The organism is Gilliamella sp. B3023 (assembly GCF_026536845.1).
In the GTDB taxonomy this organism is placed as follows: domain Bacteria; phylum Pseudomonadota; class Gammaproteobacteria; order Enterobacterales; family Orbaceae; genus Gilliamella; species Gilliamella apicola_E.
In genome coordinates this window covers 1-57671 of record NZ_JAFNNH010000017.1, presented here as the reverse complement: position 1 = coordinate 57671, position 57671 = coordinate 1, and the positions used below count along the sequence as shown (strand labels likewise).

General features: G+C 33.8%; 49 protein-coding genes, 2 tRNA genes and 1 pseudogene (1 of these 52 running past the window's edge). 39 read left to right on the top strand and 13 right to left on the bottom strand.

Features of this window, described 5'->3' with window-relative positions; translation table 11 throughout:
* A protein-coding gene (gene znuC / locus J3U16_RS09855) for a zinc ABC transporter ATP-binding protein ZnuC (protein WP_267329983.1) crosses the window boundary here: on the bottom strand, positions 1-212 show its 5' end (the start). It extends 559 nt beyond the left edge of the window; 212 of the gene's 771 nt are visible here — the first part of the coding sequence; the start codon lies at positions 210-212; its stop codon lies off the left edge, out of view.
* 94 nt (positions 213-306) lie between these two features.
* On the opposite strand from znuC, the gene znuA reads away from it, so the two are divergent.
* The 9 genes from znuA to J3U16_RS09810 all read left to right on the top strand — a co-directional run bounded on the left by znuA (position 307) and on the right by J3U16_RS09810 (position 11669).
* Positions 307-1239, top strand: a complete 933-nt coding sequence (gene znuA / locus J3U16_RS09850) for a zinc ABC transporter substrate-binding protein ZnuA (protein ID WP_267329984.1) — start codon at positions 307-309, stop codon at positions 1237-1239.
* Positions 1240-1268: 29 nt separating this feature from the next.
* Positions 1269-2630, top strand: coding sequence for a murein DD-endopeptidase MepM (gene mepM / locus J3U16_RS09845; RefSeq protein ID WP_267329985.1), 1362 nt, complete (start codon positions 1269-1271; stop codon positions 2628-2630).
* Between the two features lie 124 nt (positions 2631-2754).
* Complete coding sequence (mrcB, locus tag J3U16_RS09840; RefSeq protein WP_267329986.1) at positions 2755-5079, top strand: bifunctional glycosyl transferase/transpeptidase; 2325 nt, start codon at positions 2755-2757, stop codon at positions 5077-5079.
* Between the two features lie 13 nt (positions 5080-5092).
* Positions 5093-5902, top strand: coding sequence for a bifunctional DNA-formamidopyrimidine glycosylase/DNA-(apurinic or apyrimidinic site) lyase (gene mutM / locus J3U16_RS09835; protein WP_267329987.1), 810 nt, complete (start codon positions 5093-5095; stop codon positions 5900-5902).
* A 374-nt stretch (positions 5903-6276) separates the two neighbouring features.
* Complete coding sequence (tolB, locus tag J3U16_RS09830; RefSeq protein ID WP_065735188.1) at positions 6277-7572, top strand: Tol-Pal system beta propeller repeat protein TolB; 1296 nt, start codon at positions 6277-6279, stop codon at positions 7570-7572.
* 171 nt (positions 7573-7743) lie between these two features.
* Positions 7744-8217: a peptidoglycan-associated lipoprotein Pal gene (gene pal, locus J3U16_RS09825; RefSeq protein WP_065562447.1), complete on the top strand. Its 474-nt coding sequence runs from the start codon at positions 7744-7746 to the stop codon at positions 8215-8217.
* 67 nt (positions 8218-8284) lie between these two features.
* Complete coding sequence (gene ybgF, locus J3U16_RS09820) at positions 8285-9028, top strand: tol-pal system protein YbgF (protein WP_065735159.1); 744 nt, start codon at positions 8285-8287, stop codon at positions 9026-9028.
* A gap of 136 nt (positions 9029-9164) precedes the next feature.
* Positions 9165-9240 (top strand) — tRNA-Lys (locus tag J3U16_RS09815).
* A 323-nt stretch (positions 9241-9563) separates the two neighbouring features.
* Positions 9564-11669 (top strand): TonB-dependent receptor, encoded by a 2106-nt coding sequence (locus J3U16_RS09810; protein ID WP_267329988.1) that lies wholly within the window; start codon positions 9564-9566, stop codon positions 11667-11669.
* 52 nt (positions 11670-11721) lie between these two features.
* Here J3U16_RS09810 and pepT read toward each other — a convergent pair whose 3' ends face one another.
* Positions 11722-12951, bottom strand: a complete 1230-nt coding sequence (gene pepT / locus J3U16_RS09805; RefSeq protein WP_267342974.1) for a peptidase T — start codon at positions 12949-12951, stop codon at positions 11722-11724.
* A 21-nt stretch (positions 12952-12972) separates the two neighbouring features.
* Positions 12973-14532 carry an AbgT family transporter gene (locus tag J3U16_RS09800; RefSeq protein WP_065735161.1) on the bottom strand — a complete coding sequence of 520 codons (1560 nt, stop codon included), beginning with the start codon at positions 14530-14532 and terminating at the stop codon, positions 12973-12975.
* A 392-nt stretch (positions 14533-14924) separates the two neighbouring features.
* Here J3U16_RS09800 and J3U16_RS09795 point away from each other — a divergent pair, with 392 nt between their 5' ends.
* The 5 genes from J3U16_RS09795 (at position 14925) to J3U16_RS09775 (ending at position 22479) form a co-directional block, all read left to right on the top strand.
* Positions 14925-17189, top strand: coding sequence for an aconitate hydratase (locus tag J3U16_RS09795; RefSeq protein WP_065735162.1), 2265 nt, complete (start codon positions 14925-14927; stop codon positions 17187-17189).
* A gap of 19 nt (positions 17190-17208) precedes the next feature.
* On the top strand, positions 17209-18471 hold the full coding sequence (gene icd, locus J3U16_RS09790; protein ID WP_267342973.1) for an NADP-dependent isocitrate dehydrogenase: 1263 nt from the start codon (positions 17209-17211) through the stop codon (positions 18469-18471).
* Positions 18472-18488: 17 nt separating this feature from the next.
* Positions 18489-19844 (top strand): citrate/2-methylcitrate synthase, encoded by a 1356-nt coding sequence (locus J3U16_RS09785; RefSeq protein WP_065562440.1) that lies wholly within the window; start codon positions 18489-18491, stop codon positions 19842-19844.
* A gap of 138 nt (positions 19845-19982) precedes the next feature.
* Positions 19983-21521, top strand: coding sequence for a murein biosynthesis integral membrane protein MurJ (gene murJ, locus J3U16_RS09780; protein WP_267342972.1), 1539 nt, complete (start codon positions 19983-19985; stop codon positions 21519-21521).
* A gap of 28 nt (positions 21522-21549) precedes the next feature.
* Entirely contained in the window at positions 21550-22479 is a 930-nt protein-coding gene (locus tag J3U16_RS09775; RefSeq protein WP_267342971.1) for a hypothetical protein, read from the top strand.
* Position 22480: 1 nt separating this feature from the next.
* On the opposite strand, the gene dusC is transcribed toward J3U16_RS09775, so the two are convergent.
* From dusC to J3U16_RS09745, 6 genes are all read right to left on the bottom strand, one after another.
* On the bottom strand, positions 22481-23464 hold the full coding sequence (gene dusC / locus J3U16_RS09770) for a tRNA dihydrouridine(16) synthase DusC (protein WP_267342970.1): 984 nt from the start codon (positions 23462-23464) through the stop codon (positions 22481-22483).
* Positions 23422-24201 carry a molybdopterin-synthase adenylyltransferase MoeB gene (locus J3U16_RS09765; RefSeq protein WP_065735168.1) on the bottom strand — a complete coding sequence of 260 codons (780 nt, stop codon included), beginning with the start codon at positions 24199-24201 and terminating at the stop codon, positions 23422-23424. Before J3U16_RS09765 ends, dusC begins: the two co-directional genes overlap by 43 nt.
* 76 nt (positions 24202-24277) lie before the next feature.
* Entirely contained in the window at positions 24278-25597 is a 1320-nt protein-coding gene (locus J3U16_RS09760) for an amidohydrolase (RefSeq protein WP_065562435.1), read from the bottom strand.
* Positions 25598-25617: 20 nt separating this feature from the next.
* Positions 25618-26067 (bottom strand): hypothetical protein, encoded by a 450-nt coding sequence (locus J3U16_RS09755; protein WP_065562434.1) that lies wholly within the window; start codon positions 26065-26067, stop codon positions 25618-25620.
* Positions 26068-26077: 10 nt separating this feature from the next.
* Positions 26078-26854: a DUF3100 domain-containing protein gene (locus J3U16_RS09750; RefSeq protein WP_065562433.1), complete on the bottom strand. Its 777-nt coding sequence runs from the start codon at positions 26852-26854 to the stop codon at positions 26078-26080.
* A gap of 32 nt (positions 26855-26886) precedes the next feature.
* Positions 26887-27432 (bottom strand): cysteine hydrolase family protein, encoded by a 546-nt coding sequence (locus tag J3U16_RS09745; RefSeq protein WP_267329996.1) that lies wholly within the window; start codon positions 27430-27432, stop codon positions 26887-26889.
* A 285-nt stretch (positions 27433-27717) separates the two neighbouring features.
* On the opposite strand from J3U16_RS09745, the gene aspS reads away from it, so the two are divergent.
* The 5 genes from aspS (at position 27718) to J3U16_RS09720 (ending at position 33147) form a co-directional block, all read left to right on the top strand.
* Positions 27718-29475, top strand: a complete 1758-nt coding sequence (gene aspS / locus J3U16_RS09740; RefSeq protein ID WP_065735170.1) for an aspartate--tRNA ligase — start codon at positions 27718-27720, stop codon at positions 29473-29475.
* A gap of 10 nt (positions 29476-29485) precedes the next feature.
* A complete protein-coding gene (gene nudB / locus J3U16_RS09735) occupies positions 29486-29935 on the top strand; it encodes a dihydroneopterin triphosphate diphosphatase (protein ID WP_267329998.1) in 450 nt (149 codons plus the stop codon).
* A 15-nt stretch (positions 29936-29950) separates the two neighbouring features.
* The gene (locus J3U16_RS09730; RefSeq protein WP_267329999.1) at positions 29951-30367 is read left to right on the top strand and encodes a hypothetical protein; all 417 of its coding nucleotides are present in this window, start codon (positions 29951-29953) and stop codon (positions 30365-30367) included.
* A gap of 50 nt (positions 30368-30417) precedes the next feature.
* Positions 30418-31881 carry a 4-hydroxy-3-polyprenylbenzoate decarboxylase gene (gene ubiD / locus J3U16_RS09725; protein WP_065735173.1) on the top strand — a complete coding sequence of 488 codons (1464 nt, stop codon included), beginning with the start codon at positions 30418-30420 and terminating at the stop codon, positions 31879-31881.
* Positions 31882-32073: 192 nt separating this feature from the next.
* Entirely contained in the window at positions 32074-33147 is a 1074-nt protein-coding gene (locus J3U16_RS09720; protein ID WP_267330000.1) for a tetratricopeptide repeat protein, read from the top strand.
* A gap of 11 nt (positions 33148-33158) precedes the next feature.
* On the opposite strand, the gene ppc is transcribed toward J3U16_RS09720, so the two are convergent.
* Positions 33159-35801 (bottom strand): phosphoenolpyruvate carboxylase, encoded by a 2643-nt coding sequence (gene ppc / locus J3U16_RS09715; RefSeq protein WP_065562426.1) that lies wholly within the window; start codon positions 35799-35801, stop codon positions 33159-33161.
* 324 nt (positions 35802-36125) lie between these two features.
* Between ppc and J3U16_RS09710 the strand changes: the two genes are divergently transcribed.
* The 15 genes and pseudogenes from J3U16_RS09710 (at position 36126) to J3U16_RS09640 (ending at position 48911) form a co-directional block, all read left to right on the top strand.
* Entirely contained in the window at positions 36126-36617 is a 492-nt protein-coding gene (locus J3U16_RS09710) for an NADH-quinone oxidoreductase subunit J (protein ID WP_065562425.1), read from the top strand.
* A 1-nt stretch (position 36618) separates the two neighbouring features.
* Positions 36619-36921 carry an NADH-quinone oxidoreductase subunit NuoK gene (nuoK, locus tag J3U16_RS09705; protein WP_065562424.1) on the top strand — a complete coding sequence of 101 codons (303 nt, stop codon included), beginning with the start codon at positions 36619-36621 and terminating at the stop codon, positions 36919-36921.
* On the top strand, positions 36918-38765 hold the full coding sequence (locus J3U16_RS09700; protein ID WP_267342968.1) for an NADH-quinone oxidoreductase subunit L: 1848 nt from the start codon (positions 36918-36920) through the stop codon (positions 38763-38765). The genes nuoK and J3U16_RS09700 overlap by 4 nt, the downstream gene beginning before the upstream one ends.
* A 17-nt stretch (positions 38766-38782) precedes the next feature.
* The gene (locus J3U16_RS09695) at positions 38783-40321 is read left to right on the top strand and encodes a complex I subunit 4 family protein (protein ID WP_065735177.1); all 1539 of its coding nucleotides are present in this window, start codon (positions 38783-38785) and stop codon (positions 40319-40321) included.
* A 207-nt stretch (positions 40322-40528) separates the two neighbouring features.
* The gene (locus J3U16_RS09690; RefSeq protein WP_176713976.1) at positions 40529-42031 is read left to right on the top strand and encodes an NADH-quinone oxidoreductase subunit N; all 1503 of its coding nucleotides are present in this window, start codon (positions 40529-40531) and stop codon (positions 42029-42031) included.
* A gap of 123 nt (positions 42032-42154) precedes the next feature.
* Positions 42155-42484, top strand: a complete 330-nt coding sequence (gene yajC / locus J3U16_RS09685; RefSeq protein WP_065562420.1) for a preprotein translocase subunit YajC — start codon at positions 42155-42157, stop codon at positions 42482-42484.
* A gap of 45 nt (positions 42485-42529) precedes the next feature.
* Entirely contained in the window at positions 42530-44386 is a 1857-nt protein-coding gene (gene secD / locus J3U16_RS09680) for a protein translocase subunit SecD (protein ID WP_081303426.1), read from the top strand.
* A 12-nt stretch (positions 44387-44398) separates the two neighbouring features.
* A complete protein-coding gene (gene secF / locus J3U16_RS09675; protein ID WP_416380083.1) occupies positions 44399-45397 on the top strand; it encodes a protein translocase subunit SecF in 999 nt (332 codons plus the stop codon).
* Positions 45398-45517: 120 nt separating this feature from the next.
* Positions 45518-45593: transfer RNA gene (locus tag J3U16_RS09670), tRNA-Ala, on the top strand.
* Positions 45594-45780: 187 nt separating this feature from the next.
* A complete protein-coding gene (locus J3U16_RS09665) occupies positions 45781-45939 on the top strand; it encodes an integrase arm-type DNA-binding domain-containing protein (protein WP_267342967.1) in 159 nt (52 codons plus the stop codon).
* A pseudogene (locus tag J3U16_RS09660) lies at positions 45936-46178 on the top strand (integrase); the annotation flags it as partial. The gene J3U16_RS09665 and the pseudogene J3U16_RS09660, both read left to right, overlap by 4 nt.
* Positions 46179-46539: 361 nt before the next feature.
* Positions 46540-47307: a hypothetical protein gene (locus tag J3U16_RS09655; RefSeq protein WP_267330004.1), complete on the top strand. Its 768-nt coding sequence runs from the start codon at positions 46540-46542 to the stop codon at positions 47305-47307.
* Between the two features lie 498 nt (positions 47308-47805).
* Positions 47806-48123 carry a chorismate mutase gene (locus J3U16_RS09650; RefSeq protein ID WP_065735181.1) on the top strand — a complete coding sequence of 106 codons (318 nt, stop codon included), beginning with the start codon at positions 47806-47808 and terminating at the stop codon, positions 48121-48123.
* 1 nt (position 48124) lies between these two features.
* Complete coding sequence (locus J3U16_RS09645; protein WP_267336674.1) at positions 48125-48640, top strand: ClbS/DfsB family four-helix bundle protein; 516 nt, start codon at positions 48125-48127, stop codon at positions 48638-48640.
* A gap of 37 nt (positions 48641-48677) precedes the next feature.
* On the top strand, positions 48678-48911 hold the full coding sequence (locus tag J3U16_RS09640; protein ID WP_267330006.1) for a hypothetical protein: 234 nt from the start codon (positions 48678-48680) through the stop codon (positions 48909-48911).
* A 33-nt stretch (positions 48912-48944) separates the two neighbouring features.
* Here J3U16_RS09640 and J3U16_RS09635 read toward each other — a convergent pair whose 3' ends face one another.
* Complete coding sequence (locus J3U16_RS09635) at positions 48945-49103, bottom strand: HD domain-containing protein (RefSeq protein WP_267330007.1); 159 nt, start codon at positions 49101-49103, stop codon at positions 48945-48947.
* Positions 49104-49503: 400 nt separating this feature from the next.
* On the opposite strand from J3U16_RS09635, the gene J3U16_RS09630 reads away from it, so the two are divergent.
* The 5 genes from J3U16_RS09630 to J3U16_RS09610 all read left to right on the top strand — a co-directional run bounded on the left by J3U16_RS09630 (position 49504) and on the right by J3U16_RS09610 (position 56243).
* Complete coding sequence (locus tag J3U16_RS09630) at positions 49504-51450, top strand: extracellular solute-binding protein (protein WP_267342966.1); 1947 nt, start codon at positions 49504-49506, stop codon at positions 51448-51450.
* A gap of 1 nt (position 51451) precedes the next feature.
* Positions 51452-52540 (top strand): microcin C ABC transporter permease YejB, encoded by a 1089-nt coding sequence (locus J3U16_RS09625; RefSeq protein ID WP_065562415.1) that lies wholly within the window; start codon positions 51452-51454, stop codon positions 52538-52540.
* Complete coding sequence (locus J3U16_RS09620) at positions 52540-53571, top strand: microcin C ABC transporter permease (RefSeq protein ID WP_267330009.1); 1032 nt, start codon at positions 52540-52542, stop codon at positions 53569-53571. Before J3U16_RS09625 ends, J3U16_RS09620 begins: the two co-directional genes overlap by 1 nt.
* Positions 53568-55313, top strand: a complete 1746-nt coding sequence (yejF, locus tag J3U16_RS09615; protein ID WP_267342965.1) for a microcin C ABC transporter ATP-binding protein YejF — start codon at positions 53568-53570, stop codon at positions 55311-55313. Before J3U16_RS09620 ends, yejF begins: the two co-directional genes overlap by 4 nt.
* A gap of 69 nt (positions 55314-55382) precedes the next feature.
* On the top strand, positions 55383-56243 hold the full coding sequence (locus J3U16_RS09610; protein WP_267342963.1) for a hypothetical protein: 861 nt from the start codon (positions 55383-55385) through the stop codon (positions 56241-56243).
* 63 nt (positions 56244-56306) lie between these two features.
* Here J3U16_RS09610 and frdD read toward each other — a convergent pair whose 3' ends face one another.
* On the bottom strand, positions 56307-56663 hold the full coding sequence (gene frdD, locus J3U16_RS09605; RefSeq protein ID WP_220225200.1) for a fumarate reductase subunit FrdD: 357 nt from the start codon (positions 56661-56663) through the stop codon (positions 56307-56309).
* A gap of 14 nt (positions 56664-56677) precedes the next feature.
* Positions 56678-57109 carry a hypothetical protein gene (locus J3U16_RS09600; RefSeq protein WP_267342962.1) on the bottom strand — a complete coding sequence of 144 codons (432 nt, stop codon included), beginning with the start codon at positions 57107-57109 and terminating at the stop codon, positions 56678-56680.
* Positions 57110-57671 lie beyond the last annotated feature (562 nt).

Sequence of the window (57671 nt, the reverse complement as noted above, 5' to 3'; positions counted from 1 at the left end):
TAACCGATAGTCAAATCAGAAGCACGTTCAATGGTGCCTGTTGTAGGTGAAATTAATCCTAAAATAACTTTGACGAGTGTTGATTTTCCTGCACCATTTGGACCTAGAATCGTAATAATTTGGCTTAAGTTAATCGTCAATGAAACATCATATAATATTTTTTGTTGATTTATTTTAACCGAAATATTATTTAGAGCCATTAATTGTGTCATGATATCGATAGTCCTTGCCGATCAATATGTTATGTTATATTATAACAATAATATGGTTTTATTCCATCATATTTTATAAATATTGGATGACAAAGTGAAAAATTCAACTAAAAACATCAGACGAGTTCTACGTTTTCTTGCTCAACTTACGCTAATCGTTATTGGATTAACAAATAATGTTAATGCCACTGTAATTTCCTCAGTAAGGCCGATAGGTTTTATTACTGAAGCAATTGCATCAGGTGTAACAAATACAGATATACTATTGCCGGATGGCGCATCTCCTCATACTTATTCATTGAAACCCTCCGATTTGGCTAAAATTAAGAATGCTGATTTAATAATTTGGGTTGGTGAAGATATGGAAGTTTTTATGCCAACTGTTTTAAAAAATGTTGATGAACACAAGCAGATAGAATTAATGGATGTTCCCGAAATTAAGAGTTTGCTTAGAACCAATCATCACGATGAAGAAATACCTCATGATGATAATGACCATCATCATGGTGAATATGATGAACATATATGGCTTTCGCCAAAAATTGCTAAAATTATTGCAAAATCAATCCATGATAAGCTTATAGAACTGTATCCTAATAAAGTGCAGTTGCTTGATGCAAATCTGAACGAATTCATTACAAATCTATCAGAAACAGAACAAAACATTGCAAAAAAACTAATTAGCGTACAAAATAGAGGGTATTTTGTGTTTCATGATGCATATGGGTACTTTGAATCACAGTTCGGATTAAAAAATCTAGGAAGTTTTACCATAAACCCAGCAGTACAGCCTGGCGTTCAAACTGTCTATGCAATTCAAAAAAAGCTAGCGGAACATCAAGCAGTCTGTGTTTTTAGAGAGCCACAGTTTAGCCCTGCAGTTATAAAGAAGTTAGTAAATGGTACAAATGTTAAAATTGGTGAATTAAATCCATTAGGGACAGGTATCATTGTCGAAAAAGGTGCCTATTCACACTTTTTATTAACATTAACTCAGGAGCTGTTGGATTGTTTAGATAAAAAATAGTTTAGATTATAAGATAGTTAAGGTTAATTTTGGCACAGCAGATTAAATCCCCTAATATTGCAAAAAATAAATTCAAAATTCCCTATTTTTCAGTATTAGGAGCCCTTGTTGTTGTTATTTTTGTAACTATATTGTGGCGACCTTTAAATTTAGATCGCACAGTGTACGTCCCTCTAAATTCTCAAGCTCAAACTACAGTTACAGATACGCCTTCGTCTTCAGTTGTTATTGGCGATGGGCGAATTGATATGCTTAGTGATAAGTCTAAAACTGACAATGTTACAGAGTCGTCTGATGTTCCTGAAGATGATATAGCTAAAGACGAATTAGATGATCTTGCTGAAGAAAAAGATAACACAGTGCAATATACCATATCACGTGGTGATACATTACACGATATTTTGAATCGTTATAATGTAAATAAAAATGATATTGCACAGTTAACAGGTAAGTATAAACAACTAGCCAATTTGAGAATTGGTCAGCAGGTTAGTTGGACGACCGATGATAATCATAATTTGCTGACTTTTAACTGGACAATATCAACTAATAATGTTCGAATTTTTGAAAAGTCAGGTAATCAATTTATAGAAAGTACTGAAACAGTAGAAGGTGTCTCACAAAATAATGTTATTAAAGGTGAGCTGAAATCCAGTTTTGTAGCTGATGCGCGTAAAGCTGGTTTAACGAGTAATGAGATTGGAATTATTACACGTGCATTGCAGTGGCGTTTGGATTTTCGACGTTTAAAAGTAGGCGATAAATTCGTGGTATACTTATCTCGTGAAATGCATGGAAATCGTTTATCAAATAGTAAATTACTTGGTGTTCGCATTAAAAATGGGTCTAAAGATTATTATGCGATTCTAGCTGATGATGGTAAATACTATGATATTAATGCAGGTAGTTTATCTCAAAGTTTTTTCCGATATCCTTTAGCTAAAAAAGCTCGCGTATCATCAGGTTTTAATCCGCGTCGGTTACATCCAGTTACAGGAGTTGTTACACCACATAATGGTGTTGATTTTGCAGTATCTAGAGGAACGCCAGTATTATCTGTAGGAAATGGAGAAGTTGTTATTGCGAAATACAGTGGCTCAGCAGGTAACTATGTCGCTATACGCCATGGTAGGCAATATATGACGGCATACATGCATTTAGACAAAATTTTAGTGAAACCAGGCCAACAAGTTAAACAGGGTGACAAAATTGGTTTATCTGGTAATACAGGGCGTTCTACTGGACCACATTTGCATTTTGAATTACATATCAATAATAAACCTGTTAATCCATTAACAGCAAGTTTACCGATTAATGAAGGTTTAACCGGTAAGTCTAAAAAAGCATTTATAGAAAAAGTTAAAAATATTCAGCCACAACTTAGTTTTTAATTGATTTTCTATATTTAACTATATTATTTAAACTAAAATATCTTATTGATAAGAAGCTCAATGCTTCATTAAAAAGTTATGTTATTATAAGTTAATTTTATTTAATCTTAATATTGGGTGCAGTTTGAACAGACCAACTAAAAAGAAATCGACTAAAAAAGCTTCAAAAAAAAATAAGAAATCATTGTGGCGTCGACTTTGGTCGTTGCTTTTCAAATTATGTCTTATCTTTGTTGCTGTAACTGTCGTTTATGGGATTTATTTAGATCAACAAATTAAAGAACGTATAGATGGTAATGTTTGGGAATTACCTGCGGCTGTCTATGGACAGATAGTCGACCTTGAACCAGATAGTGATTATAGTCTTAGTGATGTTGTTACTTTGCTAAAAGGTGCACAATATCGTCAGCAAGATAGTAAAGCAACTCGACCAGGCGAATTTATTGTTCAAAATGGTGCTGTTGAAATTTACCGTCGTCCATTTACATTTCCTGATGGTGAAGAAAAAGCTTTTCGTGTCAAAATTACTTTCTTTGAAAACAGGATAGATCGCATATCTAATTTAGACACAGGTCGTGATTTTGGCTTACTTAAGATTGATCCTAAATTAATAACGATGATGCATTCCCCAAATGGTGAACAACGGCTTTTTGTGCCTTTAAGAGAATTTTCTGACTCGTTAATAAAAACCTTAGTTGCAACTGAAGATAAACGTTTTTATGACCACCATGGTGTAAGTTTATATTCTATTGGTCGAGCTATATATGTTAATTTAACAACAGGTCGTACTGAAGGTGGAAGCACACTAACACAACAAACGGTTAAAAACCTCTTTTTAACGAATGAGAGAAGTCTCAGTCGTAAAATACGTGAAGCCTATATGGCTATCATTTTAGATGCTCGATATAGTAAAGAACGTATTTTAGAACTTTACTTAAATGAAGTTTATTTAGGTCAAGCTGGTAGTGAAGAAATTCATGGCTTCCCATTAGCAAGCCTTTACTATTTTGGTCGACCAGTTAATGAATTGACATTAGATCAGCAAGCTGTATTAGTAGGTATGGTAAAAGGTGCTTCGTACTATAATCCTTGGACTCAACCACAACAAGTGATTGAACGTCGTAATGTTGTATTAAAACTTGCTGAGCAACAAGGAATTATTGATGAGGAATTATATAATTTACTCAGCCAACGCCCACTTTCAGTCTTACCAAAAGGTGGTGTGATATCACCGCAACCAGCATTTATGCAAGTTGTCCGTAGTGAGCTGAGAAAACAGTTGGGTGATAAAGCAGACCACCTGTCAGGAATGAAAATTTTCACCACATTCGACCCAGTTGCTCAGGCTGCAGCAGAACAATCGGTTACGGATGAAATAGAAACATTACGTAAATCGACTAATAAAGAATTACAAACAGCAATGGTTATTGTTAGCCGTGAGACAGGTGAAATCCGTTCTATTATTGGTAGCGCTGAGCCACGTTACCCTGGTTATAACAGAGCGTGGTTAACTAGACGAGCAATTGGTTCACTGGCAAAACCGTCAACCTACTTAACTGCATTAGGTCAGCCAGAACGTTATCAGCTTAATACTTGGTTAAACGACAACCCACTATCAATCAAACTTGATAACGGCGGTTATTGGCAACCGAAGAATTTTGATCGGAAATTTCGCGATAAAGTGATGTTAATTGATGCATTAGCTCTTTCACTTAACGTACCTACAGTTAACTTAGGTATGTCATTAGGTTTAGACGCAACTAAAACGACTTTACAAGCATTGGGGGTACCTGAAGATCGTATCCCTAATTTGCCTTCTCGCTTATTAGGTGCTCTAGAGTTAACACCATTAGAAACAGCACAAATGTTCCAAACTATTTCCAATAATGGCCAACGTGCACCGCTCACAATACTACGGTATGTATTAACTGATAAAGGTGAACTTGTTTATCAAAATTACCCGCAACAAATTCAAGCGGTTTCTCAGCAATCGGCTTATTTAACCACTTACGCTATGCAACAAGTCGTTGAATCAGGAACATCACGTTCATTGAAAGCTAAATATGGATCTTTCAATTTAGCTGCCAAGACTGGAACAAGTAATGATTCGCGTGATAGTTGGTTTACTGGTATTGATGGAAAAAATGTTGCAGTCATTTGGATAGGGCTTGATGATCATTCACCTATGAAATTAACAGGCGCTACAGGTGCATTAAAAATATATAGTGAATACTTACAAAATAATCCACCGAAAAAATTACAGCTTTCAGTACCACAAAATATCTTTATGGTACCTATTGATAGTAGTGGCCAATGGCAGTGCGATGGAGGAGGAGTAAGGACTTTACCTGCATGGACGGTCAATCCGCAAAGTTTATGTGCTGTTAGTTCTCAAACTGAGACAAATCAATCGGCTCCTAGCTGGGTTACTGACATGTTCAATAATTAAATGAGATTATTAAATGCCTGAATTACCAGAAGTAGAAACTAGTCGGCGTGGTATTTTACCTTATTTAAAAGGCCAAATTATCAAACAAGTTGTTGTTCGACAACCCAAGCTTCGTTGGCCTATTGATGTGGCTATCTCCGATGCTCAAGGTCAAATAATAATAGATATTACAAGACGTGCTAAATATTTATTATTACAGTTGACGCAAAATTGGATTGTAATTCATTTAGGTATGTCTGGTAGCTTACGCATAGTAAAATCAAACCAAAAACCAGATAAACATGATCATGTTGATTTGGTATTAGAAAATGGTGTGACATTACGTTATACCGACCCAAGGCGTTTTGGGTCGTGGCTTTGGACTAATTCTATTGATGATCTTAAACAATTGAAGCATTTAGGATTAGAACCTCTAAGCGAGGAGTTTTCAGCAAACTATCTTTTCGAAAAAGCGACTAATCGAAATATTCCTATAAAAAGCTGGATTATGGACAACCATATTGTGGTTGGTGTTGGTAATATTTATGCTTCAGAATCATTGTTTATGGCAAAAATTAATCCGCACCGGAAAGTAAATAGTTTAACTTTAGAAGAATTTGAACGATTAGTCACAGCAATTAAACAAGTGCTCACCAAATCTATAGAACAAGGTGGTACTACACTTAAAGACTTTGTTCAATCTGATGGTAAACCGGGTTATTTTGTACAAAAGCTCCAAGTATATGGTAGAGAAGGCGAAAAGTGTTTAATTTGTAAATCTGACATAAAGTCTCATCGAATAGGCCAACGCAATACATTCTATTGTGAAAAATGCCAAAAATAGCAAATTTGGAAATATATTCTTATTGATCATTCTTTAATATCTTTAGCTTGATTATATTTAATTTAAATAAAAATTTTTTGGCGACTACTTTTAACTCCACCCAAATCAGAATAGTATAGTAAATAAGCGACAGTAATTGCGAATATAAGAATAATAAATAATTTATATAGAAAAATCTTTTTTACTCAAATAGCTATGGACTTGTTACGCAATTTCGGCTATCTTTCACGCTGATATTTATATTTAGTAAAGAGTGATACCATTTAATAACATTTTATTAATTGTTAAAAGGTTTTATCTTTTTGTATTTAAATACGGTTGTTATACTTATTTTAACTTAAATATATTTCTTTTTGATTAAGGAATTTAAGATGATCAAATTTGCTTCTCGCTTTTTGATAGCTTGTTTTGTTTTTTTATATACAATGATAGCTACTGCTGAAGTTAGAATTATAATCACTGATGGCGTAAGTTCTGCTAAACCAATTGCGGTCATACCATTTAAATGGACAGGTAGTGGTGAACCTCCACAAGTTGTGGATAATATTATTGCTTCTGATTTACGCAATAGTGGTAAATTTAATCCAATTGATGTGGCAGCAATGCCGCAAAAACCAACTACCGCTTCTGAAGTCAATCCTAGTGTTTGGAGCAATATTGGTATTTCTGCCGTTGTAGTCGGAACAATCCAACCTGATGCATCAGGAAAATATCTTATCACCTATCAATTAGTTGATACAGTTGAACGTCCTGGTGCTGTCTTAGTTGAAAATCAGTTTCCTATTGAACAACGTTGGTTACGTTATGCAGCCCATACTGCAAGTGATGAAATCTTTGAAGCGTTAACTGGTATCAAGGGTGCTTTTAGAACACGTATTGCCTACGTCGTTAAAAATAGTAAGGGTCCTTACACACATGAATTACGTGTATCTGACTATGACGGATTTGATCAAGTCACCGTACACCGTTCAAAAGAACCATTAATGTCACCAACATGGTCACCTGATGGCAAAAAAATAGCCTATGTAACTTTTGAAAGTGGTCGTTCTGCATTAGTGTTAAAAACATTAGAAAGTGGTGCAGTTGAAACTATTGCATCTTTTCCACAGCATAATGGTGCACCAGCATTTTCACCAGATGGTAGCAAATTAGCTTTTGCCTTATCAAAAGGTGGTAGCTTAAATTTATATATGATGAATTTAAGAACTAAGAAAATTACTCAAATTACCTCTAGCCGCAGTAATGACACTGAACCTTCATGGATGCCTGATAATGAAACTATTGTTTATACATCTGATCAGGCGGGACGTCCTCAACTTTATTCAATTAACATTAACAGTGGGGCATCACAACGTATAACTTGGGATAATACTCAGAATCAAAATGCTCGCGTATCTCCAGATGGTAAGTTTATTGCTGTAATTTCAACTAATAATGGTGAGCAACATATTACTCGATATGATCTAGAAACGAATACTTATCAACGATTAACTGATACGTTTTTAGATGAAACACCGAGTATTGCTCCAAATGGCACTATGATTATCTACAGTTCATCGCAAGGTTTAGGTACAATTTTAAATCTTGTTTCAACTGATGGTAATTTTAAAGCAAGGTTACCAGCGACTGATGGACAAGTAAAATTCCCATCGTGGTCACCTTATTTATGAGGAACGACTAAATTTTAAGCAATAATATAATTATTAAAATTGTGTAAATGTGAAGGTCGTTATAATATATACTTCTAATCTTTCTAGTTGGTAACAGGTGTTACTTTGAAGTTGGTTAGAAGTATACAAAATATAAATAATAATTTATTTAAACACAAAGGAGTTAATTCAATGCAATTTTCTAAATTTCTTAAGGTAGCTGCAGTTGCTTTACCATTAATTGCTGTGACAGCATGTTCTTCAAACAGCAGCAGCAAAGCAGGTAACGGTTCTTTATCTAAAGAAGCTCTAGCTCAATTACAAAAATTACAACAAATCAATACAGTTTATTTTGATTATGATAAATACAATGTTAAATCAGAATATTCAACATTATTAAATGCACATTCAATCTTTATGCGTGCAAATTCATTCTTAAATGTTGTTATTGAAGGTCATGCCGATGAACGTGGTACTCCAGAATACAATATCGCGTTAGGTGAACGTCGTGCAGCAGCAGTTAAATCTTACTTACAAAGTAACGGTGTTTCTGGTGAACAACTTTCAATCGTTTCTTATGGTAAAGAAAAACCAGCAGTATTAGGTCACAACGAAGCAGCTTATGCTAAAAACCGTCGTGCAGTAATTACTTACGCTGGATATTAATCCCATCTTATGACGGCTGATTTATCAGCCGTTTTTTATGTTTAAGTTCACGTCGAGTTTATATAATATGTATAAAAAAATACTCACATTGTCCTTATTTTTATTATTTGCTGGATATGGTTGTGCTGCTGGTAGTTCTGATGTGGATAGAACAATACAAGCACAAGGACAGTTGATAATCCAGAATCAACAAAAAATTAATGATCTACAATCTGATGTAGATACACTTCGTGGTCAATTGGAAGAAACTAAGCATCAACTTAACCAAACAATTGAACGTCAAAAAATGATATTACAGCAAATGACTAATGGGACAGGATTCTCATCAAATCCAAATGATGAAACCCAAGGTGACAGTTCTGATTCAACATCAAGCACTGATGCTGGGGCATCGCCATCATCATCTTCAGGTTTATCTGGATGGTCTACTTCAGGTGATGATAAAGCGGATTATAATTACGTCATGCAATATATTAATGATGACAAACAGAGTGATGACGTAATTATAGCCTTTCAAAATTATCTAAAAGCCTACCCAAAGACAAGTTACCGTGCAAATGTAAATTATTGGCTTGGTCAACTTTGTTATAAAAAAGGTAAAAAAGATAATGCATCATTTTATTACGCAACAGTAGTAAAAGATTTTCCATCTTCTCCAAAAGCAGCAGATAGCCTTTACAAAGTGGGTTTAATTTTACTTGATAAAGGTGATAAAAAGAATGCCAAAACTGTTTTTCAACAAGTCGTAAATAAATACCCTAAAGATAAAAAGACAGTTGATCTAGCAAATAAAAAAATAGCATCGTTATAATAAAGTGTATAAATAACCAGCTATTGAATAAAAATAGCAATAAAAGGGTTGCACCGCCTTATAATTATAAGTATTATAGCAACCCGAAATTGCTTGAAGCGTTAAGTAATAAAGCAGAAAGTAATTCTATCAAAATGGGTTGTTAGCTCAGTCGGTAGAGCAGCGGACTTTTAATCCGTTTGTCGAGCGTTCGAATCGCTCACGACCCACCACTTCCTCTTACATAATGAATTTATCTTCCAAACAAACTAGACATACTAAACTTGTCGGTTTGGTGATCTGATTAAAAATCTATTTTAATAAAATCCACTGTTAGTTATTAGAAGATAATTCAAAAAAAATCAAATAATCAAAATATTACCATATCATCCACTAACTAACTTAGAGACTTTCAAATCAAATTTATATTTTTATAAAAATATGATTTAAGGTTTATATTGAAAGCCGCCAAGATAGAAAAAAGTTGTAATCGCAAATAACAATCATTATCATTAAAAACTGTTGTTTTAAAATTAATCAAACAATAGGAAAAATAATGAAATTAGTTAATCAATTAGTCTTCCCATGTACTCTGGGCTTATTTACTTTTATAGTTTACGCTCAAGATAAAGTTAATGATGATATTGAAACTATGAAGGTAGTCGCTAAGGATAATAATGATCAGCGCATAAAACTATCATCAACTGCAACTAAACAAACCTTTGAAATAAAGGATATTCCTCAAACCATTAATTCGATTAACCTTGAACAACAAAAAATTTATGGACAAAATGATCTCAGTGTCATTGTCAATAAATTACCCGGAGTCGATGCAACTTATGATATGCGAGATGAAGGTATCAAAATTAGAGGGTTTTCTGCTAGTTCCGGCGATATTTACCGAGATGGTGTCCGTGCTAGCGGACAAGTTAGACAAAGTACAGCTAATATAGAGCGAATTGAAATTTTAAAGGGACCTGCTTCGGTACTTTATGGTCGAGGTTCAGGTGGTGGAATCATAAATATGATCAGTAAGCAGGCAAATTTTGATTCACCGTCTACCTTGAGTTTACGAGGTGGATCTTGGGATAAATATGGTGGAATGATAGATGTTAACCATGTTTTAAGTGATGAACTTGCCGTACGAATGACTATAGATCACCAATCAGATAAAGGTTTTCGTAAAGGCATTAAACAACGAGATACAATGGTTTCGCCAAGCGTTTTGTATGATAATCTAAACGGATTTAATTGGTTAGTACAATATACAAATGATAAATTATGGCGTAAACCAGATAGGGCGCCGGCTTATTATGATTTACCAAGAGGTGTTTCAATCAAAACGGCCTATGCTCACCCAGATGATTATGTAAAAGATAATTTTAATTCGTTACGTTCGGTGATGGGATATGAATTTGATCATCATTGGTCTATTAAATTAACAAATATGTATCGTAAAGCTGAGCAAAATTTCGATCATCTTTATGCTGGTAATTATTGTGATTGGAATGGGAAATTAAACAATGGTAAGCCGTGTAATTACAAAGGTAAATTAAAATTCCGTCGAGCTTGGCAAGAAACTTCGAACAAAACCTACAGTAATACCCTTGATTTAGCCGGTAAATTTAATACTGCAAGTATTGCCCATGATATGTTAATCGGAGTTGAATATAACATTGAAAAAAGGGAACCACGATTAGCTTTAGCTAGCCAATATCCTGAAGCTGTGGATCCTTATCATCCTCATTGGCGCTCTAAAAAGCCTCACTTCACAACATTGAATACCAAAACTAATCATAAAGCTACTTCTAGAGGGTTATATTGGCAGGATCTCATCAGCTTTACAGAACAATGGAAATTACTTGCAGGATTACGTTATGATAATTATGAATTTGCTTCAGATAACAAATTGAATCATCAAAATCGGTCATATGATGGTCACACTTTAAGTCCACGTATTGGTTTAATTTGGCAACCGATTGCGTCTCAAAGTTTTTATGCTTCGTATAGTAAAAACTTTGCACCTTATGGTGGTAGAGGTTTAATAACCATAGCTACAGATTCTAAAACTGTTTATGATGATAAGCCTCAGTATTCACGTCAGTATGAAATCGGTGTCAAAAGTGATTGGTTTAATGATAAGCTCTCTACTCAAATCGCACTCTATGATCTTGAACTTTATAATGTTAGGTATCAACCTGACTCGGTCAATGATCCTTATAATTGGCAAGTTAGAGGCAGTGATCGCAGTCAGGGAATAGAGTTGAATGCTATTGGACAACTAAGTAAAAATTGGTATATCAATAGCGGTATTGGTTATCAACAAGCTAAAGTGCATAAAGATAAAAAAACACCAGCTAACCAAGGAAAATACCTATCTAATACAGCTAAACATAGTGGCTATCTTAGTGTTCGCTACCTTCCACATGAAGATTGGTTCACGGAAGTGGGATTTGATTATAAAGGTTCAATGTATAATGATGATAAAAACCTCGTTAAACGCCCTGGATATGGAACATGGAATGCCGCAATCGGTTATCAAACACGATCTGTTGATCTAACCTTAGCATTAACCAATTTATTGGGTAAAAAATATTGGCGCTCAAGTAGTATGCCAGGCACTCCTCGCGCATTTTTATTAACTGCAAGTTATAAATTATAATATTCGATAAGTATTTTTAAGAGGGAATGGTATTCCCTCTTGTTGATTATTTTTAAACTTTCGCCGCTAATTCAATAATTTTCATCGTGACTTCGAATGATTTCAAGAATGATGATAATGGTAAAAACTCAAAACAAGAATGGAAGTTATGTGCGCCAGTAAAATAGTTTGGCGTGGTGAGTCCTCTTGCTGATAGTGCTGAACCATCTGTTCCTCCACGCATGGCGATAGTATTTGGTTTAATACCCAATAATTCAAATGATTGGTAAATCAAATCAATACAACGACGATCATCACCTAAATAATTAGCAATATTGCTATAGATATCAGTAATTTGACATTCAATTTTTGCTTTAGGGTATTTACGACTGATAAAACTAACCACATCTTGAATGTAAGTTTTACGAGCTTCATATCGAGTTAAATCAAAATCACGAATGCTCATTTTTAATGTAGTTGTGCTTTGGTTACCAATAATATCATTAAACCAAAAATATCCTTCTTTACCTTCGGTATGTTCAGGTGTTTCAAAGCTATCAAAACAGTTAATAATATCATTCGCTATGCGAATTGGATTGATTAAGACATTTTTTGCTGACATAGGATGAGCAGATACACCCTCAATTTCAAACGTAACCGAGCCAGCATTGAATGTTTCATAAACGATTTCACCCAATTCACAGCAGTCAATGGTATAAGCAAAATCAGGTTTAAAACGTTGCAGATCCAGTTTTTTGGCGCCATTTAACCCAACTTCTTCATCTGGCACGAAAGCAACATAAATATCACCATGTGGGCAATTTTGCTGTTGCAACTGATCTAACATGGTCATGACAACTGCAATTGCTGCTTTATTATCAGCGCCTAGAACACTGGTACCATCTGTAACGAGCAGCTCTTCATTGAGATACTTCTTCAACTCTGGATGTTCTGCCACCTTAAACCAAATATCTTTGCCTTTATTTAATAAGATATCTTCACCAGTAAAAGTCACCCTTTGTGGATTAATCTTCTCTGACAGTGCGACATCTACAGTATCAAGATGCGCAACAAAGCCAATTTTTGGCGCATTAGGTTGGTTACCGGTTAATTTGGCTGTCACAATACTATGTTCATCAAGGTGAACATCTTGTAACTTCAAATCAATTAACTCTTGTTCAAGTTGTTTTGCTAAATTAGTTTGTCCTGGAGTAGAGGGCACAACTGCCGAGCCAGCTTTGCTTTGGCTTGGAATACTTACATAACGTAAAAATCGTTTAACTAATTGTTCGGTAATATTCATGATTAAAATCCTTATCTGCGATTAACTAGTTATTGGAGGATAGACATAACCACTATCAAAACCGATAGGAAGACCTAAAAACCAAAACAGTAATAAATTTATTGTCAAAGCAATTAAGAGAGCAGCCGTATATGGGATCATCATCGAACTCAAAGTACCCACACCAGTGTTTTTACAATACTGCTGACAATAAGCAATGATCAAAGGATAAAAAGCAAACATAGGCGTGCTAACATTAACTGCTGAACTGATACGATAAGCTGCTTGGGTTAATTCTGGCGAGATCCCCACAGACATAAGCATCGGAACAAAAATCGGCGCTAAAATAGCCCATTTGGAAGAGGCTGAAGTGATTAACACATTAAGCAGACTAGTTAGAATTATTACGCCAAAAATAGTAACAACTGATGGCAAATGTAATGCTTTTAAAAACTCAGCTCCACCAATAGCAATTAAGGTACCAATTTGTGAGTTTGAAAATACATATAAAAATTGCGCACAAAAGAAAGCAAAAACAATAAATGGAATAAGTGACTTAGTAATATTTTCCATTGATTTGACGATATCTCGCGATGATTTAAATGCGCCAGTGATAAAGCCATGAATTAAGCCTGGTATTGCAAAAAATACAAATAACAACGGCACAATAATTTGCATGATTGGTGCTTTGTTACTCGTCATACTACCGTCGGGTGCGCGTAATAAAGAATCTTCTGGTAATAAAACCAATACTAAGCCGACAGCAATAATTAAAAAAACAGCTGATGCAATTTTAAATGCTTTATTTTCTATTGGTGAAATCTCAGGAGAATCAGCAATGTTATCTAATTGAATATCATTGTTTAAAGGCATCGTGGCATTTAAGCGAGGCTCAACAATCTTATCTGTAACAAACCAGCAGGCTATCAATACAAAGAAAGTACCACCAAAACTTAAAAAGTAATTACAAAGAACATTGACTTGATATGTCGGGTCAATAATTTGAGCGGCGCTTTGTGTAAAGCCTTGCATTATTGGATCAATAATTGAAGGGGTATAGCTTGAACTAAAACCTCCAGCTAATCCTGCAAATGCAGCAGCAATCCCCGCTAATGGGTGACGCCCTGTCGCATAAAACATCATTGCTGACACAGGCATTAAAATTACATAAGCAGAGTCTGACGCGATATGACAAACCATACTGACAAAAATAACTGATGGAGTAACCAGTTTTTTAGGTGTGATAGCTAATAATTTTTTGAGCAGAACATGAATATAGCCACTGCTTTCAGCAATACCAATACCCAATGTAGCTACAATGGTAATTCCAAGAGGTGGAAATGAGACAAAATTTGATACAAGTTTTGTAAAAAAGGTAACTAATTGGTTGGGTGCTAACATATTCACTACTGCCAGTTTTTCTTGCGTTACTGGATTAATATAATTAAAGCTGACAAAAGAAAGTAATAATGAAGCAACCAGACAAATTATTAATGCATAAAAGAAAAGAGTTGTAACATCAGGAATTTTGTTTCCAATTCGTTCTATTGTATTTAAAAATCCACCAGTTTTTAATGGTGACGTATTTTTTATTTGATTCATGAAAAAAAGTGTAAATATTATTCGGGAAAACAATGTAACATAGTTTAATAATGTAAGTAAACAATGCGTTGGCGCGATTTTAATGACTTAAAAAACCCCGTTCCTCAACTTTTTTTACATTATTTTTACTTATGGGATTTACTAATTTTGAATTTTCTTTAATGTGCATAATATTTAATATTTCGCTAGTATAGAATTCCTGTTAACGATGACATCTAAATTTATTGTTTTTAATCAAAGTTAACAATAAGTATTGCTGCAAGATTGCATAAAACAAAAATAATGCTATATTGTCTGAATATTTAATCATAAAAAAAGAATAAATATTCAATCATCCTGATTGTGAGTAAGGCTCTAAAGGATATTATAATATAAGCAATGGGAGCTTAATTATGGTTTTCGATATTGATTTAATAAAAGATATTTATCAACATTACCCGCAAAAAATTGATCTTATTCGCCAGAAAATTGGAAAACCATTAACCTTGACGGAAAAAATCCTTTATGCCCATCTTGCTGAAGGTGAAGAGCTTAAAGCTTATAAAAGAGGGGAAGATTATGTAAATTTTTCCCCAGATCGTGTCGCTATGCAAGATGCAACGGCACAAATGGCACTATTACAATTAATGAATTCTGGTCGTAAACGAGTTGCGGTACCTTCAACAGTCCATTGTGATCACCTTATTCAAGCTTATAAAAATGCCCATGATGATCTCATCATTGCTGAAAGTAATAACCATGAAGTTTATCAATTTTTACGTGATGTTTCGAACAAATATGGCATCGGGTTTTGGAAGCCTGATGCAGGAATCATTCACCAAGTAGTGCTTGAAAATTATGCCTTTCCTGGTGGGATGATGATCGGTACCGATTCGCATACCCCTAATGCAGGTGGCCTATCCATGATTGCCATTGGTGTTGGTGGCGCTGATGCTGTTGACGTGATGGCGGGTATGCCGTGGGAACTAAAAATGCCAAAAATTATTGGTGTAAAGCTAATTGGAAAATTATCTGGCTGGTCATCACCAAAAGATGTCATTTTAAAACTAGCTGGTATTTTAACCGTTAAAGGTGGTACTAATTCAATTATTGAATATTTTGGAGAAGGTACTGAGTCGTTATCAGCTACTGGTAAAGCAACAATTTGTAATATGGGAGCTGAAGTCGGCGCAACAACCTCAATCTTCCCTTACAGTAAAAAATCTGCTGATTATCTTGCCATGACTGGTCGTCAAGAAGTAGTGGATTTAGCTAATACATTGGTAGATTGTTTCAATCCTGATAAAGAAATTTTAAAGCAACCTGAAAATTATTATGACCAAGTTATTGAAATTAATTTATCTACCTTAGAGCCTTATGTGAATGGTCCATTCACACCTGACTTAGCTTATCCTATTTCAGAGCTTGCTTCTGCCGTAAAAGAACACGATTATCCAGACAATATGGAAGTTGGACTTATTGGATCATGTACTAATTCTTCTTATGAAGATATGATGCGCGCAGCTTCAGTTATTGATAGTGCTAATAAATTAGGCTTAAAAGTAAATGCAAAATTAATTATCAATCCTGGCTCAGAGCAAGTTAAATATACTTCTAAACGTGATGGCATTTTAAGTCGTTTTGAACAAGCAGGTGCTGCTATTATGGCTAACGCATGTGGCCCTTGCATTGGGCAATGGCGTCGTGATGAAGTTGCCGATGAACACAAAAATTCGATTGTCACCTCGTTCAATCGTAATTTTGCTAAACGTAATGATGGTAGCCCAAACACTTATGCGTTTGTTTGTTCCCCAGAAATTGTAGTGGCATTATCAATTGCAGGTAAATTAAGCTTTAACCCACTTACTGACCATCTCATTAATGTTAAAGGTGAAAAAGTGAAACTTACTGAGCCACTCGGTGATGAGTTGCCAAAACAAGGATTTGCGGTTGATGATGCTGGATATATTGGGCCAATAGCTGATGGTAGTGCAGTTGAAGTTCGTATCGATCCTCATTCAGATCGACTACAACAGCTTTTACCTTTCACTCCTTGGGATGGTAAAGATATTATTTCGCAACCACTATTGATTAAAGCAACTGGTAAATGTACCACAGACCATATTTCAATGGCTGGTAAGTGGCTAAAATTTCGTGGTCATCTAGATAATATTTCAAATAATATGCTAATAGGTGCGGTTAATGCCTTTAATCAAAAAACGAACTGTGTGTTGGATGCTCAAACGGGAGATTATGTTGAAGTACCTGCATTAGCACGTAAATTAAAATCACAAGGAATCGGGTCAATAGTTGTTGCTGAAGAGAATTATGGTGAAGGTTCATCAAGAGAACATGCTGCAATGGAACCACGTTTTTTAAACGTTAAAGCCATTGTGGTTAAATCGTTTGCTCGTATTCATGAAACCAATCTAAAAAAACAAGGTATGCTTGCTTTAAACTTTGTCAATAAAGATGACTATGACAAAATTCGTGAAGATGATCAAATTAGCATTACTGGACTCAGTAATTTTGCTCCTGGAAAAAATCTAACATTAACCCTTCATCATCGTGATGGTAGTAAAGAGTCTTTCGCCGTTTCGCACACTTACAATCAAGCACAAATTGAATGGTTCAAGGCAGGTAGTGCATTGAATAAGTTAAAAGAAGAAGTTAAGTAAAATAAGAGGAATAGACAATATGAATCAGCAAGTTTCAATTGAAAATGGACAATTAGTTGTACCAAATCATCCAACGATTCCTTTTATTGAAGGTGATGGTGTGGGTAAAGAGATTTGGCACGCTGCTCGAGCTATTTTTGATAAAGCAGTTGAAAAAGCTTATCAAGGTAAGCGTAGTATTCAATGGAAAGAAGTACTTGCTGGTGAGAAGTCGTTTAATTTAAATGGATCATGGCTACCTGAAGAGACCATGAGTGCCTTCAAAAATTATCTTATCGGTATCAAAGGACCATTAATGACACCTGTTGGCGGAGGGATTCGCTCACTAAATGTTGCATTGCGCCAAGAATTAGATCTTTATGTTTGTTTGCGCCCTGTCCGTTGGTTCAAAGGTGTTGAATCACCAATAAAGCATCCTGAAAAAGTAAACATGACCATTTTTCGTGAAAATACCGAAGATATATACGCCGGTATTGAATGGCAACAAGGTTCTGATGATGCTGAAAAGTTTTATCATTTTTTATCTGAACAAATGAAAGTAACTAAAGTTAGGTTCCCTAAAACCTCAGCTTTTGGAGTGAAACCTGTCTCAATTGAGGGATCTGAACGCCTAATACGCTCAGCAATCAAGTATGCATTACAACATAAATTACCGTCTGTGACCCTTGTTCATAAAGGTAATATTATGAAATTTACCGAAGGTGGATTTAAGCAATGGGGTTATGAACTTGCGGAAAGAGAATTTGCTGACGCAGTTTTCACCATGAATCAATATGCAAAAATTCAGAAGGCCCAAAGTAAAGCAGCAGCAGAACAAGCATTACAAACCGCTAAAGCAAACTCTAAATTAATTATTAAAGATGTTATTTGTGATGCATTTTTACAAAATACATTATTAAAACCTGAGGACTATTCTGTTGTTGCAACATTAAATCTCAATGGTGATTATGTATCGGATCAGCTGGCTGCCATGGTTGGTGGTATTGGTATTGCGCCAGGTGCTAATATTAATTATTTAACCGGACATGCTATATTTGAAGCAACACATGGTACTGCACCTGATATAGCAGGTCAAAATCAAGCCAATCCATCATCACTTATATTGTCAGGAGTGATGATGTTTGAATACTTAGGTTGGCATGAAGTAGGACAATTAATCACTAATGCGATGGAAAGTTTGTTTCAATTAGGTAAAGCAACAACTGATTTAGCACGCTTTATGCAAAATGGACAATCATTATCAACAACTCAATTTACTCAAGCAGTAATCGATAATTTATAATTCAAAGGGGATGGTTAATGAAAGAAAAGTTCTTGGTTTATAAATTATCGGAAACCATTAAAAATACTAGTAAAATTGAATCGCAGTTATTCGAACAATTTAATGTAAAACGTGGATTACGTAATGCAGATCATACTGGTGTATTAGTTGGATTAACCAAAATTGGTGATGTATTAGGCTATGAACGCTTAGAAGATGGTTCTCTAAAACCAATTGCCGGTAAATTATTATACCGAGGAATTGATATTGAAGAGCTGGTTCATAATGCTCAACAAGAGCGACGAACAGGGTTTGAAGAAACTATCTATTTATTATTATCTGGTTACTTACCCGATAAAGAAGAATTACGAGATTTTTCACGTTTACTCTGTGAGTCGATGGCGTTAGAAAAACAAACTAAGATTGCCATAATGGAACTTGAAGGCCATGATGTGATGAACATTTTGGCTAGAACTGTTCTTGAAATGTATACTTATGATCCTGAACCTGATGATACCTCACGTGATAATTTAATGCGTCAATCCATCGATTTAATTGCTAAATTCCCAGCAATTATTGCTTATGCTTACAATATGTTAAGTCATAGTGCTAAAGGTAAATCACTGCATATCCGCCATCCACACGAAGATTTTTCAATTGCAGAAAATTTTCTCTATATGATGAAAGGATCCGGTCGATACACAGAACTTGATGTAAGAGTACTTGATTTAGCCATGATTATTCATGCTGAACATGGTGGCGGGAATAATTCAACTTTTACCGTTCGCGTAACGAGTTCTACGGGTACCGATACTTACTCATCTATTGCTGCAGGTATAGGATCATTGAAAGGTCCATTGCATGGTGGGGCTAATTTGCAAGTAGGAAAAATGCTTAAACATCTTGCCGAAGAGATTAAAAATTGGACTGATGCAGATGAAATTGATGCATATCTACAACGTATTTTAGATAAAGAAGTGTTTGATCGAAAAGGGTTAATTTATGGTATTGGTCATGCGGTTTATACCGTATCAGACCCAAGAGCCATGTTGCTAAAAGAGATGGCCCATAAACTTGCTCAAGAAAAAGGCCGAGAAAAAGAATTTAACTTTCTAAACTTACTTGAGGAACGTGCGATTCATGCAATAGTTAATCGTAAAAATGCCAGAACTAAAAAACAAGTCTGTGCTAATGTCGATTTTTATTCAGGTTTTGTTTATGACATGATTGGGTTACCAAAAGAAGTTTACACACCACTATTTGCTATGTCGCGAATCGTTGGTTGGTGTGCTCATCGCATTGAAGAACTTAATTTTGATGATCGTCGAATTATACGTCCTGCCTATAAAAACATTGGCGAACTTATGCCTTTTATTCCTTTGAAAGATCGTTGATACATATACCGTCAGTATCATTCTGACGGTGATATTAAAATGGCTGTTTATTAAAAAATCATGGTGATTTAGAACAATAGTTTGTAGACTATGCTTCATTAATCGTTTTTGACTATGTACTTGGTACATAAATCGTATATGAATCTTTTAAAATCTTTAGCTACAGTTAGCTCAATGACAATGGTTTCACGCGTTTTGGGGTTTGTTCGTGATGCTATTATTGCCCGTTTTTTTGGAGCGGGAATGGCTACGGATGCATTTTTTGTTGCTTTTAAACTGCCCAATTTACTTCGACGAATTTTTGCTGAAGGGGCTTTTTCCCAAGCTTTTGTACCGATTTTAGCTGAATATAAAAATCAGCAAGGCATTGAGGCTTCACGTACTTTTGTGGCTTATATCGCAGGTTTATTAACACTGGTATTAGCTATCGTTACTTTAATTGGTGTTGTAACTGCACCATTTATTATAATGATAACTGCACCAGGTTTTATGCAAGAATCATCAGATAAATTTGAACTTGCAACAATTATGCTACGAATTACTTTTCCTTATATCTTTTTTATCTCACTTGCATCATTAGTGGGCGCTATACTTAATACTTGGAATCGTTTTTCTGTACCTGCATTTGTGCCAACATTGTTAAATATTAGCATGATTGCTTTTACCTTATTCTTAACCCCTTATTTTAATCCACCAGTGCTTGCGTTAGCTGTTTCTGTTGTGGTGGGGGGAGTTTTACAATTGCTATATCAGCTACCTTATTTGAAAAAGATTGGTATGTTGGTTTTGCCTCGTATTAGTTTTAAAGATAGTGGTGTTTGGCGAGTGTTAAAGCAGATGGGTCCCGCTATCTTAGGTGTATCAGTCGGTCAAATATCGTTAATTATTAATACAATATTTGCATCATTTTTGATTTCAGGTTCTGTTTCATGGATGTATTATGCTGATAGATTAATGGAATTTCCTGCAGGTGTACTAGGTGTTGCATTAGGAACTATTTTGTTACCCTCTTTAGCCAAAAGTTTTGCCAAAGGTGACCACAAACAATATTCAGAGTTGTTAGATTGGGGACTTCGCCTCTGTTTTTTATTAGCTTTACCAAGTACTGTGGCATTAGGTGTTATTTCTAAACCATTAATATCAACTCTTTTCGAGTATGGTCAATTTACTTTAAATGATACTTTGATGACTCAACGCGCATTAGTCGCTTATTCAATTGGTTTGCTTGGATTAATTTTGATTAAAGTATTAGCCCCCGCATTTTATTCCAGACAAGATATTAAAACACCGGTGAAAATTGCAATAATAACCCTTATTTTAACGCAATTGATGAATCTGGCTTTTATTGGACCTTTACAACATGCAGGCCTTTCATTATCAATTGGACTTGCAGCATGTTTTAATGCTGGTTTATTGTTTTGGCAACTTCGTAAGAAGAAACTCTACCAACCACAACCAGGTTGGTATCGATTTTTACTCAAGGTTATTATTGCTGTTTTATTGATGTCAGTAGCGTTGTGGTTTGGAGCTCAGTTATTACCCGATTGGTCTACAGGCTCAATGCTAACTAGAATTGGATATTTATTCTTGCTAGTTATTGTTGGTATTTGTATCTATTTTGGCTCGTTGGTCTTGATGGGCTTTAAAATAAAACATTTTATTAAAAGAATTGAATAAGTTGTGGTATTGATAACAAGGAAGTTAAATGCAAAAAGTATCTTTTTTTAAATTGCCGTTAACAGGATGTTTAGTTTATTTTTTATTTAGCACATTTTTGAATACATCTTTTTTATATTTGCAACACAATGCTTCAATTCCAGATAATATGTTTTGGTATTTCTTTTTTGAATCAGATTTTTTATTTCGGTTTTTATTTGAAAAAAGTTTTATAGAAGCATTATGGGTTTTTGGTCTTTTAGCGGTCTTCTTTTATTCTTTCCATATTCATATTGTTAATAAAGCTATTATAATTTCACTAATCATTTTAATGTTGATTTATTCAATTATTGCATCTTTCATTGCAATTAATACAAACGTTAAACCCCAAAATTATCACCTTTATTCAATATTATTTAGTTTAGCATTTGCTATTATTCGTTATTCACTCGAAGTCTTGCTTTTGTATTATTTAATTGACTTTTCTAAAATTTATTTTGTTAAAGATCAAAATGAATTTATTTTGACTAAAAAAAATTCCTCTGAAATTCACTTTATTCTTTTTTCTATTTTTAGTGGCTTTATATTGATTAAAGGTTTTAACCTTCTTTATGAACCTCTTTCAAAAAAATTTGATATTTCTAATTTTTTTACTGCTATTTATCTGAGTGCTTTATTATTGGGTCTTGTATTGAGCAAAAGATGGTTTCATATTTTTTCTAATAAAGTTATCTATATAAAACTTTTTAAAAGTGTATCAATATCAAATATTTTAATTTTAGCCGTTGTTTATATTATCTTTACCATTATTTATGACAATCCAACCAAATACTATATTGATTTGTTTGATATATTATTTAAGTATATTCGTATATTATTTTTATTGATATTTCTTATTTTATGGATTTGCCTAGTACTTAATAAAATAACTAAATATTATTTTGGTAAGACAAATTTTAAGAGTGCCAAAACCAGTTAGATTAATTATTTAATTTAGTTTTCAAAAAATCACAGATTTCAATTTGTGATTTTAATTGTCTTATTTCAGGCAGTAATACCGATGCTTCTGGATAATGCTGTTTTAAATAAGCTAACCATTGTTTAATTCGAGCAGAATGATAAAGTGGCTTTACATCGTCAATAGCCGTCATCGCATAACTAAGTAGTATTTTTATGACTTCTTGCCAGATTAATGATGAATGTTTATAACGAATTATATTAGCTAAATTAGGAATATTTAGTATCCCACGGCCAAGCATGATGTCATTTGTTTGGCTATGTTTTATGCAGTTGTAGGCATCTTCAATAGAAAAAATTTCGCCATTAGCAATAACTGGAATGGTTAGTTTTTGTTTTATCTTTCCAATTGTTGACCAATCAATTTTATCAGCTTTATATCCATCTATTTTTGTTCTACCATGAATGACAATTTCATTTGCTCCTGCATTTTCAATTGCTTTTGCAATTTCGTAACAGCGGGATTTATCTTCCCATCCTAATCGAATTTTAACTGATAATACGGGATTAGATCCTATTGCTGTTCTAACTTGATTCACAATGTTATATATTTGATTCGGATATTGTAATAAATAAGCACCGCCATGGTTGCCTACTACTGTTTTAGCCGGACAGCCAAAATTAATATCTACACCATAAGAGCCTAACTCGATAGCCTTAACGGCATTTTCAGCTACCCATTCAGGTGATTGTCCCAGTAGCTGGATACGTACAGGCGTTCCTGATATTGTTTTGCCATCATTATGAAGTTCTGGGCATAGTCGGAAGAAAGTTCGATTAGATAATTTATGGTTGGTCACTCTTACAAATTCAGTTACACAATAATCAAACTTATTAATTTCAGTTAAGATTTCTCGAACATGATAATCAAGCACTCCCTCCATTGGTGCTAAAATAATTCGATTTATTTGCATTTTATGGCCTGTGTAGTATGTTGATTTCCACATATAATACAATTACTTTGTTTAGCAAATGTAACTTGGTTAAACTCCATCGTCATGCCATCAACCATCAATACTCTCCCAACTAGAGGTTTCCCATACTTGGTAAGTACTTTGATGGACTCTAGTGCTTGAATTGAACCAAACATACCGACTAATGGCGCCATTATGCCTGCTTCAATACAAGTAAGCTGGTTTTGACCAAATAATTGACTTAAGCAATGATAACATGGTTGATCATCTTCATAATTAAATACAGTCAGTAAACCTTCCATTCGAATTGCAGCCCCTGAAACTAAAGGTTTTTTTTCTTGAAAACAGCAACGATTAATTTGTTCACGACTCGTTAAATTATCAGTGCAATCAATGACGATATCATGCTGTTTGATTACTGTCATTAATTCACTATCAACCAGCTTCTGATTAATGGTGTCAATAATCATATTTGGATTGATTTGGCTTAATTCTTGCTTAGCTATATGAACCTTATATTGATTTATGGATTTTGGCGTGTATAAAATTTGTCGATTCAAATTTGATTCGGATATGGTATCAAAATCAATTAAAGTCACTTTGCCTATGCCAGATGCAGCTAAATAGAGGGATGCAGCACAACCTAACCCGCCTAATCCAATAATTAAAACTGTACTGTTTTTTAAAACTTGCTGCTTATCAATATCAAAACCATGCAAAGCTATTTGCCTGTCATAACGAAACAATTCTTGGTCGGTAAGCGTTAACATATGAAGTTATAAAGATTGATGATGAAGTGGATAGTATAACAAAAACTTGGCACAAGATTGTGCCAAGTTTTTAACTTTATTTGTCAAAACCCGATAGGAATTTTAAATATTCTTCCTTAGACATTAACGGTTTGTAATTCGCCATTAATGTTTCGGCTGGTTTCGCATCATCATAGAGCAAGTCAATAATGGTACAAGCCATCATTTGAGCAGGGCGAATATAGGCCATATCTTCATCAAATACAGTATAGTCTTTTCCATGTAAAATACCTCTAACCGAACCAATCCAAGGGTGACTTACTGGCATAATATGAGATAGGTCGCCAGTATCTGTACTTCCAGTCATATGTGGTGCGATTGAAACGTTTTCTTCACCAATTAAATTTTCAGCATTTTGCTTTAAAAGGTCATTAAGTGTTGGGTTATTATGTAATGGTAGGTAGCCTGGTAAATCTTTAATTTCACAAGTTGCACCAACAGCCATTGCACCAGCTTTTAATGCTTGATTGATTCTTTCATTCGCATCAATCATTGCAGGAACATTACCTGCTCGTACATAGCTTTCCATTCTTACATCGCTTGGTACAACATTTACTAAGTCACCACCTTGGGTAATAATTGGATGGAAGCGAATATAATCTTTTTCTTGAAAGGTTTCGCGAATAGCATGAACACCCATCATCCCCATCATAGCTGCATTTAAAGCATTTACGCCAGCATGAGGGGCTGCTGCCGCATGAGCTGCCTCTCCCTTATACTTAATTAATTTTCCAATAAAACCATTACTTGTGGTTGAGATTTCAATAAAACCATCCTGACGTTCATTTGGGACGCTTGTTAAATGTATTTGTAATGCCATATCAACATCATCAAAATCACCTCGTGAAATCAATTCTGGTTTTCCGCCAATGTATTTGATTTTGCCTTCTTCAATTAATCGGTTTCGATAGGTAATTTCAACATATTCTTCTGCAGGGACAGCAAATGGTACCACATCACCGGCTAAAAATTGCATTGCACCTGAGTCAATTAGCCCCATAGTGACAGCCATCATATTAGCGATTTGCGCATTATGTCCACAACAGTGAGCCGCTCCTGAAGTTTCGTCTGCGGCAGGGTGGTCGGCACAAATAATTGCATCGAGCTCGCCAATAATGGCAATGCTATATTTACTTCCTTTCCCACCTTTTAATCGACCTTTAACACCAGTTAAGGCTAATTTATTTTTAAATGGAACACCTAATTTCTCTAAAGCGTCTTCTACTTTTTTAGCTGTTTTATGTTCTTTGTAACCAAGTTCTGGCTCTGACCAAATTGCTTCAGCAATCGACTTGATATCTGCTTTTCGATTTGCAATTGCATCGCAGACTTTTTTCTTTAGTTCTTCTTTAGTCATAAATAAAATCCTTATCCAAATTAGATAACGCCTTCCCAATGTAAAGTAATTTGAGCAATTAGGGCAGCAAAAATAAACGTACCAGAAAAAACAGCTAAAGATACGGGAATGATACGCCAAGATATATTTTTAAATAGCGCAAGATCTTTACCAATCGCTAATCCCGCATAAGCAAGTACTGGTGTACAAACAGCAAGTAATGAGACTTGATCTGTAATTGCAACCACTTCTTGATGATATGGGAATATCGGTGCTGATACAATAGCAGCAACAACGGATACCCATAGAATTACAGGAAGTTTATTTAATACAGGTAATTTACTTATTAATAATCCTGCAATAGATATGACAACTAACACAGCTAATGCTTGAAGCGATAGCATAAAATCAATTTTATATCCTACAGTGTTACCTGCTGCCATGATAACGGCTACTAAAATAAGTACAAAAATTGTTTCTAAAATTTTCATATTCGATTCCTTATTTATTGCGACGAAGGCGAGCTAAAGTGTTATACATGAAAGAAGCGAAAGGCAAAGAAAATAGTGTATAAATATATATGCCTACAATACCAGACATTAAGTTCGCTGTTGTTGCATAAGCATTGATATTTTCTGATAAGTCAGGATATAAATCACTTATCGGTGCCAATGAAGCAGCCATCATGCTCCCACTACCTACTCCAGCTCCCATTGCTAAAGCATAAGGGTGAAGAATATTCAATTGTGCTATTATGCTTGCAAGGATACTCATCCAAATTGCACCATAAAGAGTCCCACATACATACATAGCCATAACACCTCGTCCTTCAGGTGAATCTAGCCCATATTTATCTGCAACAATAGCTATATTAGGTTCGCGAGCAACAGAGTAGGTTGCACCAACTGCCTCTCTTTTCATACCTAATAACATAGCTAATGGTAATCCTAGTAAAATTGTTCCTGCGAAATGGCCTAATTCTTGAAAAATTAGGGCTAACTTGGCATCGTTTAAAATCATGTCAATTTTAGGACCTACAGCCACACCAAGCTTTGCAATAAGTAATATTAATGTAACCATCATCACTAAACTGGCATGCTGCATATTTTTATTAGTTAATATTTTTAGCTTTGGTAGGCTGATTACACCGCCGAAGATCATTGCATATAACATTGGATAAACGGCGATAATCCATATTGATTGTTTACCGATTAGTTCGCAAATAATTACTACTAACAGTGCAATTATATGCAATTTATAGTCTCGTAAAACTTCCATTCCTGCTCCTTATTTTAATTTTTATCTATATTTTATATTACTGTTGCCCCTAAAGTGTTTTGAAAGTGTTTTAAAGCCCATTGATGACCGATTGGATCAAAGCTAGCAACTGCATTTTGATGAATAATCAATTTGTAGCCTAAATTATAGGCATCAATCGCTGTGTGTAATATGCAAATATCTGTGCAGACACCAACTAAATGGATTTCAGTAATATGTCTTTCGCGTAAGCGTAGATCGAGATCCGTACCACAAAATGCCGAGTAGTGTCGTTTATTCATCCAATAAATATTATCTGAATTCTGATGTTTTTGATAAAGAGGATGTAAATTACCAAATAACTGTTGCCCAAAAGTTCCAATAATATTGTGAGGGGGAAAGAGTTTATTTTCTGGATGATATTTATCTGAAGGGTCATGAGAATCAATCGCAAAAACGATAAATTGATTATTTTGGATGAATGATTTAGTTAAATTTAATATTTCTGACTCAATTTGTTGCCCAGCAGAACCTGTAGTCAAAGCGCCATCGTCAGCGATGAAATCATTAGTATAGTCAATTGAAATTAAAGCTTTCATATCATATGAGTAATATCCAAATAATACTAAAGCTTAGTAATAAATATCTGATAAGACAAGCTATTAAATAAATCATTTTAAAAGCTTATCAAGATAAAACGATTTTATATTTATTATCTAATTGAATTTAAAATAGTTTGTAAAAAAATGTATAAAGTAAAATTATTATAATAAATCGAGTATAAATAAATTAAATAGTGATTATTTTCAAACATAGTCTTTATACCCTGATAAATTGCTCTATAATAATTATTATTTTTGATAACTGTACACAGGATATTTTTAATGAGAACAATTTATTGCGGACAGCTAAACGCAAGCTATATTAATCAAGAAGTCACACTATGTGGATGGGTCAATAAACGCCGAGATTTAGGTGGGATGATTTTTATTGATATGCGTGATCGTGAAGGAATTGTGCAAGTTTTTTTTGATCCTGATTATCAACAAGCATATCAATTAGCTGGCGAATTACGTAATGAATTTTGTATTCAAATTAAAGGAAAAGTAAGAGCACGACCAGAGGGCCAAATTAATAAAGATATGGTAACTGGTGAGGTTGAAATACTGGCGACTGAGCTTGTGATTTTTAATCGTAGTGATGTTTTACCGCTTGATTTCAACCAAAATAATAGTGAAGAACAGCGTTTAAAATACCGCTATATAGATTTACGCCGTCCAGAAATGGCGACTATATTTAAAACTCGCGCAAAAATTACGGCATTTGTCCGTTCATTTATGAATGAGCATGGTTTTTTAGATATCGAAACACCAATGTTAACCAAAGCAACACCAGAAGGTGCTCGAGATTATCTTGTTCCAAGTCGAGTTCATAATGGTGAGTTTTATGCGCTTCCTCAATCTCCACAACTGTTTAAACAGTTACTGATGATGTCTGGATTTGATCGTTATTATCAAATTGTTAAATGTTTTCGTGATGAAGATTTACGAGCCGATCGCCAACCAGAATTTACACAAATAGATGTTGAAACCTCGTTTATGACAGCTGAACAAGTGCGCGAAATCATGGAAAAAATGATACGTGAACTTTGGTTGCATGTTAAAAATGTTGATTTAGGCAAATTCCCAATTATGACTTTTGCTGAGGCAATGCGTCGTTATGGGAGTGATAAACCTGATTTACGTAATCCGCTTGAAATTATTGATGTGGCGGATTTGGTTAAAGATATCGATTTTAAAGTATTTTCAACACCAGCAAATGATCCTAAAGGAAGAGTGGCTTTATTATGCGTTCCAAATGGAGCCGAACTAACACGTAAACAATTAGATGATTATACGCAATTTATCTCAGTTTATGGTGCTAAAGGTATGGCTTGGATCAAAGTTAATGATCGTAGTAAAGGCCTTGAAGGTGTGCAAAGCCCAGTAGCTAAATTTTTTAATGAACCTCAAATGGAAGCATTACTTAATCGTGCCAATGCTAAAGATGGTGATATTTTATTATTTGGTGCGGATAGTTATAAAGTAGTGAGTGATGCATTAGGTGCATTGCGTTTGAAAGTTGGTAAAGATTTAGGTATTACCGATGAGAGTAAGTGGGCGGTACTTTGGGTTGTTGATTTCCCTATGTTTGAGGAAACTGACGAAGGCTTAAGTGCAATGCATCATCCATTTACATCACCAAAAGATTTTACCCCAGAGCAATTAATTAGCAATCCTGAAAATGCAGTAGCTAATGCATATGATATGGTAATCAATGGTTATGAAGTTGGCGGTGGTTCTGTACGTATTCATCGCAGTGAAATGCAGCAGGCTGTCTTTTCTATTTTAGGAATTGATGAACATGATCAGCGTGAAAAGTTCGGCTTTTTACTTGATGCATTAAAATATGGTACGCCACCTCATGCGGGTTTAGCATTTGGCCTAGATAGATTAACTATGCTGTTAACTGGAACAGATAATATTCGAGATGTTATTGCCTTCCCGAAAACGACTGCAGCAACATGTTTATTAACTGATGCGCCTAGTCCTGCAAATCCTACAGCTTTAATGGAATTAGGTATAGAAGTGAGCAAAAAATAGCGATATTTATATGCAAAAATATAAGAACCCTGAGTCAGTATTAGTTGTTATTTATTGTAAACGGACTTTGCGTGTTCTTATGTTGCAACGTAAGGATGATCCTAATTTTTGGCAATCAGTTACAGGTAGTATGGAAGATAATGAATTACCTAGAGATACGGCAATTCGTGAAGTTTTTGAAGAAACCGGTATAGATATTAGCGAAGAAAATCTTAAATTAATTGATGCAAAACATACGGTTGAGTTTGAAATTTTTCCACAGTTTAGATATCGGTACGCACCAGAAGTAAAGATAAATAAAGAACATTGGTTTTATTTAGCTCTTAATGATGAAATAACGCCATTGCTTACTGAACATTTATCTTATCAATGGTTAACTATAAATAGTGCAGCCAATCTTACTATATCGCCAAATAATTGTGAGGCTATTAGTAAAATTGGCTCAATTGATAAAAATTAATACAAGAGATCCAAAATGAAACTTAGCCATTATGTTATTTCGTTATTCAGCTTGTTTTTTGTAATATCTATCAGTCATGCAGAAATGAATATAAAAAAATGCAAAGTAACTAAAGAAGAAGCTTTAATTTTTGATGAATATGATTCACAAATTGCTGAAAAAATTATTGATTACAAGTTACATAATCAACCTGAAAAAAGAGAAAATAGCATTATTAAAATTTTTACAAATGAAAATAGTGAAGATCGTAATTATTGGTTAGCATCGATACAAACTGATGATAAATCAGAATCTTATCTATTTTATCAAGTTGATAAAAACGAAATTATTGAAGTTGACCAAAAACAATTTGAAGCATTATTACCTAAAATCGTTGAATGTAATCAAACAAAACAACTTCCCATATATAGTGAGAACTTTGATGAAGATTAGTTAATCTTCATCAATTAGTATTTCAATAGCGAGAGTTAAAAGGAGTAATAATGTCGTTGTCTAATTTTCGTGATTTTTTAGATTACCTTGAGCAGCAAGGTGAATTAAAACGCATTACTTATCCAATTAACCCTCATCTTGAAATGACCGAAATTGCTGATAGAGTTTTACGCTCTCAGGGACCAGCTCTATTATTTGAAAACCCAATTGGTTATGACATTCCTGTACTTTGCAATCTTTTTGGAACAGCTAAACGAGTTGCTATGGGGATGGGGCGAGAAAAGACTACAGAATTAAGAGAAATTGGTGAATTATTAGCTTTTTTGCGAGAACCAGAGCCACCCAAAGGTATTCGACAATTTTTTAATATATTACCTAAATATAAACAAGTTCTAAATATGCCGGTAAAACGGCGTTCCTCAGCGCCTTGTCAGGAATTAATATTTAAAAATGATGAGGTCGATTTAACCCAATTGCCTATTATGCATTGTTGGCCAGATGATGTAGCTCCACTTGTAACTTGGGGACTAACTATAACTAAAGGACCACATAAAGATCGTCAAAATGTAGGTGTTTACCGATTACAGCTACTAGGTAAAAATAAATTAATCATGCGTTGGTTGTCCCATCGAGGTGGGGCACTTGATTTTGCTGAATGGCAACAATCTTATCCAAATGAAAAATTTCCTATTAGTGTAGCTATTGGGGCTGATCCTGCAACAATATTAAGTGCAGTAACACCAGTACCTGATACCTTATCTGAATATGCTTTTGCTGGATTATTGCGTAATAGCCGAACAGAAGTGGTCAAATCATTATCAAATGAGTTAGACGTTCCTGCAACCGCCGAAATTATTTTAGAAGGTTATATTGATCCCCATGAGCAAGCTGTTGAAGGGCCTTATGGTGACCATACTGGTTATTACAATGAAGTAGAAAAATTTGCTGTCTTTACAGTTACACATTTAACCAGACGTAAAGATGCAATTTATCATTCTACATATACAGGTAGACCTCCAGATGAGCCGGCTGTAATGGGATTAGCATTAAATGAAGTATTTATCCCGATATTACAGAAACAATTTCCTGAAATTGTTGATTTTTATCTACCTCCTGAAGGTTGCTCTTATCGTATTGCCATTGTGACAATCAAAAAACAATACCCGGGACATGCTAAAAGAGTGATGATGGGGGTATGGTCTTATTTAAGACAATTTATGTATACTAAATTTATTATTGTTTGTGATGACGATATTAATGCTAGAGATTGGAAAGATGTTATGTGGGCTATTTCGACAAGAATGGATCCACATCGAGATACAACATTTGTTGATAATACGCCAATTGATTACCTGGATTTTGCTTCACCTATTTCCGGTTTAGGCTCTAAAATGGGACTTGATGCAACTAACAAGTGGCCGGGTGAAACTAATCGTGAGTGGGGTAAAATTATTACTAAAGATGCTAAAGTAGTCGCTCATATTGATGAAATTTGGGACGAACTTGGATTGTGATAGCTTTTGTTAAATAATTAATTATATTTTTTTATAATGAGTCCGATTAAGCGATTTAATAATATTTACAATATTAGAATAACTTTAACTTTCAATTAAATAATAAAAAAAAGTATATTTAAAAAAACAAAACTATTCCCCTTTTAATCAATTATGTATAATTATTGCTAATATTATGACATTTAAAAAATTATGAAAAAACTTCAAATTATATTGGCTTTGGTGTTATCTATCTCTTGTGGAGCAGTTGCAAGCGAAGCTAAAACACAATCGGATACTGAGTTAAAAGTAAGTGACCCTAGTTCATTAATTCCTTCGTTGCTAATTGCTGCTGAAAAGGGTGATATGCAATCACAATATATGCTAGGAACAATTTATAAGCAGGGTTTAGGGGTTGAGGTTAATGATCTAAAGGCTTTTTTCTGGTTTAAGAAAGCCGCTGATCAAGGTTTAGCTAAAGCTCAAAATAATTTAGCTTATATGTACCAAAATGGTTTAGGGACTAAAGCTAATTTATCTGAGGCATTCAAATTGTTTAAATTGGCTGCCGATCAAAATTATGCTTTAGCTAAATATAATTTAGCTTTGATGTATAAAAATGGTGAAGGCGTAGAAAAAAAAACGTCTACCGCAATTGATTATTTTACCCAAGCTGGCGATCAAGGTATTTATGATGCTTATTTAAATTTAGGCATTATGTACTTTGCGGGTGATGGCGTTGATAAAGATCGCCTGGTAGCGGCTGATTGGTTTAGTAAAGCCGCAAAAGATAACAATCCAGAAGCACACTACTATTTAGGATTAATGTCCCAAACTGGTGACGGTTTAACTCAGGATAATGTTGCTGCCCTTTATTTTTATACTCAAGCTGCCGAACGCGGTTATGTACTAGCAATGTACAATTTAGGCATTATGTATGCAACCGGAACAGGAACAAGACCAGATAACACTCAAGCCGCATATTGGTTTACTCAAGCTGCTGAAGGTGGTAACGCTGATGCACAATATAATATAGCGGTTATGTATGATGTTGGCGGGGGGGTTCCTAAAGATGAACAAAAAGCAATAGATTGGTATACCAAAGCAGCCAAGCAAGGAAGTGTTGATGCGCAATATAATTTAGGTATTAAATATCTAGAAGGTGAAGGCGTTAAACAAAATAATAACCTAGCAGTTTATTGGTTTACTAAAGCTAGTGAGCAAGGGGATACCGACGCTAAGGCTTATTTAGAAGAGATAGCTAAAAAAAATAAAAAGGGCGAATAAGCCCTTTTTTCTTATCCTGAATTTCGCATTCCTGCCGCAATACCAGAAATGGTAATCATTAATCCCTGTTCAACTATAGTATTTTCGTTATCATTTTTACGAGAACGACTTAATAATTCTGCTTGTAATAAATTAAGTGGTTCAATATATGTATTACGTAATGCAACAGACTCCGCAATCCAAGGTAAGTCTGCCATCAAGCTAATATCATCAGTAATCGTTAATACGGTATTAATATCTTCGGTTAATAAATTTCTTAACTCCTCTCCTAATGGCCATAATGTAGGAGAAACTAGCCTTTGTTCATAGTACTCATGAATATTCGGCGCCGCTTTAGCGTAAACCATTTCCAACATACCTAATCGGGCATTAAAAAATGGCCAATTATGATACATATCTTTAAGTTGTTCTTTTTTGCCCTCATTGATAACTTGCCTAAGTGCGCTTCCTGCACCTAGCCATGATGGAACCATTAGGCGATTTTGAGTCCAAGCAAAAATCCACGGAATTGCTCGTAAACTTTCTATTCCTCCACCGGTACGTCGTTTTTGTGGTCGAGAGCCTAGAGGTAATCTTCCAAGTTCGGTTTCTGGTGTAACTGATCTAAAATAATCAACAAATTCAGCTTTTTCTCTTATGTAGCTACGATAACATTGGCATGAATAATCAGACATTTCGTCCATAATATCACGCCAGACTTGCTTCGGTTCAGGAGGTGGTAATAAATTAGCTTGTAAAATAGCTGATGCATAAAGCATTAAGCTACTAAGTGCAACTTCAGGTAAACCAAGTTTGAACCGAATCATCTCTCCTTGTTCTGTAACACGTAAGCCACCTTTTAATGATCCTGGTGGTTGTGACAGTAAAGCTGCATGAGCAGGAGCGCCTCCCCGTCCGATTGAACCTCCACGACCATGAAATAACACCAAGTTAACATTATATTGTTCAAATAAATTAACTAATTCTTCTTGTGAACGATACTGTGCCCATGATGCTGCGAGAGTTCCTGCATCTTTTGCTGAATCAGAATAGCCAATCATAACCATCTGCTTGCCATTGATTTTTTCACGATACCAAGGAATATCTAAAAGCTTTTGCATAACAGATTTTGCATTATTTAAATCTTCTAAGGTTTCAAACAAAGGCGCAACAGGAATATTTTTTTGGCAATCAACAATTTTTAAAAGTAAGTAAACAGCTAGGACATCAGAAGGTGCTTTTGCCATCGAAATGACATAAGACGCAATCGATTCTTCACCTGCTTTTTTGATAACACGGCAAGTGTCTAATACTTCTTTAACCATTTCATCTGGTTGCCAATTATAGGGTAGTAATGGTCGATTAGATTGTAATTCGGTTAATAAAAATTCTTGTTTTTCTTCTTCTGACCATGAAGCATAGCTGCCTAAGTTTAACTCTTTAGTTAAGGCGTCTAACGCTTCAGTATGCACTGAACTATCTTGACGTATATCTAATCTAACTAATTGCAATCCAAAACTTTTAATACGTCTTAATGTATCTAATAGTGGGCCATGAGCAATAGTTGACATTCCGTTTTCAATTAATGATTCATAACATGTATAAAGTGGTGTCCATAATTGTTCATTCTTTATTAAAAGATCATTAGGTGCTAAAACTTGTTCATTATTTAATAATGCAACTATGTAGCTATGGGTTTTAGTTAAACGTGAACGTAACTGTTTCATTACAGCCCGATAAGGCTCTGATGCTGTTTTATTTTGTTCATCTAATAAGTCAATGACTGATTGGCTACATTCAGTCATTGATAATTCACGAACTAAAATTTGAATATCAGCTAAAAATAGTTCAATTGCTTTTAATCTAGCTTGCAACATCACCCTTCCTGTAACTTTAGCTGTTACATTTGGGTTGCCGTCTCGATCTCCCCCCATCCAAGAGGTAAATTTCACTGGAACATGTTCAACAGATAGTTCAGCATTGAATGCATCAACTAATTGGTCATTAAACTCACGTAAGAATAACGGGACACCTTCCCATAAACTATCTTCAATTACAGAGAATCCCCATTTAGCTTCATCAAGAGGAGTAGGGCGTTTTTTACGAATTTCGTCGGTGTACCATGCTTGGCAAACAAGTTGTTTAAGGCGACGCATGATACGTTCTCTTTCATAATCCGCTAAATCGTTATGATCAAGTTGTGACAAACAATTATTAATAGCGGTATAAGTATTAATCATTGTTCGGCGATTGATTTCAGTTGGATGTGCAGTAAGCACTAACTCAATAGATAAATTATCAATAGCTTGTTCAATTGTTTTAGGCGCGAAATTTAAATTTTTAAGTGTTTTAAATAATTCGGTCATTTTTTTAGGGCTGCTCGATGCTTCCCCATGTGGTGAAATTCCATAATACTCAGCAGCAGTATTAACTAAGTTTAAAAATTGATTAAACGCACGTGCAACATGGAGTAAATCTTGATCATTAAGATTTTCAATCAATTTTAGTAATTCATTATGTGCTTGTTTGTTACCTTGTTGAGCTGATTTTGATAACTGCCTTATTTTTTCGACCAAATCGAAAGTTTCATTCCCTGTTGCTCGTTTAATTGCATCGCCCAATAATGTACCTAACATATTGACGTTGCTTCGCATTGATGAGTATTGGCTATTCATTCTATTCTCTACTTTGTTTATATTTTGCCTAAGAGCCTTTAAGCTGTATGACCAAAAATTAAAGAAAAAGGTATAAATATAAGTTAATTGCTCAGGATATATACTTTATAACAATGTTGTATTGAATTTAAATAATAAAATCTTATAGTTTTTATTATTTCCATCGTTTTTATTATATTTGGTAAAAATAACATTCTGTTGACTATATAAAGATAATAAATTATTTAGAAAGAATTTTTTGTATTAACGAAACGTTAGTAAACTGTATATTGTCGTCGATTGGGTATATACTAATATCATTATGAATAAGTATTGGATTATCTAATGATCGTTGTTTTTTATATTGCATCGATAATAGCTATTATTGCTAGTTTAAAAGTGATTTTTTGTAGAAGGGTAGAGAAGGCAATTTTATATCTCGCTATTTCACTTTTTGCATCAGCATTAATATTTATTCTGTTACAAACATATATTTCAGCTGCTTTATATATCCTCTTTTTTATTTGCGGTGGCATAATCCTTTTTTGGGGTGTTTCTTTAAAGCTTAAAATTCGTAATGATAATGTTGAAAATAATAAACATGGCATAAGTCCTAAGATTTGGTTGGGGCCATTAGTTTTGGCATTCATATTGTTAGTTATTCTTATATATGGTGTAGTAAGCACTGACTATTCACAACTTAAAGAAACACATGAATTAATGCATCAAATGTCTATCTATGCTTATATTTTGATGACGGAATTAGCTGCATTTTTGTTATTAGGTGCAGTAGTTATATCTTATCATTTTATGCATCGAATGTTTTCGGAGAAATAACGTGATACCACTTATGCATGGGCTAATTTTTGCTTCTATCTTGTTTGTAATCGGGCTGTTAGGTGTAATGATTAGACGAAATCTCTATTTTTTATTATTAAGCCTTATTATCATGAATAATGGAGCAATAGCAGCTTTGTTTGTCGCGAGTAGTTATTGGCAGCAATCAGATGGTGGCGTTTTAGCTATCTTAGCTGTAATTACTGTCTTAACTCAAATATGTGTCGGGCTTGCTTTACTTGTTAAATTAATTTATCGACGTAAAAACTTTAATATTGATTCATTGAGCGAAATGAAAGGATGAATTTACTTTATTTAACTATCATTGTTCCATTACTATCTTTTCTAATACAGGTTTGTTTTGGGCGACAAATACAATCCATTAATGTTAAGTTAATCGGAATTAGTACTATATTTATTGTTGGTTTAATAACAATATTTTCATGTATTGATTTTTCTACCAATACCGTCCCAGATATGACACTCGTTTATACAAGAAATCTATGGACTTGGTTTTCTGTCGGTGATTTTGAAGTTCCGATTTCCTTAACTTTGGATGGGTTATCGCTAACTTTTTTAGTGCTAATTTCTTTCTTTGGTTTATTGATCTCTATCTTTGCTGCCTGTTATCTAAAATCACGAGAAGATATTTATACTTTCTATGCATATAGTAATTTACTCATAACTAGCATGTTAACAGTTGTGCTTGTTGATAATTTGTTTGTGATGCTACTCGGTTGGGAAGGTGTGAGTATAAGCACTTACTTACTTATTGGTATTTATTACAAACAGGCTCGTAATGGTTATGCTGCAGTTAAAGCTTTTGTTATGATGCATTTAACCGACATATTTCTAATTATTGGTATATTTTTACTTTATCAAACAGTAGAAACATTAAAAATCAGCGAGATTTTATTTAAAGCACATAACGATTTAGCTATCGATTCAGATATTATCTTTTGGATCACCATTATGTTGTTCCTTGGCGCTATGAGTAAATCGGCTCTTTTTCCAATGCATACATGGTTCACAGAAACCACATTAGCACCAATGCCAGCTGTTGCTCTATTACAGTCTTCAACTGTCATATTGGCCGGAGTTTATCTTGTTTTAAGATTAAGCAATTTGTTTATGATGTCTAGTGATACACTTTATATAATGCTTTTATTTGCATCTTTAACTATTATATTTGCTAGTAGTATTGCTTTGGTTCAAAATGATATAAAACGAATTATAACCTATATTAATTTAGCTCAAATTAGTTACCTATTTTTTGCCTTTTCAACTCAAAGTTGGAATTTATCATTAAATTGTTTGATAAATTATTCTGTAACCAGTACATTATTAATACTAGCTTCAGCAATTTTATTAAAACAATGCCAAGGTGAAAGAGACATTAGCAAAATTGGTGGTTTATTAAAATCTAACCCAATATTATATGCTATTTTTCTAATTATAATGCTTTCACTTAGTGCATTCCCTTATATTTCTGCATCTTTTTATATTAAAGGCGATATTATTTGGAGATTAATGGCACAAGATAGCTTGATGGCTGGCACCATAGGTTTATTAGGTGTTTTATTATCAAGTTTGGGCATTTGGCGCATAATCTTTTTAGTTTTCCATCATACCCATAAAATCGATCATATTATAAAAATTAAAACGATAAATTATTTTCCAATTTTTATATTGTTAATATTTACTACTGCATTATTTATTTATTTCCCATTGCCGATACAAGGAATAATTCCAATAGCCCATCTTGATACTCAGGAACAGTTACCATTTCGGATATTATTAAGTGCAGTGACTATATTGAGTTTAGTTATTGCTTATATTCTTTATGGGCATCTTAATAGTGAGGTTCATGAAATACTTAATACTCCGATGGTCAAATTTTTAGGAAGATTATGTAAAAGCAATTGGCGATTTGATTTTGTCTTGAACAATATCTTCGTAAAACCTTATATCTATTTAGCGGATTTCCTGAAAAAAGATCCGTTAGCGATATGGGACAACTGGATAATGTGGGGAATTAAAAAAATAAACTCATATATTGTTAGCCTAGAAAATGGACAGATACGATGGTATATGGTTTCAATGGTCATAGGTAGCATTATTATATTAATGTTATTGATTTTTATTTAATAAAGGTGTGAACTTTCATGTTGTTATGGCTTGTCTTCTTACCTGTAATTGGCGGATTCATTGGTTGGTTATGTCAAGTATTCTTACAAAGAATCGTAGTATCAACTGATGTACAATTGCGTTGGCAACGTTTACCAATTATGGTTGCTTTCACGACTATATTAATCACATTAATATTAGCCATAATTTTATGGGCGAATGCAATAAATGTAGAACCAGATACAAGTTGGAGTAAAGAGGTTAATTATGACTGGATCCCATTACTTGGTATCCATTTTCATCTTCTATTGGATGGTTTATCGTTGGTAGTAATTACTTCGACACTTTTCATTGTACTACTAGTTATTATTTATTCTAGCAAAGAAAACCTAAATAACCTTGGGTTGTTTTACTTATGTGTATTATTTATGACATCAGCCATTATGATGTTATTTGTCATTACTGATCTGTTTTTGATGTTTTTCTTCTGGGAAGCGGTAGCTATTCCGATTTATTTCTTAATTTCATTGTGGGGAAGGAGAGATTTAAATTCACAACGCTTCAATGGTGCTAATAAATTTTTAATCTACACACAAATAAGTAGTTTATTAATGCTAATATCTATTGTTTCATTAGCACTAATTAATTGGAATTTAACCGGTCAATGGACTTTTGACTATCAAATTTTAACTAAAACACCAATTTCAAGTAATACTGAATTTTTATTAATGTTAGGATTTCTAGCAGCTTTCCTTATACGCATTCCTTTAGTTCCTTTTCACAATTGGTTTATTGAAGCACATATTGAATCTTCAACAAGTGGTTCAATGATGATAAGTGGTTTATTACTTAATACGGCAACATTTGGTTTATTACGTTTTGTAATCCCCCTTTTTCCAAACGCGTCTTTGGCCATTATGCCTGTTATTTCAATACTAGCTATGTTTACTGTTTTTTATGCTGCTTTACTAGCATTTAACCAAACAGATATAAAAAAATTAATTGCTTATATCCATATCGCGTTAATGGGATTTGTTACTACAATTATTTATAGTGGATCTGTAATAGCATTTCAAGGCGTTGTTATTCAAATGATAGCCATAAATCTAGCTATCGTTGGCATGTTTATGATTAGCGGATTATTGGCTGAATGCTATTTAACTCGGAATATAAACCAATTTATTGGATTAAAAGAGCAAGTGAGATATCTGTCCTCTTTTACTTTATTTTTTATGTTAGCTGTATTAGGCATACCAGGTACAGCTAATTTTGTTGGTAATTATATGATGTTATTAGGTAGTTATACCTCTTATTCATATTATACAATTTTGTTGGTAATTGGGTTGCTGTTACTGTCAATTTCCTTAATTATTCGTATGCAACCTATTTTTTATGGAGTAGTTGATAAAGTAGATGTAACCAAACACTTTTTAAGTAAAAAAGATATTTTATTATTATCTAGTGTGTTGATTGTTCTAATTTTTATCGGGTTGTACCCTAAGATAGTGTTAGATATATCTTATTCTACTGTCAACCAAACACAGCAGTATATAACAGCAGAACGAGTGGGAGAGTAAAAATTTATGATAGCTTTATTGCCAATATTCATATTGAGCTTTGCCATAATTGTTTTGCTCATAGCGCTTTTTGTTTTTAAAGTAGGAACTAAAAAATGCGCTATTTTAGCTATATCAGGGTTGATATGCGCTTTAATTTGTTCATCAATTCTAGGCTTTAAAATTTCTCATAACACACCCGCAATAACTGATATTAGTAGTGACAATATGCAAATATCTGTACCTACTTCACAAGGTTCAACTGATACTGATTTATCAAGTGAGCAAACTATAGCCGTTGATGAAGTTCCAACGGAAACATCATCCCCTCAAAATGACCAGAACTCTGAACCTATGGTTCAACAAGATTTTGTAGGCCCACCTCAGAATGTTATTGATACTACACAAGCTGATGATAATACTGATAATAAATGGCGTGCTCATCAAGTTACAGCGTTATTTACCTGTGATGGCTATGGATTACTTTATACCAGTTTGATTTTGATTATTTCTATTGTAGTTGCTTCACTCGCTTATCAATGGTTTGTACAAGAACTGGTCGTACATGGTTTATTCTATGTAATTTTATTACTTATGGCATTAGGCGGTGTAACTTTAGTTTATGCAAGTCATTTAATGTCATTCTTCCTAGGCTTAGAATTACTTTCGATACCATTTATTGGATTGATCGGTTATCAATATATACAAACACATGCGTTAGAAGCTGCGATCAAATATATGATTCTATCTGCAATAGCTAGTTCATTTTTGTTAATGGGAATAGCCTTCTACTATGCAACAACTGGAGAGCTTACATTTAGTGGTTTAAGTTACCAGCTTTCAACCATGAATTATCAAAGTACATTATTATTAATTGGCATTTGTTTAATATTAGTGGGAATTGGTTTTAAGCTTTCATTGGTACCTTTTCAACTTTGGTTGCCTGACGTTTATCAAGGTGCGCCGACTGTAGTAGCATTATTATTATCAACAGTAGGAAAAGTGGCAGTATTTTGTGCTATTGCCAGATTATTTTTACTTGCGCCAATTGTTAATAATGAAACAATTCGTATTATTTTAGTGATTATGGCTTTTTGTTCAATACTATGGGGTAATTTATCTGCTTTAATGCAAAGTAGCTTAAAGCGTTTATTAGCTTATTCATCCGTAGCTCACTTTGGTTATTTATTACTTGCTTTAATTGCGGTGCAATATCAAGTATTGGCCTTAGAAACCATTGGTGTATATTTGATTGGTTACATTCTTGCCAATATCTGTATTTTGGGCGTGATCAGTTTAGAATCACATTCCAACGAGTTACAGGATCATGAAAACGAAGTCGATCTTTCAGGATTATTCTGGCGTCGTCCTGTTTTAGCATTAGCAATGGGTATAGGTTTACTCTCTTTAGCCGGTGCTCCACTGACAGCTGGTTTTGTTGGGCGTTTCCTTCTAATATTGTTGGGTGTAACGGCTGAATTATGGTGGTTAATTGCGGCAGTTGTAATTGGTAGTACACTAGGACTTTATTTTTATGCAAGACTTATTCTCAACCTTTATATCAAACCATCTAATGATGAACAGCTGAATTCGAACATCAGATTAAAATGGCAGGATATAAAAATGAGCGAATTGCTAATTGTTCTTGCAGCAGTTTTAACGATTGTATGTGGTGTCTATCCAAAATGGTTAGTTAACTTAGTTAGTATGGCTCAATATTTAACGACTTAATTATTTTTGTTACTTTCTTGAGATTGATTAAAAAGACATTGACAAGAAATAGTTAATTATCGACATATTTATTGTGTTATAATTCTGAACTTTAATATTTTTGTAATAATTAAGAGGACCGATATGGACTTTTTTATTTCTAATGCATATGCAGCCGATGGCGCTCAGCCTGGTGCTGATTATTTAATGCCAATTATGTTAGTGGTATTCGGGTTATTTTTCTATTTTATGATTATGCGCCCACAACAAAAACGCGCTAAAGCGCATCGTGAGTTAATGGCATCAATTTCTAAAGGTGATGAAGTATTAACTAATGGTGGACTTATTGGTCGAGTTTCAAAAGTTAACGACAATGGCTATATTGCGTTAGAGTTAAATGATACAACAGAAGTTGTTATCAAACGTGACTTTATCACATCTGTTTTACCAAAAGGAACAATGAAATCATTATAATAAATTTCATTGTATTAATTATCTAATTCCACAAGAGAAAATGTCGTGCTAAATCGCTATCCTTTGTGGAAGTACATTATGTTGGTCGTCGTAATTTGCGTCGGCCTGCTTTATGCGCTTCCAAATATTTATGGTGAAGATCCTGCTATACAAATTTCAGGTTCAAACGGTACCGAAATTAATGTTGCTATGCAAGATAAAGTTAAGCAACTTTTGGTGAAAAACAAAATTGAACCTAAATCACTCGTATATGAAAATAAATCTATTTTAATTCGATTAAGTGATAATGATACTCAGCTTAAAGCTAAAGAATTAATATCACAAGAATTAGGTGAAGATTATACTGTTGCGCTAAATCTAGCACCAGCAACACCATCGTGGTTAGCTGTGATTGGCGCCGAGCCAATGAAATTAGGCCTCGATTTGCGCGGCGGTGTTCATTTCTTAATGGAAGTAGATATGACTACTGCATTAAGTAAATTGACAGACCAGTCGATTGAAAATTTAAAAGCAGAGTTTAATAAAAACAATCTTGTATATAAAACAATCAGCAAAAATCCTAATCAACAAATAACAATGCAATTTGATAATGTTGAAGATCGAAATAAAGCTATTACTAAGATCAATGGATTACAAGATTATGAGTTAACTTCACAAGATGAAAACAGCATTGTCATTAGTGTTAGTCAACAGAGACTGCAACAAGCGAAAAATGATGCAGTTCAACAAAATACTACCATTTTACGTAATCGAGTTAATCAGTTAGGTGTGGCTGAACCAATTGTTCAACGCCAAGGCTCAGATCGTATTGTGGTTGAATTACCAGGTATCCAAGATACTGCATTGGCTAAACGCATTTTAGGTGCGACAGCTACCCTTGAATTTAGGCAAGTGAATGATGATAGCTCAATTGACTTAGCTGCAATTTTAAACGGCAATATGCGTGTTCCATATGGTTCTGAAATAAAATATATGGAAAACGGCCGACCAGTTTTACTTTATAAACGTGTAGTATTAACAGGTGATCATATTACCGATTCTTCATTTAGAGTAAACGAATATAGCCAACCAGAGGTTTCTATCACTCTTGATAGTGCTGGTGGTAAAACCATGCTTGGTTTCACGCAAAAAAATCTGAAAAAAGCAATGGCAACACTTTTTGTCGAGTATAAAGATACTGGAAAACGTGATGAAAATGATAAACCTATTCTTGAAAAACAAGAGAGAGTCATCAATGTCGCAACTATCCAAGGTATTTTTAGTGACCGATTCCAAGTAACAGGCATAAGTAGTATTGATGAAGCTAAGAATTTATCATTATTACTTAGAGCTGGTGCGTTGATTGCTCCGATTCAAATAATTGAAGAACGAACAGTAGGTCCTTCAATGGGGCAAGAAAATATCACACAAGGCTTAGAATCTTGTGTTTGGGGATTATTAATTTCTGTCATATTTATGCTGGTGGTTTATCGCCTATTTGGAGTATTTGCAAGTCTTGCACTGGTAGCGAACTTAATTTTGATTGTTGGCACCATGTCATTATTACCAGGTGCGACATTGAGTATGCCAGGTATTGCCGGTATAGTTTTAACCGTAGGTATGGCAGTCGATGCTAATGTATTGATTAACGAGCGAATAAAAGAAGAACTCAGTAACGGACGAGGTGTTCAACACGCAATTAGCGAAGGTTATGCGGGCGCTTGGAGTAGTATTTTTGATGCCAACATCACCACACTGATTACTGCGGTTATTCTTTATGCGGTTGGTACTGGCTCAATTAAAGGCTTCGCTATTACATTAGGTATCGGTATTGTAACATCGATGTTTACCTCGATCGTAGGGACTCGAGCATTGGCCAATCTTATTTATGGTGGTCGTCGTGTTGATAAGTTATCAATTTAGAGGTTTATTGTGATTGTTGATAAAAAAGAAAATCATGATGTTAGAGAGCTAAATCATGGCCGCAGAGTCCTCGACTTTTTAAAATTTGGTTTTATTGCTTTTGCCATCTCAATGATATTAGTTGTGGCGTCATTTGTAATAATTTTTGTTAAAGGATTTAATCTTGGACAAGATTTTACTGGTGGGACAACTGTTGAGTTAACCGTTACTAAAGCTATAAACCTTGATGACCTACGTAACAGTTTACGTGATGAGGGCTATCATGAACCAATCGTTCAATATTATGGTAGCAGTAAAGATATCATTATTCGACTACCAACGGCCAACCAAAGTGAAGGTAGTGTATCATCAACGATTGATAATGCATTAGGTATGAAAATTTCAAATTTAGTGCATAAAAATATTGATAGTAATGCGGAAATTAAACGAATTGAATTCGTTGGCCCAACAGTTGGTACTGAATTAGCTCAAGATGGAATATTAGCGATTTGTGCTGCTTTAATCTGTATTTTAATCTACATTGCGTTTCGATTTGAATGGCGATTTGGTACAGGTGCTGTTGTCGCATTAGCGCATGACGTTGTAATAACCGCAGGATATTTATCGTTATTTAATCGAGAGTTAGATTTGACTATTATCGCAGCGATGTTATCTATCATTGGTTATTCGCTAAATGATACCATCGTTGTATTTGACCGAATTCGTGAGAATTTTAGAAAAATTCGACGTGCGTCGCCATACGATGTGATCAACATCTCATTAACTCAAACATTACATCGAACCTTAATGACATCAGGTACAACCTTAGCTGTTGTTATTATTTTGTATATATTTGGCGGTTCAATGTTAAAAGGTTTTTCTGAAACATTAGGCGTAGGGATTGTGTTAGGCACGATATCATCAATCTATGTGGCTGCATATATGTCACTTAAGTTGGGTGTTAAACGTGAGCACTTTATGCCACCAAAAGTTGAAGTTGAAGGTGCAGATCAAAACGCAATTATTCGTTAATTATTTATGCTCTGTCATGGTTTGGCAGAGCTTTATTAGACTGTTTTTTAAGCGAATAATACCAAACTATTTGACACCCTCTAACTAGTTGCATATTATTAGCCACAGTTTTACCTATTTGGGGCCATAGCTCAGCTGGGAGAGCGCAACGCTGGCAGCGTTGAGGTCAGGGGTTCGATCCCCCTTGGCTCCACCACTTCTATATTTTGTAAGATTCTTTTAAACCCAGTAAAGTACACCAAATCCAGTAGTAATAAGCCTTAAAGCCTATTTCATTACCCTGTAAACATCAGTAAGATACATTTATATTCATATTTTTGGGGACTATATTAAGGACTACGCGGATATGGTCCTATAATTTCTTAGTCCCAAAAGGTGAAAGTATGCCTAAAAAAATAACTCCGATGACTGATACACAAATTAAGAACGCCAAGCCACAAAGTAAAGACTATCCTATTTATGATGGAAATGGTTTGCTTTTGCTTATCAAGTCAACAGGGACAAAAATATGGCAATTAAGTGCATGGGATACAAAGAAGTAGCCGATGGGTTAAGAGCTTTAGCAAGTACTGTATTGAACGAGCAGGGCTTTGCCCCTAATATTATTGAAGCGGCACTTGCTCACGTCGATACTAATAGCGTAAGACGAGCCTATAGCCGCGCTACCTATTTAGAGCAACGGTGTATTATGCTTGACTGGTGGGGCGATTTTGTCGAGCGAGCCAGTAAAGGGAATGTCTCTTTATCAGGAAACCGTAATTTGAAGCCAGTTAACCATTAAATGTATTACTCTATAATTATCGTACTTCATATTTGAGTTACACTTTCAATTATTAATAAGATCCACTCTTCAGATGTGAGGGGGACTTTTTCAAGTATCACCCTTAACATATACCAGTTATTAAACTGGTTTTTTATACTTACCTCCCCAAATATTCTAAAGTTTTTATTAAAAGTGTTCACTACTATTCACATTTAAATATAATCTTGAACCTATTGTTATCAATCTGATTTATATAAATATTATTAAACACCTATTAATATAGTGATAATGAATAAATAAAATCTAAAAAAATTATTTCAATTTTGAGAAGGAAAAAATCATGATAATATCCGATTCTTAAATATAAGGAATATGATGAATGAATATTTTAAAAAGTATCTTGATAGGATTATTTATTATTTCTTTGATGGGATGTAAAGAGGAGTTTGATAAAGTTAGTGTTTTTAATGAGTATGCTAGTTTTATTGAGTACAGTCCACATTCAAAGAATATAAAAAGACAGATTATCACATATAAAGAAAATGGCATTGAAAATCAAGTAAGTATAATTAAGGCTGATGAAAAAGGGCGAGTGATTTACTATAGCGACAAAATAAATAAAATGTCCCTTTTGAATTCTATAATTAGTGTTGATTATGAGCAACTAACATTTAATTACAAAGCCCCATTTCTCGGTATTAATGTAAATAATGGCAATATTTTTTTAGATAAAACAAAATCAATACAAAAAATGGTGGGTGTTACTGGCGGTAAATATTCTATGGAAAATCATTATAATGATGGAAAGTTGATATCTACATTTTGGGAAAGTGCGTTTTTGAGTTCTAAAAATGAGTTTTATTGGGAAAATAATTCAATCACTAAATATATTAGTGAGATAAAAAAACTAACAGGGGAGTCTTTTATAAGTATAGAATCAGTTATTAGTTATAATTCAGATGGTCAATTACAAGGAATGAAATCAAGTATGACGGTGATGGGAATGCCTATGGAATTAATTGTGACATTCCAAAAGATAAATAATTATGGTGATTGGACTGAAGCTGAATTAGTTTCGTCAATTAATTCAGAAAATAGTAAAGAAAAAAAAGTTGAGACCGTAACTCGAGAAATAGAATACTGGTAAATATTATTTATTTCATACATAGCCACTTTTATAGGTGGCTTTTTTATTTAGTGAACACCTAAAATGTACAACTGTGAATAGTTAATCATAAAGTGTTCACCGTTCTAACCTTTTTCAGATAAGGCTTACATTAAGTAGTGAACATCGTGAAAACTTTTTATAAAATTTTATTTTAATGGGGAAGAGGTAGATCACTACCAGATTTGATTTTCAGGACAGCCTACCTAATCAATTTTTATATCCACGAAAAATGAAATTTAAATCTAAAATAGATGCGTGGTAAAAATGTCCCGTTTATGGGGGCACTTTTTGTTTTGGGACTATGTTTAGGATTATGATTCAAGTTTATAAAAAACAAAATCCATATTTTAAAAGGATTAAAGTGATGTAGTTCTGTTTCCCTTGGCCCCACCAATTCCCCATTTCTTAAATCAAATTCTTTCAAATACATATATCTAGTGCTAAGATAGCAAAACTATTCACTATTGAGTACTCTATATGATTCAATACCATTCAAAAATATTAGCTAATGAATGTCGTGATATGAATGATATTCGAGCTGAAATCGACAGAATAGATCATTTGGTAATTCAATTATTAGCCGCTCGGTTCGAGTATGTTAAAGCTGCAAGCCAATTCAAAAAAAATGTCACTGATGTGCAGGCTCAAGCTCGTTTTAACAGTATGTTAGAGCAACGTATGCTTTGGGCTAATGAGTTGGGACTTGATGGTGAAGTGATTAAACAATTGTATGCTAACTTAGTTAAATATTTTATTAATGAAGAAATGAAACATTTTAATAAGGCAGATAAATAAGATGAATTATGAAAACAAACAGCATCTATTGGATGAGATAAATAAAACTGCTAAGCTATTTATTGATGAATTCAGCGAATTATCCGAACTAGATAAAGATAAGTTAATAGATGGAGTAGATCGAACTCCAAGTCAAATGATTGCTTATCAGTTAGGATGGTTGGATCTTGTTAAGTCTTGGGATGATCTTGAACTTGCTGGAGAAACCCCAACATTACCAGCAGAAGGCTACAAATGGAATCAGTTAGGCACATTATATCAACACTTTTATAAGATTTATCAGGATTATTCATTACAAGAACTGATTAAATTATTTAATGAGAAAATTGTTATCTGGAATAATTGGATTAACTCATTAGATGATAGTACACTTTTCATAAAAGACACGCGTAATTGGACTAAACCTTTTCCTCCAGCATGGACTGTTGCACGATTTATCCATATTAATTCTGTTGCACCATTTAAATCCTTTAGAGCTAAAATTAGAAAATGGAAAAAATTAAATTCAAATCAGTAAAATCATAACATTTATTCCCAAAAAGATAAGGAACTGTATGGCTTTTTCAGAACAAGAAAAGAAACACCTTTTAGAACTAAAATACGTTGGCGATAAAATCATAGAAAGATTACAACAGATGGAATTCGATTCATTTGAAAAGTTGCGTAATACTACTTTAGTTGAAATACTGAATAAAGGTGCCTTATTAACCGGATCATCATGTTGGAAAAACAGCCATCAGGCAAAAACCGCAATCCAAAATATTTTGGCTTTGGTCAATCAATGTTAATTGATTTTTTTGCTGTAACTATTAAATTTGTCTCTATATAGATGTGATAAACCCTAATTTTAAGTCATTATTTTTGACAATATGGTATCCACACGCGGCGACATCTAAATTGTGGAAAGGTAAAAGATGATAATCACTTGATTGTTCGATTGGTTGGCACTTTCCCCAATATTGATAAAATGATTCGCACATTAAAAAGGATATCCCTATTTTTATCAGCCAATTGTTTGAAATGTGAAGCTGAGTATCACCATTAATATTAGAATAATAAAAGAATATTGGCTAAATTTCTAAATTTTTATACTCAAAAACCCCGTTCCTCAACTTTTTTTAATTGGCTATCACATTTGTGTACTAAAAAATATTCGGTTAACGATAGCAGGATATATCTTAAACAAATATCGATAAATATTAATGGGATAATTAATATTAGCTATTAAGTTTATTAATTAGGTTTTGCTCATTTGATTGAAGTTTGGCAAAATAGCTAACTTACTATGTATTATTTTAAGTACTTTAGATAATTTAAAATTTTCAATTAAAGTAAAATCTCATATTGATAGGTTGAAGATAAAACAGGAACTAAATTAGGATGATTAGTCAAAGAAAAAAAATTATTAAGAGGTTATTCATCTCAAGTTGTTTGAGTGGATTATTCCTTTGTTCAATGACTGCTTATGCCGAAGACTCAAATCTCACGTTGCAAACCGAGACGGTAGAAGAGGTTAATTCCTCAACTGAGACTATAGAATCAATTGATAATGTTGAGCCTTCTCAACCTAATGAACATATTTATCACAAAACTATATTTTCATTGTTAGGTGAACCTAAATACCCTGAAAATTTTGAACATCTTAACTATGTCAATCCCAATGCTCCTAAAGGTGGAATTATTAAATTGTATGAAATAGGTACTTTTGATAATTTTAATCGTTTCGCAAGTCGTGGCGCACCTGAACATTATTCCGGCTCCTTATATGATTCTCTATTTACCACAACAGCTGATGATATTTCGAGTTTTTATCCACTAATTGCGACCTCAATCACTTATTCAGATAGTTATCGTTGGGCAGAGGTAGAAATTAATCCTAATGCGCGTTTTCAAGATGGTAAGCCAATAACCGCACATGATGTGGAATTTACTTTTCAAAAATTTATGACTGAAGGTGTTTCACAATATCGGGTTTACAACAAAGGGATAAATGTTAAAGCCATAGACGATTATCGCGTTCGTGTCGACTTACCTGAAGCCGACCGTGAAAAATTACTATCCTTTGTTGGTAATATGCATGTTATTCCTGAACATTATTGGAAAGATCGTAATTTTTCCGAGCCAGTAAGTACTCCTCCGATTGGTAGCGGACCTTATTATATTAGTGATTATAAAATGGGACAGTATGTCGTTTATAAGCGAAATCCTGATTATTGGGCAAAAGATTTACCAATTAATAGAGGTCTAAATAATTTTGATGAAAAACGTATCGATTATTATATGGATACCAGTATTGCTTTAGAGGCTTTTAAAGCTGGAGAGTATGATTTCCGAGGTGAAGGGCAACCGAAAAATTGGTTTACTCAATATCAAGGAAAATACTTTGATTCAAAAGATATCATTAAAAAAGAAAAAATCGTTGAAACAGCAGTAGATACTAAATGGTTAGCGTTTAATTTGCAGAAAGATTTTTTTAAAGATATAAAAGTTCGAAAAGCGATTACCTTAGCTTTTGATTTTGAATGGTTAAATCATGCATTTTATTATGATAGTTATAAAAGACCATCAAGCTTTTTTGAAAATACTATTTATGCCGCCAAAGGTAAACCGAGTGAACTTGAGCTTAAAAGGTTAACTCCTTATAAAAATATTATTCCTGAACAAGCGTTTGATGAAGCTTTTACTGTTCCTAAAAGTGATGGGCAAGGTTTTAATCGCAATAACTTATTAACAGCTGCTAAATTATTGGAAGAAGCAGGTTGGATCATTAAAGACGGTAAATTAATTAATCCTAAAACCCAACAACCTTTTGAATTTGAATTGTTAACTTACCTTGGTGACGACATCAAATATGCGATCCCTTTCCAGCAAAATTTAGCTCGTTTAGGTATTAAAATGAATATAATCTCACTTGATTACGCGCAGATCAATCGCAGAATGCGTGAACGTGATTATGATATGATGCCACGTAATTATAGTTCGATAGATTATCCATCCTCAAGTTTAATGATTTTTTGGGGAACCGAATATTTAAACTCTACATATAATGGCTCAGGCTTACATAATCAGGCTATTGATTCAATTATTAATGAAATAATTAAAAATGTTGGAAACCAGGAGGAATTAGTTCCACTTGGACGAGCACTAGATCGAATTTTGACGCAAGAATATCCGATGATTCCAATGTGGTATAACAGTAAAACTTTTTATGCATATTGGAATAAATTTGGCCAGCCAACCCAACAACCAACTTATGCAATAGGAATTGATAGCTGGTGGTATGATGAAGATAAAGCAGCTAGCTTATCAAAGAATAGAGAACACTAATATGCTGAATTATTTTATCCGTCGATTATTGCTAATTATTCCAACATTGCTAATCATTTTGACGATCAACTTTTTTATTGTACAAATTGCACCCGGCGGTCCTGTTGATCAAGCATTGTCTATGATTGAAAATGGACCAGAAGCAGGACAAACCTTGTTACCAGGCAGTGAAACTAGCCCAACAATATTAAAAGAAGAAAAAAAACAATCAAATTATCAGGGCGGGCGAGGTCTTGATCCTGAAATTGTGGCAATGATTGAAAAGCAATATGGTTTTGATAAACCGATCTGGGAACGCTACATTAATACATTGAAACAATTTATTCAGTTTGATTTTGGTAACAGCTTTTTCAAAAGTGAATCAGTGCTAAGTTTAATTGCAAAAAGTTTACCTGTTTCTATTTCATTGGGGTTATGGAGTACATTAATCATTTATTTAATCTCAATTCCATTAGGGATTCGTAAAGCAGTTAAAGATGGTTCAATATTTGATTTTTGGACAAGTACTTTAATCATTATTGGTTATGCAATACCCGCTTTTTTATTAGCCGTGTTGCTAATAGTCCTTTTCGCTGGGGGGAGTTATTGGGATATTTTCCCGCTTCGAGGATTAATCTCAAATAATTTTGAACAATTAGATTTTTGGGGCAAAGTCAAAGATTATTGTTGGCATATTTGCTTACCAACTATTGCTATGGTGGTTAGTGGTTTTGCAACATTAACTATGCTAACTAAGAACTCATTCTTAGATGAAATTCGCAAACAATATGTTGTGACTGCCAGAGCTAAAGGTTTGAGTGAAAGGCAAATTATGTATAAACATGTTTTCCGCAATGCAACCTTACTTATCGTATCGGGTTTTCCAACCTCATTTGTCGGAATTTTATTTACTAGCTCAGTACTTATTGAAGCGATATTTTCACTTAAAGGATTAGGTTTATTAGGGTATGAGGCAATTATTCAACGTGACTATCCTGTTATTTTTGGCTCATTATATATATTTACATTAATTGGCCTACTCACTAAACTTTTATCAGATTTAACTTATATGTTAATTGATCCACGTATTGACTTTGAGGCTCGCAACTGATGACTATGCACTATTCAATTAATCAGCTACGTTGGCAACGATTTAAACGCAATCGACGTGGGTATTATTCGTTATGGCTATTTTCAATATTATTTATAATAAGTCTATTTTCTGATTTTATATTTAATGATCGCCCCATTTTCATAAAGTATCAAAATAACTATTACTCGCCAATATTTCATTTTTATCCGGAAACAGAGTTTGGCGGGCAGTTTCAAACGCAAACTAATTATTTAGATCCCGCAGTACAAAATAAGATTGAATCAGATGGTTGGATATTTTGGCCTCCATTCCGATATACCTATAATACTGTAATTCATGATACAGCTAGCACATTTCCAACACCACCATCTAAAACGCATTTGCTAGGCACAACTGATGCTGGATTTGATGTATTAGCCAATATTTTATACGGATTTAGAATATCGATGTTTTTTGCGGTATTTTTAACTTTCTTCACTTCCATTATTGGTGTACTAATCGGTGCAATCCAAGGTTATTATGGCGGAAAAGTCGACCTATTGGGACAACGATTCATTGAAATTTGGAGCGGATTACCAGAATTATTTGTAATTATTCTACTTGCAAGTATCTTACCACTCAATTTTTGGTGGTTATTAGCTATTACAGTATTATTTGGATGGATGGCTTTAGTTGGTATTGTGCGAGCCGAGTTTTTACGTACTCGTAACTTTGATTATATTCGAGCTGCCAAAGCAATGGGAGTGAGTGATAGTAAAATTATGTTTCGACATATGTTGCCCAATGCGATGGTTGCGACATTAACATATTTACCATTTATTCTTTGTGGTTCAATTTCAACTTTAACTGCATTGGATTTTTTAGGTTTTGGTTTGCCCATTGATTCACCATCCTTAGGTCGATTACTTCTACAAGGTAAAAACAATTTACAAGCACCTTGGCTCGGTATTAGTTCTTTTTTAGTTATTTCTATATTATTGTCACTTTTAATTTTTATTGGTGAAGGAATTAGAGATGCATTTGATCCAAACAAAGGAGTATATAAATGAGTTCTCCTTTATTATCGATTGTTGATTTAAGTATTGCTTTTAAAACTGGTCAAGACTTGCAAAGTCAAATTGTCGAAAATATTAGCTTTGATATCGGCGAACAAGAAACGGTTGCATTAGTTGGTGAATCTGGTTCTGGTAAAAGTGTGACTGCACTATCGATCTTAAAATTGTTACCCAAAGAGCAGGTGATCTATCCATCTGGCGATATTATTTTTGAGGATAAATCGTTATTACATGCACCTGAAAAAGAGTTACGCAAAATTCGTGGTAATGAAATAAGTATGATATTCCAAGAACCAATGGTATCACTTAATCCATTACATACAGTGGAAAAACAACTTTACGAAGTACTATCATTACATCGTGGTATGCGACGTAATGTTGCTCGGGGGGAGATTTTACAATATTTAGATCGTGTTGGAATCAAAGAGCCTAAAACTAAACTTTCTGCTTATCCTCATCAATTGTCTGGCGGCGAAAGACAACGGGTCATGATTGCAATGGCAATTTTAACGCATCCTAAATTATTAATAGCCGATGAACCAACTACAGCCTTAGATGTTTCAGTTCAAGCACAAATTATTGATTTACTCAAAGAACTTAAAAAAGAACTTAATATGAGTATGCTATTTATTTCACATAATTTGGGGATTGTAAAAAAACTGGCAGATAAAGTGACAGTAATGCAAAATGGGCAAATTGTTGAATTCAATAATAAACAACGCATCTTTTTGCGCCCTCAACAAGAATATACCCAAACATTATTAAATTCACAACCTAGTGGTGAACCCGTTCCTTTACCTGATACACCGGGTATATTGCTCAGTGTTAATCATCTGAATGTTGAAGTTATCGCGCAAAAACGATTATTTAGTAGTAAAAAGAAGAAAATTGTTGATAATATTGGCTTCACGGTGCACCAAGGTGAAACTGTGGGTATAGTTGGCGAGTCAGGATCAGGTAAAAGTACTACTGCACTAGCTATTTTGCGTTTAATTCAATCACAAGGTGATATTTTATTCGATAGCCATCCTATACAGAATTTATCCGCTAAAAAATTATTACCATTTCGCAGCCGAATCCAAGTGGTATTTCAAGACCCATACTCTTCACTTAATCCTCGCTTAAACGTTGAACAAATTATTAGTGAAGGCTTAATTACTCATAAGAAATTGAGTAAAACAGAGCGTGAACAAGCCGTGATTGATATTATGCAAGAAGTTGGATTAGAGCCTGAAATGCGTTTTCGTTACCCTAATGAATTTTCTGGCGGACAACGACAACGAATTGCCATTGCTAGAGCTTTAATCTTACAACCAGAATTATTGATTTTAGATGAGCCAACTTCTTCATTAGATCATACTATTCAAAAGCAAATAATTAATTTGCTTAAATCATTGCAAGAAAAACACCATCTTAGCTATCTATTTATTAGTCATGATCTTGCCTTAGTTTATTCTTTCTGTCACCAAATTGTTGTGATGAAAGAGGGAAAAATTATTGAACAAGGCTCTCGTGAACAAATCTTCTATACGCCTGAAACTGACTATACAAAAGATTTGCTTTCATTTTTAGATAAACCACCTAGAAAAGCGACTAAAACCCTAATTCATGCTGATATTCTTGAAAAAACGCAGAAAGCTGAAACAGAAGAAAATATAGAAAAGGTTGAAAAGCATGATGGTGAAGAAGAAAAAAAGGTCAATTGGGAAGATGCATTGTTAATGCGCAAAAAATAAATTTATACGGCTTAGGTATAGGCCATAATTAAAAATTTAATTTAGTAAAAAAGATTAAACAGGTTAATTATGCAAAAACGAGTATTCCGATTTTTAACTGCTTCATGTTTATCATTTGTCTCAATAAATGTCATGGCATTAACGTGTTCTGATGATGTTGAGCAAAATAAAGTTGAGGCAAATAATTATATCTTCAAAATATTAGATTTTATTGATTCTAAAGCTAAAGGTATAAAACAAGAAGTTAGAACTTCAACAATCACATCAGATACAGGTGCGATCCGTTCAATTGCGAAACATAGTTTAAATTATGATTCCAATGGCTTAATTACTGAAAGTCATTACGACCTTTATTCTGATAAAAATGAAAAACTTTATTCTGAGCATCTACAAAAAACAGAATTTGGTTGGCAAAATGTTATTCAAGATATTGAAGATAAAACTAACAGTACGATTCAATTCAAAACAGATGAAAAAGGCCGTATTATTGCGTCGGAACAAATAAAGAAGGCTCCTGATTTTACATTTATTGAGAATGACAATTATCAGTTTGATAATAACAATTGTTTAGTTAATAAAAATGTTCAATGGCAGCTAAAAGAGTTGAATGCTAATGGAGATGTAGTCGGAGCTGTTCAAAAAGGTGCTTCGGTATATTCATTTACTTACCAAAACCATCAATTAGCAAAAGTGTCAGCGCAATATAGCAATAAAACCCAAAATGAAAGTAATTTCTCTTACCAATTTGATGAAATTAACCGATTAATGGCCATTCATTCAGCTTACGCAATGGTGGGTAAAGATACAACAAATTATATAACCGATTTCTTAACTTTTAATGAGAAAAATGATTGGCTTAGTGCAAGTCAGTCTAAACAAAATAGAAAAAACAAACAGACTAATATTGTTCGACAAATTACCTATTATTAATCCAATTTAAATAGCGTTATCAAAAGTAATCGATAGCGCCAATAAATTAATATCAAAGTAGCTTTAGGCTCTGACAAATAAAATATAAATTGCATGAGCAGTCCATGCGAATGCTAAACAGAAAGTTAGTAGCTTTTCTCGTTTTGGATGTATGTTGAAATGATGCAGCAAAGTTAGAATCTGTTGTAATCCACACCAAATTGGTAGCGAAATCATTAAGCATAAAAATAGTTTGCCTAATTCAGTGTTGGCTAATTTAAGAATTGATGAACGCGTTATTGCATCACCAAAAGGGATAATAAATGCAATGATACCCAATACCACGGGAGCAAAAATAGCTGCCCAAAGTCCACCTAAAGCAAATAGTCCTTTTGCCACTGTTGAATCAGAGCGTATTGGTTGATTTTCTTGTTTTTTCATTAATCAAACACCACTTATTTAATAATCAATAATAGTAAGTAATATGAAAGTAAAAGTGTTACACACCAAAAGCCAATAATAAGTAAATATACTTTACCCTTTTTATGCGAATCTTGCTTAAAAATAACTTTCGGTATTAATCTAAACCAATTAATTGAATGAAATAAAGCAAGTAATAAAGCAATAGAATTGATGACAACAACTAAAGGCTTTTGCAAGAAAAAGATAAAACGATAAAACTCGTCTTGCCCCATTGCGTTTGTGTACATACAAATAACCCCATACATCAATATTAAGCTTACCCAAATCATGGAAAAAGGGGTTAATTTATTAACAATTGAAAAAAATCGCGCCTGTTTTTTTGATAAATTAATATGTTCAGGCTGATTGTTAGTATTAATTAACTTAGTATTTGATTGGTAATTATCATTATTCTTTTTAATCATAACATTCTCAATGGAGGTAGGATTATCACGTAATTAATCTTTTAAGCGATCAATGTTCATCTGAATATTATAAACACTAACTGATTAATATCGTCAAATTAAAGTCACGAATGATATCGTTTTTTTACTTATCAACACTAGGCAGAAAGTGCGTTGGGCTTAATTCATATTAAGTATAAAAGAAATCTATATCGCATTGTTGCGAGATTAACAAATTACCTTTAAACAGATAATTAGTATGATTAAACACTAGATATCATAAAAACTAAATTGTGTACGATAGATTTTTATATTTTTTAATTGGGGATAATATTTCAATAAGTAAATATAAAAATCATGGCATTTGAAATTTTCAGAATATCTAGAATTGTTAATTCATTAGGTATCATTTCAATTTTTTATCCATGTTTTCGTAGATCTTAATTGGCTTAATGGGGATTAATGTTTTATCTTTTACTTCAAACTCAGAATTATTACTGGAAACAACCATTATCTGTCCTCTTTCTAAGTTAAAATCTAAAAGTGCATATGGTTCTACAAAACCTAAAAGAGAAAACTCCCT

Bases quoted from the DNA above. Each gene is read 5' to 3' on its own strand.
- icd (WP_267342973.1), top strand. From the start codon at position 17,209: ATGAATCAGCAAGTTTCAATTGAAAATGGACAATTAGTTGTACCAAAT.
- yajC (WP_065562420.1), top strand. From the start codon at position 42,155: ATGGACTTTTTTATTTCTAATGCATATGCAGCCGATGGCGCTCAGCCT.
- J3U16_RS09610 (WP_267342963.1), top strand. From the start codon at position 55,383: ATGCAAAAACGAGTATTCCGATTTTTAACTGCTTCATGTTTATCATTT.
- murJ (WP_267342972.1), top strand. From the start codon at position 19,983: ATGAATCTTTTAAAATCTTTAGCTACAGTTAGCTCAATGACAATGGTT.
- J3U16_RS09810 (WP_267329988.1), top strand. From the start codon at position 9,564: ATGAAATTAGTTAATCAATTAGTCTTCCCATGTACTCTGGGCTTATTT.
- yejF (WP_267342965.1), top strand. From the start codon at position 53,568: ATGAGTTCTCCTTTATTATCGATTGTTGATTTAAGTATTGCTTTTAAA.
- ppc (WP_065562426.1), bottom strand. From the start codon at position 35,801: ATGAATAGCCAATACTCATCAATGCGAAGCAACGTCAATATGTTAGGT.
- pepT (WP_267342974.1), bottom strand. From the start codon at position 12,951: ATGAATATTACCGAACAATTAGTTAAACGATTTTTACGTTATGTAAGT.
- J3U16_RS09695 (WP_065735177.1), top strand. From the start codon at position 38,783: ATGTTGTTATGGCTTGTCTTCTTACCTGTAATTGGCGGATTCATTGGT.
- ubiD (WP_065735173.1), top strand. From the start codon at position 30,418: ATGTCGTTGTCTAATTTTCGTGATTTTTTAGATTACCTTGAGCAGCAA.
- ybgF (WP_065735159.1), top strand. From the start codon at position 8,285: ATGTATAAAAAAATACTCACATTGTCCTTATTTTTATTATTTGCTGGA.
- J3U16_RS09645 (WP_267336674.1), top strand. From the start codon at position 48,125: ATGAATTATGAAAACAAACAGCATCTATTGGATGAGATAAATAAAACT.
- J3U16_RS09635 (WP_267330007.1), bottom strand. From the start codon at position 49,103: ATGTGCGAATCATTTTATCAATATTGGGGAAAGTGCCAACCAATCGAA.
- J3U16_RS09700 (WP_267342968.1), top strand. From the start codon at position 36,918: ATGAATTTACTTTATTTAACTATCATTGTTCCATTACTATCTTTTCTA.
- J3U16_RS09800 (WP_065735161.1), bottom strand. From the start codon at position 14,532: ATGAATCAAATAAAAAATACGTCACCATTAAAAACTGGTGGATTTTTA.
- J3U16_RS09720 (WP_267330000.1), top strand. From the start codon at position 32,074: ATGAAAAAACTTCAAATTATATTGGCTTTGGTGTTATCTATCTCTTGT.
- J3U16_RS09745 (WP_267329996.1), bottom strand. From the start codon at position 27,432: ATGAAAGCTTTAATTTCAATTGACTATACTAATGATTTCATCGCTGAC.
- J3U16_RS09730 (WP_267329999.1), top strand. From the start codon at position 29,951: ATGAAACTTAGCCATTATGTTATTTCGTTATTCAGCTTGTTTTTTGTA.
- J3U16_RS09620 (WP_267330009.1), top strand. From the start codon at position 52,540: ATGACTATGCACTATTCAATTAATCAGCTACGTTGGCAACGATTTAAA.
- J3U16_RS09665 (WP_267342967.1), top strand. From the start codon at position 45,781: ATGCCTAAAAAAATAACTCCGATGACTGATACACAAATTAAGAACGCC.
- J3U16_RS09650 (WP_065735181.1), top strand. From the start codon at position 47,806: ATGATTCAATACCATTCAAAAATATTAGCTAATGAATGTCGTGATATG.
- J3U16_RS09795 (WP_065735162.1), top strand. From the start codon at position 14,925: ATGGTTTTCGATATTGATTTAATAAAAGATATTTATCAACATTACCCG.
- nudB (WP_267329998.1), top strand. From the start codon at position 29,486: ATGCAAAAATATAAGAACCCTGAGTCAGTATTAGTTGTTATTTATTGT.
- J3U16_RS09785 (WP_065562440.1), top strand. From the start codon at position 18,489: ATGAAAGAAAAGTTCTTGGTTTATAAATTATCGGAAACCATTAAAAAT.
- J3U16_RS09640 (WP_267330006.1), top strand. From the start codon at position 48,678: ATGGCTTTTTCAGAACAAGAAAAGAAACACCTTTTAGAACTAAAATAC.
- J3U16_RS09630 (WP_267342966.1), top strand. From the start codon at position 49,504: ATGATTAGTCAAAGAAAAAAAATTATTAAGAGGTTATTCATCTCAAGT.
- J3U16_RS09690 (WP_176713976.1), top strand. From the start codon at position 40,529: ATGCAAATATCTGTACCTACTTCACAAGGTTCAACTGATACTGATTTA.
- aspS (WP_065735170.1), top strand. From the start codon at position 27,718: ATGAGAACAATTTATTGCGGACAGCTAAACGCAAGCTATATTAATCAA.
- dusC (WP_267342970.1), bottom strand. From the start codon at position 23,464: ATGTGGAAATCAACATACTACACAGGCCATAAAATGCAAATAAATCGA.
- J3U16_RS09755 (WP_065562434.1), bottom strand. From the start codon at position 26,067: ATGAAAATTTTAGAAACAATTTTTGTACTTATTTTAGTAGCCGTTATC.
- frdD (WP_220225200.1), bottom strand. From the start codon at position 56,663: ATGAAAAAACAAGAAAATCAACCAATACGCTCTGATTCAACAGTGGCA.
- J3U16_RS09600 (WP_267342962.1), bottom strand. From the start codon at position 57,109: ATGATTAAAAAGAATAATGATAATTACCAATCAAATACTAAGTTAATT.
- pal (WP_065562447.1), top strand. From the start codon at position 7,744: ATGCAATTTTCTAAATTTCTTAAGGTAGCTGCAGTTGCTTTACCATTA.
- J3U16_RS09775 (WP_267342971.1), top strand. From the start codon at position 21,550: ATGCAAAAAGTATCTTTTTTTAAATTGCCGTTAACAGGATGTTTAGTT.
- J3U16_RS09750 (WP_065562433.1), bottom strand. From the start codon at position 26,854: ATGGAAGTTTTACGAGACTATAAATTGCATATAATTGCACTGTTAGTA.
- J3U16_RS09710 (WP_065562425.1), top strand. From the start codon at position 36,126: ATGATCGTTGTTTTTTATATTGCATCGATAATAGCTATTATTGCTAGT.
- J3U16_RS09655 (WP_267330004.1), top strand. From the start codon at position 46,540: ATGAATATTTTAAAAAGTATCTTGATAGGATTATTTATTATTTCTTTG.
- mutM (WP_267329987.1), top strand. From the start codon at position 5,093: ATGCCTGAATTACCAGAAGTAGAAACTAGTCGGCGTGGTATTTTACCT.
- J3U16_RS09625 (WP_065562415.1), top strand. From the start codon at position 51,452: ATGCTGAATTATTTTATCCGTCGATTATTGCTAATTATTCCAACATTG.
- J3U16_RS09760 (WP_065562435.1), bottom strand. From the start codon at position 25,597: ATGACTAAAGAAGAACTAAAGAAAAAAGTCTGCGATGCAATTGCAAAT.
- J3U16_RS09765 (WP_065735168.1), bottom strand. From the start codon at position 24,201: ATGTTAACGCTTACCGACCAAGAATTGTTTCGTTATGACAGGCAAATA.